Origin of the sequence: Vibrio chemaguriensis, from assembly GCF_012275705.1 — a bacterium.
Lineage (GTDB): Bacteria > Pseudomonadota > Gammaproteobacteria > Enterobacterales > Vibrionaceae > Vibrio > Vibrio diabolicus.
Window position 1 is genome coordinate 1 of sequence record NZ_SHOE01000027.1, and the last position, 53,469, is coordinate 53,469.

Consider the following 53,469-nt stretch of genomic DNA (forward strand, 5'->3'; position numbering starts at 1 on the left):
GAGATGTGTATAAGAGACAGTACCAAGAGAGGATCAACAAAATTAAAATAGCCTACAGACCCTTAAATCTCTGCTGACAATATTTTGTCTTGTGCACTTAGAATAATCCACGTACATTGTTTCTGTCATAGTAAAGAGGACATTTCTATGTCGTTGCCAAGCCTGTTTCTACGAATACAAGACCCGACACTTAAAGATGCTATTGCCTCTTGCCAGGAACTGAACAAATTTCGTCTGCATAATACCGATGCCGCAGATAGTTGGATTGAAGATTTCCTACAACTCAAACCGGAAGTTGCGATTGTTGAAGTCGCCCACTTTACTAGCGCAGATTACCAGCGCCTTTCTAATATCGAAGACATCTACGATATGGACTTGATCATCATTAGCTCTGGTGCTCCAAACGAAAATTTGGATAAGCTAATGAACTTAGGTGCAATTTTTCACTACAGAAAACCCGTCGATATTGCCATTTTGACGGACACCCTAAGCGAAGTCAGCCAGTACTATCAGCAAAAACAAGATCAAGGACGTAAAGTGTCCACTAGCGATCTCGACCAATTTGGCCTTTTGGTGGGGTCCTCATCGCCAATGCATCAGCTCTATCGCATGATCCGACGCGTCGCAAAAACAGAAGCCAACGTCCTCATTGTCGGTGAAAGCGGCTCGGGTAAAGAGTTAGTCGCACAGACCATTCATTTAGCTAGTGATCGCAAGCAACAACCCTTTATCGCGATTAACTGTGGTGCGATTAGCCCAGAGTTGGTCGATAGTGAACTGTTTGGCCATGAAAAAGGCGCCTTTACCGGAGCGAATAAAACTCACCAAGGTGTATTTAAACAGGCAGAAGGCGGCACGCTGTTTTTAGATGAAATCACCGAGATGCCTATCGAGCATCAAGTGAAGCTATTGCGTGTGTTGGAAACCGGAGAGTATCGCCCAGTAGGTAGTAATACGGTGCATATCGCCAACACTCGCATCATTGCTGCTACAAACCGTGATCCTAAAATCGCCATTGAGGAGCAGTTCCTGCGTGAAGATCTGTTTTTCCGGTTATCGCATTTCCCATTAACGATACCGCCACTGCGAGAGCGAGGCGGTGATATCGTCGGTCTGGCCAAGCACTTTATTGCGCACCGCAACGCCAATGAGGCAAAAACCAAAACGATTCTTGACTCTGCGATCCAAAAAATCGCTGCACACGACTGGCCAGGTAATGTCCGTGAGCTCAAACACACGATCGAGCGTGCATTTATTTTGGCTGATGACACCATCCGAGATGAACACCTGATCTTCGACACACCACCATTGGAAACAGGCACCAGCATCGAAGACCTTGTTCCGGCGGGCGTTTCGCTAGAAGAGCTAGAAAAAGCCGCTATTCTCAATACCCTTGAAGAGAATCAAGGCAATAAAACGGAATCAGCGCAGGAGTTAGGCATTAGCGTTAAAACGCTCTACAACAAACTCGAAAAGTATCAAGACGAGTAACTCGCTGTGGGAATACAATAAGAATATAAAAAGAGCACGGAATACGATTCAGTGCTCTTTTTATCTTATCTTTTATGCGGATGTATAGCGCTTGATTACACCCACTGACCCGCGACAAAGCCGCTCGACCAGCACCACTGAAAATTATAGCCCCCTAACCAGCCAGTCACATCCATCACTTCGCCAATGAAGTACAGCCCTTTGATGTCTTTGCATTCCATGGTTTTCGAAGATAAGTGATCGGTATCCACACCGCCGAGTGTCACTTCCGCGGTTCGGTAGCCTTCAGTGCCATTCGGGGCGATATCCCAATGTTCTAAACGCGCCACAATCGCCGCAAGCTCCTTTTGATTGAACTGCTTTAACGGTTTATCGACCAGCTCTTTACGTTCAATCAAGACTTCAACCAAGCGCTTTGGTAGCACTTTAGCGAGCGTATTTTTGAGCGACTGATTCGGATGCTTTTCACGGCTGCGTTCTAATAACTCGGCAACATCATCGTTTGGCACCAGATTAATCGACACCTTTTGCCCCGCTCGCCAGAATGATGAAATCTGTAAAACGGCTGGGCCAGATAAACCACGATGTGTGAACAACAGGGCTTCTTTGAACATGGTGCCATCTTCAGCTGTAATTTCCGCAGGTACCGCGATACCAGATAACTCAGCAAAATCTTCTTTGTCTTCTTTATGCAACGTAAATGGCACCAGCCCTGCCGTAGTTGGGATAACTCGAAGACCAAATTGTTCCGCGACTTTATAGCCAAATGGTGTCGCCCCCAGTTTTGGCATCGACAAGCCACCTGTTGCGATAACTAAAGACTCACACTCAACAATCTCAGTGCCAGCATGCAAACGAAAGCCTTCATCGATTTTCTCAATTGAGTGAACATCGCATTGGTAACGCTGCTCGATATTCGGCATATCACATTCAGCCAGCAGCATCTTCACGATGTCTTTCGCCGTAAACGCATCGACACAAAACAGCTGACCGTGATCGCGCTCTTCAAATTCAATACCATGCTTACACACCATCGAGATAAAATCCCAGTTGGTGTATTGAGAAAGCGCCGACTTAACGAAATGCGGGTTTTGGCATAGGTAGTTGCTGGCTGAGACGTCGTAATTAGTGAAGTTACAACGGCCACCGCCTGAGATAAGGATTTTACGTCCTGGCTTTTTAGCATGATCGAGCACCAAAACACGGCGGCCTCGCTTGCCGGCTTCTGCAGCACACATCAAACCCGCTGCACCTGCGCCAATTACAACAACATCAAATTTCTTACTCATCGGTAGCTCTTAGACTGATTGGGATCGAATCGAAATAAAAAAGGATGTGCACATTGCACATCCTTGCTTTCTAGGCGCGACATTCTACCGACAAATCTCGAAGGGGAAAAGCGCTTAAACGGTAAGCGCTATGCATACCCGTACAATCCTAGGAGATTAACTCGCTAGATTATTGATTCTTTAAAGAATGAAGGCCGCGAGTAGGGTAACACCGAGCAAAGCGGTCGATAAAACAAATAGCTCACGCACCCTTTCGCACTTACCAGTAAAAATCTCATCGTGGTGATGGTGATATTCTTTACTTTTGATGTAGTGGAACAAACGCACCTGTTTGGTGACATTTCCATGGGTGGTAAAAAAGCCATTGCCATCAACTTGCTGATATAACAACGGATGCGCTTCACGCATGATGTAAATTAGAGAACGAAGAGCGGTGAGATACCGGATCATGTTGACTCCAGTTACCACCATTAGCGCAAATAAGATTGTGTCTCCACTGATCATCTTTTCCTCCCTACATCTTCAACAATGCTCAAGAGAAAAAGACGATCAATGCTTCGTCTTTACCCGCTACTTATAGCGTCAAAAAACGCGTTTACGCAGCTGGAGCATCCATGATTGAAGATGAACCTTCTTTCGCCATTTGTGCTAGATCTTTGTCGATGAAGAACAATGCTTTACCATCTTCACCTACTAATTCGATCTTATCTAAAATCCCTTTAAACAACTTCTCTTCTTCGTGCTGTTCAGACACGTACCACTGTAGGAAGTTAAACGTTGAGTAGTCTTGGCTAGTAAATGCAACATGTGCCAACTTATTGATTTTTTCCGTGATCATTTGCTCATGTTCGAAGGTCTCGCGGAAAACATCACCTAAGCTAGCAAAATCATGCTTTGGTGCATCAATAGCGCCCAAAATTGGCATTGAGCCAGTTTCACTTACGTAGGTGAATAGGCGTTGCATGTGCTCCATTTCTTCTACGGCGTGAGCGCGTAAAAATTCAGCCGCACCTTCAAAACCTTTGTCTTCACACCAAGCACTCATTTGTAAGTATAGATTGGATGAGAAAAATTCTAGGTTAATTTGCTCATTCAATTGTTCGACCATAGTTTGAGACAGCATGTTAACTCCTATTAATGTGCATGCAATATACCCAAGTAACCTCGAGATAAACGACGCCGCGAGATTGACTTGCTCTACATCAGAGGCAAGGTTTTACTTGAACTATAGTCAGTAACGGAGCGCTGAACTCCGCATCTCAAAGTCACTTGGGTATAACGCCACTATAACATGATTACTGAGACAAGACTTTGTACCTACGACACTGATATGAGATCACTTCAGCAAATTTTTTTGGGGGTTAGTGCTAATCTAAAACTATGACCTTACAAGGAGATAGCAATATGAGTTACAAACACATACTTGTGGCAGTCGACCTGTCAGACGACAGTAAAGTGTTGATTAAAAAAGCCGTATCACTGGCTAAACCTCTGGATGCGAAAGTCTCTTTTATTCACATCGACGTGAACTACGCAGAGCTCTACACCGGGCTTATCGACATCAATATGGCAGAAGCGCAACATCAAGCAATGGAAGCGTCGCGCACACAATTGGCGAATTTCGCAGAATATGCGCAATACCCAATAGCCCATACGTTGGTCGGTAGTGGCGATTTGAGTAATGAGCTGTGCGATACCATTCAAGACTACAGTATCGATTTGGTGGTTTGTGGTCATCACCAAGATTTCTGGAGCAAGATTCTGTCTTCGACTCGACAACTGATTAACTGCTCTCCAGTCGATATGCTGGTCGTACCGCTAAAAGACTGATTGGCGCGACGTTAAAACTTGGTTAGACTGCGGGCACATTTGTTGTTGATAAAGATTCTCATCCATGGCTTATCTATCCGCAGTTACCCTACTTTGGGCATTCTCATTTAGCCTGATCGGCGTTTACCTCGCTGGTCAGGTTGATTCTTGGTTCTCGGTGTTCATGCGCGTGGCACTGGCGAGTCTGGTTTTCATTCCCTTTTTAAAATTCCGTGGCGTTAGCAAATCCTTAATCGCGAAACTGATGACGGTCGGTGGCTTTCAGCTTGGTCTGATGTACTGCTTCTACTACCAATCTTTTTTGCTCCTTTCCGTGCCAGAAGTATTGCTGTTCACCGTATTCACACCCATTTACGTCACGCTGATCTATGACTTCTTGAAAGGTCGCTTTTCACCTTGGTATTTGGTTACCGCGGCGATTGCTGTATTTGGCGCAGCCTGGATTAAGTTTGCAGGCATTAATGAAGACTTCCTGCTGGGCTTTTTGGTCGTACAAGGAGCAAACCTCTGTTTTGCCATTGGTCAGGTAGGCTACAAATACATCATGGAAAGTGAGCCGGTTGATTTGCCACAACACACCGTGTTTGGTTACTTCTACTTAAGTGCGCTTTGTGTAGCAACCGTGGCTTTCGCTCTGATGGGCAACCTCGACAAACTACCCACCACCGCAACGCAATGGGGCATTCTGACGTACCTTGGTTTAATTGCTTCCGGTTTTGGTTACTTCGCGTGGAACAAAGGCGCAACCATGGTAAACGCAGGAGCACTTGCAGTAATGAACAACGCGTTAGTGCCAGCAGGTTTGATTGTGAACATTGTGATTTGGAACCGCGATGTTGATGTCATGCGACTCGCCATTGGCGGTGCGATCATCATGCTATCGCTATGGATTAACGAAACCTGGGTGAAAAAGCGCGTCGAAATGAGCTACGCCAAGAAGTAAAGCGACCGCTCCCAACACACATACCGACAATAAAAAACGCTCTCCAACTGGAGAGCGTTTTTTGGATTAGATTAATGCACTTTGACTTGCGAGCTTGTGCTCATCAACGCATTAGGTGGCGTTGATAGCAACACCTCTAGCTTCGCATTGCGCGCTTCAAGCTTGCGCTGACGCTTAAGTAACTTTTGTTGTTTTTTCGCTACTTTTAACAACTTCTTCTGCTGCTTATAATGCTTTTTCAGTGCTTTTTTCGCTTTCTTAAGCGATTTTTTATCCGCTAAATCAAACCATACTGGTGCGTCGGTTCTTACTGGCTCCAGGGATTTTTCGGCTTGCTTTTTCTCTTTCACGCGCTCAACAACACGCTTCACAATCGCTGCTTTTTCGTTGCTTTGTTTTGTTGTCATAGGAATCGGTTGTACTGGCAGCGCTTCAGCCAATAAGCCACATGATTGTTGCTCGTTCAATGGCTTGCCTTGGCATTTTTGCGGCGGAATAGCGGCTGGCTTACACAGGGTATCTTTGGCCGCCGAAGAGCGTGCGCAAGAGCGACAAACAAACTTTGGTGCGACAACTAAACGATGGATGTCGCCAAGCTCCGCCGCGATCTGTTTACGACTCATTTTACATAAGCGTTTAGCCATTCTACTACTCCAGCTTCCCAATTATCGACCGCATCACAACAAGTGAAATAATAATAATTCTTAGTTAGATATACAGTCAGGGAGGAGAATTAGCAAGAGAAAACTATCAGTAACGATTCAGAAAGAGAGGCTTGATCACAGCACGATACACCGTACTGTGACAAGAAAAGTTGAGCGGTCAGGAAGTTATGCCATTGAGGCTTTAACATAGACATCAAAGCGATTTTTTTTGGTTTCAATCGCCATGGTCGGCTTTTGCTCGTTCAGCCAGTTTGCATAGTCTGGGCGCTTCACCACCACGCGTTTTGTGGCTAACACCATGGCAGGATCTAGCAAACCATCGGCGTCCAAATCGGCGCCAACCAACGATTGGAAAACGCGCATCTCTTTTTTTACGAGCGCCGATTTCTTCTTGTTTTCTGGGTGCGGATACATAGGGTCGAGATACACCACATCTGGCTGAACAAAGTCTTCATCTTGTGCCAGCTGTTCCAATGCATCATGACTGGAGGCATGGATCAGCGACATACGCTCTGATACCCAAGTTCCAATTTCAGGGTCTTGTTTCGCTCGCGCTAAGCCGTCATCCAGCAACGCTGCGACTACCGGGTGTCGCTCCACCATCTGTACCTTACAGCCGAGCGAAGCCAAAACGAATGCGTCACGTCCCAGCCCCGCCGTGCCGTCTAGAACGGTTGGCGTTGCCCCTTTGTTCAAACCTGCAGCTTTTGCGATGGCTTGGCCCTTACCACCACCAAATTTTCGGCGATGTCCCACTGCGCCACCAATTAAATCGACAAAAATAGCGCCCAACTTTGGCTCATCCACTTTACGCAGCTCTAAACGCTCGGTGGTCAGCACCAAAGCAAAATCGCTCTCGTCAGTGTGAGAAAGCTGCCAGCGCGCAGCCAGTTCATCCAGATGAGGTTGTTGAGACGGGTCTTCACAGATCAATTGCAGTTGCAAAAGGAGGCTCCAATAAAAAATCGCGGTAACTGGCGCTGAGTGTATACCTAAGTTACCTCTCAATGCTAGGTTGAGCTTGATATGACAAGACTACTCAGCCGTCAGTCGCTCAACTAACTCAGAAAGCGGTTGAGGATGCCCAATACCGTAGCCTTGGCCATAATCCACACCAAGATCGATCAAATGCTGCATGACTTGTTCGTTTTCGACAAACTCCGCCACCGTCACTTTGCCTAGCTGTTTTGCCAGATCATTGATCGAGCGAACCATCACACGGTCCATTTCATTTACGTTGATATCTCGCACGAAAAGACCATCAATTTTCACGATATCAACGGGAAGTTTCTTTAAGTAACCAAATGAAGACAAGCCCGAACCAAAGTCATCCAATGCAATCATGCAACCCAGCGCTTTGAGCTTGGTGAAGAGCTCAATGGCTTGCTCAAGATTACTCATCGCTGCTGTCTCGGTGATTTCTAGACAGATTTTTTCACACGGCATGGACGAACGTTCCAATCGCTCCAATAAGAAATCGATAAACTCTTGATTCCCCATAGATTGACCTGAAAGGTTTATCGAACAACGACCGAGTTTTTCAACCACCTCCGAGCGTTGCTCAAACCATTCTAGTGTTTGAGTAATGACCTGTTTATCAATCCAATGCGCAATGTTGTAGCGCTCGGAGGCAGGAATAAACAATGCAGGAGAAACATAATCACCATATCCATTGCGAATGCGCACTAAAATCTCAAAATACATCTGAGCATCGTGCTGTTGTAAGCTTTTGATCGGTTGAGCAAACAACTCTAAACGCTGATTCGACAATGCCTCATGCACCAAATTGACGCTCTGCATTTCCATCTGGCGACGTTGTAGCTCTTCGTTATCTAAGCTGAACAGATTGTAGCGGTTACGGCCTTGCTCCTTGGCGGCATGACACGCAGAGTCTGCTTGAGCGTGCACCATTTGCGGCGTCTCTGCCGTATGGTCGATGATACGAATACCAATAGAACAACTGATGAACAAGCGTGTATCTTCCCAAATAAAGAGATGTTCACTCAACGTCGAGATGATCAGTTTGGCGATATTAATGGCGCCGTATTCGTCGCAATCTTTGAGTAGTACCGCAAACTCATCGCCTCCCATTCGAGCCAAGATGGAATTGTATGGCAGCACTTCCTCTAACATGCTGGCGCAAAATTGAATCGCCGCGTCACCCGCATCATGCCCAACCGTATCATTGAGGACTTTTAGCTGATCTAAGTCGAGGTACAGCATGGCGTGGACGCGACGATGGCTGTCCACCTCACGCAGTGCGGTCTTGAGCTCTAGTTCAAAGTGGTTTCTGTTATAAGTCCCTGTCAGTAAGTCATAGCGCGCTTGATATTCCAGTTTCTCGGAAAGCTGTTTGGTTTCTGTAATATCTTCGCCCACAATCAACAGCTGATCAGATTCACTCAGTGGACGAATGTTCTCGCGTACCCAAACACGATGACCGTTTGCATGGCGATACTCGACTTCACGTCGCCAGACCCCATGCACCTGTTGATTGGGTTGCAATAGCACTTGGCGAGGAAACAGTACCTTGTCATCAAAATAAAACTCCCTTAGGCGGTGTCCGAGCATGTCCATCGGTCTGTAGCCAAGGAGTAGCTGAGCAAATCGATTCACTTCTTGAATGCGGTTATTGCTGTCGAGTGTCACCATCATGACGGGCTGTTGCTCATAATAGTTACGCAGGGTTGATTCGCGTTGATAGAGCTTATCTTCCATCAACTTACGACTAGTGATATCGCGCGCTTCAAACAAGTATTGCTTTTGATTTCCTACTTGCTGAGAAAAGGCTTGAGTGAAATTTCCAACACCAATGTACCGTGCTCTTTACTCCAAATTTCAGCCTCAAACGTCGACACTTGATGGTGAGGCGCGTGGAAATACGCCTCAAGCAACGCTTGTGCTTTCTCACTCCAATTGGGATGAAACCAAAGTGGTCGGTCTAAACGCAGCCCTTGGTAATACAGCAAAGATTGCAGGTGATCGTTGCCCGATTTAAGTACACCGTTGGCATCCAAAATGCCCATATACTGCATGCTCTGATCAAAAATCGACTCTAAGATGGCTTGGCTTTCTCGCGCGGCACTCTCGCTGCGACGCATCCGCTGTAAATAGTAACCCATCAACAAAATGACCACCGACATCACCACAAACAGGCTACCAAACAAGCGAATTTCTTTGGCAAAACGCTCAGAAAACTTCATCGGTTTATTAAAAAATACCGCAGAGACCTCTTGCTCAGCACCCAGCCCCCAGCGCACTACAGCTTGATAATCGAGCTTGATTTCAGAATCACTTTTCTTCACGGCTGGCAGAGCTTGGTCAGGGTTATCCAACACAAACTCAAGTATCTCAGCGCTCTCTATGCCATGCCGATAACCACTTTGGATCACGCCACCAACCGCACCGTGCCCTAAGCCAATGTCGTGCACCATAAACAGCGGCGCATTTGAGGCTCTGTTAACGCCAATCCAGTCACGTTCACTGCCAACCACACCTTGTTTATCTCGGTAATAGGTCCAAAACAGGACGACTTTATCTTTATTCAGCTTCGCCACTTGTTGCTTTAAGTCAATGATACTGTCGGGAATAACTTGCACAATTTTGTCGCGATATTGCGGATGTTCATGTACAAAATCGTCGATTTGATAGCGTAATACCTCTCCCGTTACGGAATGGTCACTGACAATAAGAATTTGGGTGTAATCAGGGTGTAGGCGCTCTATGAGGGCTAAATTTGCCTCCAAATCGACATCTTCTGTTACTCCTGTTGCATTCAGAGATTGGTGCAAAGAAGGATGATAATTGTTGATGCCGTTAAATATAACCGGGGTGTCTTTGATGATTGGTGCCAAACGCTGCATCAGTTCAAGCGCGTTGTTATCACTCACTAAAATGGCATCGAATCGTTCTTTGCTTAATTTCGTACGATATAAGGATTCAAGCTGAGCGAAAAACTGCTCACTCTGGTTACGTTTCGAGTCTAAATAGAGCACGCGCATATCCAGCGATCGATCACCCAATTGCTGCTCGATACCTCGCTGTATGGAATCCGTCCAGAAAAAACCTTGATGATAGGAGTGCACGACCAAAACTTTCGGATCTGAGGCCGCGGCAAACGCGCTCCAACATAGCGCGACAATAACCAGAAAACGCTGCACATTATCTCCATAGCTCGGAGTTAACCCGCAGTTACTCCTGCCAAACCTTGTGAATCCTATCCGCTATGAGTATAAAAGGGAGGTAAAACTCTATCCCTAACGGAAATAATAGTATGAATGCGAGCCTGCCGAAACTCGACGACCTTGACCGCGCAATATTAAAAACACTGATGGCTGACGCCAGAACGCCCTACGCAGAAATGGCAAAGCAGTTCGATGTCAGCCCTGCCACTATCCATGTGCGTATTGAGAAGATGAAATCGGCTGACATCATCGAAGGAACGGAGGTGATCGTAAATACCAAAAAGCTCGGCTACGATGTGTGCTGCTTCATTGGTATTAACCTAAACGCAGCTCGCGATTACCATTCCGCGCTAGAAAAACTCAACGCGCTCGACGAAGTCGTTGAAGCTTACTACACCACGGGCGCGTATAACATATTCGTCAAATTGATGTGCAAATCGATTGAAGAACTGCAATTTGTGCTGATTGATAAGCTGCAAGCCATTGATGAGGTTCAGTCTACGGAGACATTGATATCGCTGCAGAACCCAATTAACCGCAGTGTGAATCCGTGAATTTTTTATAAAAAATGGACAAAAAAAGGCCAACCGAATGGTTGGCCCTAGTATTTTTGAAAAGACAGCGTGCGCTTACGCTGCAATACCAGAATGGCGCAATAGCGCATCAATTTGTGGTTCACGACCACGGAAGCGCTTAAACAGCTCCATAGGCTCTTCACTGCCACCCATTTCTAAGATGTTGTTCAGGAAGCTTTGACCCGTTTCTTTGTTGAAGATACCTTCTTCTTCAAAGCGAGAATACGCGTCTGACGACAGCACTTCCGCCCACAGATAGCTGTAGTAACCCGCGCTGTAACCTCCAGCGAAGATGTGCCCAAAGCTGTGCGAGAAGCGCGCCCACTCAACGGCTGGAACCACCGCGACTTTCTCTTTCACTTTCGCCAGCGTTTCTAAAACGCGTGCACCCACTTCTGGGTCGTATTCGGTGTGCAGAGTAAAGTCGAACAAACCGAATTCTAACTGACGCAAAATGCCCATCGCCGACTGGAAGTTCTTCGCCGCGAGCATCTTATCTAGCATCGCTTTTGGCAACGGCTCGCCTGTCTCATAATGACCAGAAATGAACGCCAGTGCGTCTTCTTCCCAACACCAGTTTTCCAGGAACTGACTTGGTAATTCAACCGCATCCCAAGGTACGCCATTAATGCCTGATACCGCGCCAGTTTCGACTTGCGTCAGCATGTGGTGGATGCCGTGACCAAATTCATGGAAAAGTGTCACAACTTCATCGTGCGTAAACAGTGCTGGCTTGTCGCCCACTGGACGGTTGAAGTTACACGTTAGGTAAGCCACCGGCGTTTGCAGTTCGCCAGAGAGCGTAATACGACGACCACGACAGTCATCCATCCACGCGCCGCCACGTTTGTGCTCACGTGCGTAGAGATCTAAGTAGAAACTGCCACGCAGTGCGCCTTCAGCGTCAAAGATATCGAAGAAACGCACAGATTCGTGCCAAGTGTCCACGCCTTCGCGCTCAGTAACTGTCATGCCAAACACGCGGTTTAGCACTTCAAACAGACCACTGACAACCTTAGACTCTGGGAAGTACGGGCGCAGTTCTTCATCCGAGATTTGGAACAAGTGCTGCTTTTGTTTCTCGCTGTAGTAAGCGATATCCCACACATTCAATTCTTCAACGCCAAACTCACTTTTCGCAAACTGACGCAACTCTTCCACTTCACGTTCACCTTGCGGTTTCGCACGTGTCGCTAGGTCATTCAAGAAGCCCAACACTTGATCTGGCGTTTCGGCCATTTTCGTTGCTAACGATTTCTCGCTGTAAGTATTGAAACCCAACATGCGTGAAATTTCGTGACGCAGTCTCAGTTGCTCAGTAATGATTTCTGAGTTGTCCCACTTACCAGCATTTGGACCGCGATCAGAGGCGCGCGTCACGTATGCTTCGTACACTTCTTTGCGCAACTCTTGGTTGTCGCAGTACGTCATGACAGGTAGGTAAGATGGGATATCCAGCGTAATGAGGTAACCATCTAGCTCTTTTGCTTCTGCCGCAGCTTTCGCTGCTGCCAGCGCCGATTCTGGCATGCCAGCAAGGTCTTTCTCATCCGTGATGTGCTTGGTCCAACCCATGGTGGCATCCAGTACATTGTTAGAGAATTTAGAGCTGAGCTCAGACATGCGCTTGCTGATTTCGCCGTAACGGTGCTGCTCATCGGATGGTAAACCAATACCCGATAGCTCAAAGTCTCGTAACGCATCGGTGATGGTTTTTTGTTGAGCGCGAGTCAGCGTTTCGAATGCATCACTGGCTTTAATCGCTTTGTACGCTTCGTACAGGCCTTTGTGCTGACCAACCCAAGTGCCGTACTCTGACAAAATTGGCAAACAACTTTCGTACGCCTCACGCAGATCTTCGCTGTTCACCACGGAGTTCATGTGACCCACTGGCGACCAAATGCGGCTTAAGCGGTCATCCGCTTCTTCAATTGGCGCAATCACACTGTCCCAAGTTGGGTGAGCATTATCTTTTAGAACTTCATCGATTTTCGCTCGGCAGTCAGCAATCGCTTGTTCAACAGCAGGCTTGATGTGTTCTGGTTTAATTTGAGAAAACGGAGGTAAGTCCGTAAACGTCAGAAGAGGATTAGACATGAATAATTCCTTTTGTGTTTTGACTCTGTGATTGCCTGTCTATTTTGTGTAGATAGGCCAACTCAATGTACAGACGAGCCAGCAACATGGATTGGGGGAGCTCCGTTCCCTTTCTCTATGCTGCGATGACCATATAGTCAACGAGCGCTACTCTGTCCTTGAGTCTTGTTATACCTAAATGAGATTTCACACTCTTTGAGCACGAGAAACTCACCTAGTTCAATTCGATTACCAATAGTAAGTGTGGGTGACTTAAAGAAATTTCAATAGTGAGCCCCTATTAGAGGAACGGATTTGATTGGAAGTTCTACATCTTTAAGTTACTTGAGTATAATACCGCCATAGAGTGAAAATCACAGACCACACTCAACCAAAGAGTGTTTCGAGAGTTTAATTTGTTAAGTTACCGCCACAGCTTCCACGCCGGCAACCATGCCGACGTGGTCAAACACATCGTTCAAAGCCTCATTCTTGATGCGCTGAAACAAAAAGATAAGCCATTCGTTTATCACGATACCCACTCGGGTGTGGGCCGTTACGATCTGACTCACGAATGGTCTGAAAAAACGGGCGAATACAAGCAAGGCATCGCTCGTATTTGGGATAACCCAAACATTCCTGAAGATATCAAAAGCTACATCGATGCCATCAAAGTACTCAACAACGGCGAGAAGCTGCGTTACTACCCAGGCTCACCACGTGTAGCGCGCGCGCAAGTCCGCCCACAAGATCGCATGGTGCTGACGGAGCTGCACCCAGCCGATCATCCATTGTTGGAGCAAGAATTCCATCGCGATCGCCAAGTGAGCATCTTCAAAGAGGACGGGTTCCAGCGTCTAAAAGCCAGCTTACCGCCACAAGAGCGTCGTGGTTTGGTGCTGATTGACCCACCATACGAACTCGCGAAAGAGTACCGCGATGTAGTGCGCGCGATTCATCAGAGCCATAAGCGTTGGGCAACCGGTATCTACGCGATTTGGTACCCAGTGGTAAACCGTCACGACATCGAAGATATGATCGAAGGCCTGGAAGCACTGGGCATTCGTAAAATTCTGCAAATCGAGTTAGGTGTCGCACCCGATACCAACGAGCGCGGCATGACGGCATCCGGCATGATTGTGATTAACCCGCCGTGGAAACTGGAAAGCCAGATGAAAGAGATTCTGCCATTCCTGCAAGACGCGATCGCACCAGCCACCGGCCACTGGAAAGTGGACTGGATTGTGCCAGAGTAAGCTCATCTGCACCGAAACCACTCAGCGCAACGACATTTTCGTTGCGCTTTTTTATACTCTCAACTTTGCCCTCTCATCGCGCTTATTCTTCTTTTTGTGCCTCTCATCGCTATTTGTCATAAGTAATGTCGCTTTTTCCCATTTAGGAATTCGTTACATTCGATTTATGATAGTGGGATAACGGTGGCATTGAGTTCGGGCAAGGTCATCCCAATCTATCTATGTACCAGATAAAATTTATAAGCTCTTGGAGAAAGTAATGGCGACTCATTTTGACTATATCTGTATCGGTGGCGGCAGTGGCGGCATCGCATCTGCAAACCGTGCGGCGATGTACGGCGCGAAAGTTGCGCTAATCGAAGCTCAAGATCTCGGAGGTACCTGTGTCAACGTAGGTTGTGTACCGAAGAAAGTGATGTGGCACGGCGCACAAATCGCAGAAGCAATGAACCTGTACGCAGAAGATTACGGTTTTGATGTCGACGTGAAAGGTTTCGACTGGAGCAAACTGGTTGAGAGCCGTCAGGCGTACATTGGTCGTATTCACCAATCTTACGATCGCGTTCTTGGCAACAACAAAGTAAACGTAATTAAAGGCTTTGCTAAGTTTGTTGACGAGAAAACCGTAGAAGTAAACGGTGAACATTATACTGCGGATCACATTCTGATCGCGGTTGGTGGTCGTCCTACTATTCCAAACATTCCAGGCGCTGAATACGGCATCGATTCAAACGGCTTCTTCGACCTAGCAGAGCAACCAAAACGCGTTGCGGTTGTGGGCGCTGGCTACATCGCAGTTGAAATTGCTGGCGTACTGCACGCGCTAGGTACAGAAACGCACCTGTTCGTACGTAAAGAGTCACCACTGCGTAGCTTCGATCCAATGATCATCGATACGTTGGTTGAAGTGATGGACGCAGAAGGTCCAAAGCTGCACACCCACTCTGTACCAAAAGAAGTGGTAAAAGAAGCCGATGGCAGCCTAACTCTGCACCTAGAAAACGGTGAGAGCCAAAACGTTGACCAACTGATTTGGGCAATCGGCCGTCACCCAGCGACAGACGCAATCAACCTAGCGTCAACCGGCGTGGCAACGAACGAAAAAGGCTACATCAAGGTAGACGAATACCAAGAAACCAACGTGAAAGGCATCTACTGTGTGGGTGACATCATGGAAGGCGGTATCGAGCTAACACCAGTAGCAGTGAAAGCGGGTCGTCAACTTTCTGAGCGTTTGTTCAACAATAAACCAAACGCGAAGATGGACTACGATTTAGTTCCAACTGTGGTATTTAGCCACCCACCAATCGGCACTATCGGTCTTACAACGCAAGAAGCGGAAGAGAAGTACGGCAAAGACAACATCAAAGTCTACACATCTGGCTTTACTGCGATGTACACCGCCGTTACTAAGCACCGTCAACCATGTAAGATGAAGCTTGTATGTGCGGGCGAAGAAGAAACGGTTGTTGGTCTGCACGGCATCGGTTTCACGGTAGATGAAATGATCCAAGGCTTCGGCGTAGCAATGAAGATGGGCGCAACCAAAGCAGACTTCGACTCTGTTGTGGCTATCCACCCAACGGGCTCAGAAGAATTCGTAACGATGCGTTAATTGCGCGCTAATCGCATTGCTGATTTCAGCGAATCATTCGAAAAGGTCACCTTAGGGTGACCTTTTTTGTTTGCCCATGCTTAACTCGCATTCTCCAATAACGTGCGAATAAACTCGGCTTTGATAGCACTCTCCTGCTTACCGTCATGAATCAGACACAAGTCTGCACGCAGTGACTCTTTCAGCTTGATAAAACGAATCCCATGCCAATGATGCTGAGAAAACGTCGACGGCACCAACGTCACGGTGTTGCTGTTTGCTACATACGCCATCAAGGTGCTTGGCTCCACCACTTGTTTGCCAATATGGGGTGAAAAGCCTTCTTGCAGACAGGCATTGATGATGAAGTTTGCCGAGGCAGAATTCGCCAAACTCATAAACGCAAACTCACACGTCTTTAAATCTTGGAGCCGCAGCAAAGATTTGCTGGCTAACTCATGTTGCTCCGACACCGCCACCACAAACACATCTTTGCCCAAAGACACCGACTGATACGGATAAATGTTGAGTGCATCGGCAAAACGCACAATACCCACATCGATTTTCTTCTCGCTCAGATGCTTCTTTTGCGTCTCTGGGTTGAGGTCAAAAATGTCGGCGTGATAAGTGTCATGCTCAGCATGGAAGCGCTGTAACAGACGATCAAATCCGCCCCAAAATGCGCTACTTACCACACCGACTCGCAGGATGTTTCTCTGGTTCAACCCCACTTGCTGCACTTGATTGAGCGAGACATCCAAGGTCTGAAAAATCAGTTGGCATTTGGACTCCAACAATCGTCCGGCCTCCGTTAGCATGACGTTTCTTGAATCACGCTCAAACAGTTTGACGTTAAGCACTTCTTCCAACTCTTTGATGCGATTGCTCAACGGCGAATTGGTGATATTGAGGTTCTCGGCCGCCTTAGTGAAATGCTTGGTTTGTGCGACCTCGTAAAAGTAACGCAGCATCTTCAGCGTCACGCGCTCAAATGGTTCTAACTTCATACATTGAGTCCTAGCGAATTTCATCATCCTCTTTTTAAGGATGATAGTAGCGAATAAAGCAAAGATAACTAGCGCAGAAAGTCACACAATGGAATCAACACACAACCAGAAGGTGACTAACATGAATCACGATCCAGTAATCGGCGCACTACAAACCATTCGCGAACGCAAACCAAACTTCCAACCTAAAGCGGCGTTTATTTTAGGCTCTGGCTTAGGCGTATTGGCAGACGAACTACAAGACAAAGTGGTCATTCCATACGAAGAGCTCGAAGGGTTTCCGGTTAGCACCGTGCAAGGCCACTCTGGTGAGTTGGTGCTTGGTACCATGGGCGGCGTAGACGTAGTGTGCATGAAAGGTCGCGGTCACTACTACGAACACGGCTCAATGAAGGTCATGACAACGCCCGTGCGCACCTTTAAAAAGCTGGGCTGTGAGTTTCTGCTCGTCACCAACGCGGCAGGCTCACTTCGCCCTGAACGCATCGACGTCGGTTCTCTGGTGGTATTTCATGACCACATCAATACCATGCCTGAATCTCCAATGATCGGTCCGAATGATGAAGAGTACGGCCCGAGGTTCTTCAGCCTCGCCAATGCGTACGACAAAGACCTGCGCGCAGAAGCGTTTGAAGTCGGCAAAGCCAATGGCATTCACCTGAATGAAGGTGTGTTTGTCTCTTACACAGGCCCCAACTTTGAGACCGCAGCCGAAATCCGCATGATGCAAATCATCGGTGGTGATGTGGTGGGCATGTCGGTCGTGCCAGAAGTGATTTCTGCGGCGCATTGCGGCTTACCCGTATTGGCAGTGTGTGCGATCACCAACATGGCAGAAGGCTTGGGAGATGTAGCATTGTCTCACGCCCAAACATTGAAGTGCGCGAAGCTAGCCGAAGCAGATTTCATTCGCTTTATTAAGCGCTTTATGAAGCATCACTTCTAAAGCCGTTTCATTCCAAAAAGCAAAAGGGTCATCAAGTAACTTGATGACCCTTTTTCGTATCACGTTTTCTAACGTTCTGGGGTATTTCGGAGCCGTTTGTGCGTTTTACTTAACTGCGCGAACCAATTCAGCAATACCTTCCCAATCGCCGTTGTCCATCATTGCAGTTGGCACCATCCACGTACCGCCACAAGCAACAACCGATTTCAGCGCTAGGTAATCTTCCACGTTGGATGGGCTTACGCCACCTGTTGGCATGAATTCCACTGGGTAAACCGCCGTGAGTGCTTTCAGCATGCTTACGCCGCCTGATGGCTCAGCAGGGAAGAACTTCAACGTACGCAGACCCATTTCCATCGCTTGCTCAACCAAGCTTGGGTTGTTTACACCTGGTACGATAGTCACGCCACGTTGCTGACAGTATTTCACTGTGGTTGGGTTGAAACCTGGGCTAACGATAAAGTCCACGCCCGCTTCGATTGCGATATCCACTTGTTCTGTGGTCAGAACGGTGCCCGCGCCAATCAACAGTTCTGGGTACGCTTCACGCATGATGCGAATCGACTCCGCCGCCGCTTCGGTGCGGAATGTCACTTCCGCACATGGTAAACCGTTTTCTACCAACACTTTTGCCAGTGGCAGAGCGTGTGCTACGTCGTTGATTGCGATAACTGGGACGATTTTGATTTCTCTTAATCGTTGTTCAAGTGTTGTCATGGGGAACCTCTAAAGAATAAAGCTTAATGTTGCGACGATAATAAACGCGATACCGCCAAGTAACGTTTCCATTACCGTCCAAGTTTTTAATGTGGTTTTCTCATCCATCTCAAGCAGACGAGAAACCAACCAGAAACCAGAGTCATTGAAGTGAGACAGTACCGTTGCACCACCCGCAATCGCGATTACGATAAAGCAAAGGTCTAGTTCACTCAAACCTGTTGATGCTGCCACAACTGGCGCGATAAGAGCCGCCGTAGTAGTTAGCGCTACGGTTGCCGAGCCTTGAGCAACACGCAGACAGGTTGAAATCACAAACGCCGCCACAATCACAGGCATACCTGTGTCTGTAAGAACGTCAGCCAGTGCATCACCGATACCACTTGAGCGCAGTACGCCGCCAAACATGCCACCTGCGCCCGTTACTAGGATAACACCACAGATTGGAGCCAATGACTCACCACATAATTTTTCTAGTTTTGCCATGCCGTAGTCTTTGGCAAACACAGCCAGACAGACAATCAAAGTAATCAGCAACGCGACTGGGGTTTTACCTAGCATACGTAGGAACTCAACTAGTGCCGTTTTGCCATCAATCAAACCTGCAACCGCCAGTGTGTTCAATACCGTATCCAAACAGATTAGCAGGACTGGCAGCACAAGGATGGTCATAACCGTGCCAAATTTTGGTGCGTTGCGCTCATCCACCATCGCTTCGCCATTAAAGAAGGCTTTAGATAGTGGAATATCGAATTTTTTGCCCGCGTACAAGCCAAATAAGTAAGCGCCAAGGTACCAAGTGGGAATAGCCACCAGAATACCCACCACCAATAACAGACCGATGTTTGCGCCAAGGAATTCTGCCGCTGCAACCGGACCTGGGTGTGGTGGAACAAACGCGTGCATAACCGCGAAAGCACCGGCAGCAGGCAACGCGTATTTAATTGGTGAGCCACCAAAACGAGCCGCCACACTTAGGATGATTGGCATCATCACTACAAGGCCAGCATCGAAGAAGATTGGGAAGCCAAACAGTAATGAAGCGACGCCCAAAGCAAATGGTGCGCGCTCTTTACCAAAGCGACCAATCAAAGTGTCTGCCAGCACTTTCGCACCGCCAGTCACTTCAAGAATTTTACCGATCATCGCACCAAGACCAACCAGTAATGCCACGGAAGCCAGTGTGCCGCCGAAGCCGCCCATCATGGTCGATACGACTTTCTCAGAAGGAACGCCAGTGGCGATTGCTGTGCCTAAACTCACCATAGTAAGGGAAGCAAAAGCATGGACTTTCAGTTTAATGATCAGAACGAGTAACGCTGCAATGGCAAGGCCTGCAATCGTCAGTAGGAACGTAGGATCTGGGGCTTGGGTTAATTGCTCCATAGGTTCACCTTTAAGAATTATTGTTTGTGTTATGGTTCACATTTATTTCAGTTACCGGTAACATGTTACCGATAACATGAATAAGATAAACCCATATTTTAAAGTGAATTCAAAAATTGAGATCACGCGCAAATTTGGTTATGAGGATAAGTTATGGCTGGTAGTAGTGTCATCGTTATGGGCGTTTGTGCTAGTGGTAAAAGCACAATTGGTGAGCATCTAGCGAAAAAGCTAGGGCGTAAATTCATTGATGGTGATGATCTTCATCCACGAGCGAACATTCAGAAAATGGCATCGGGCCAACCTCTGAACGATGATGATCGCAAGCCATGGCTAGAACGCATTCGTGATGCGGCGTACAGCCTAGAAAGCAAAAACGAACACGGCATTATTGTTTGTTCAGCACTGAAAAAGATTTACCGCGATCAGATCCGCGAAGGCAACGACAACGTGACCTTCCTGTTCCTTGATGGCGATATGGAGTTGATCCTTAATCGCATGCGTATGCGTAAAGGCCACTTCATGAAAGAAAACATGGTGAAGAGCCAATTCGAGACGCTAGAGCGCCCAGACAACGAGCCTCAAACTCTGATCGTCAGTATCGACGGAGACATCAGCGACGTGGTGGAACGCTCTGCCGCTGAGCTAATCAAAGTGCAAGCGATCGAGGTGGCGTAATGACTCACTCTGTTGTTCTTGAGGTCACACAACGTTTGACCAAGCGCAGCCGTGAAGCGCGCGCTGCGTTTCTTGCTCGCACCGAAGTGCAAGCCGAAGCTGGCAAAGGCCGTGTTGGTTTATCTTGTGGTAACTTAGCCCATGCAGTCGCCGCTTCTTGCTCTTCTGAAAAGAAAAATATTCTCGATTTTACTCATGCCAATGTCGCGCTGATCAGCGCTTACAACGACATGTTGAGCGCCCACCAGCCGTACCAAGACTACCCAACGCAAATCAAACAAGTGCTGGCGGACTACGGCCATACAGCGCAAGTCGCAGGTTGTGTGCCAGCGATGTGCGATGGGGTGACTCAAGGTCAAGCCGGCATGGATATGTCGCTGTTTTCGCGTGACTTAATTGCGCAATCAACGGCGTTGTCTTTGAGCCACAATGTCTTTGATGCCACATTACTGCTTGGCATCTGTGACAAAATTGCCCCGGGGCAACTGATGGGCGCACTGTCTTACGCGCACCTACCGACTGCGTTTGTACCAGCGGGTCTGATGGCAACAGGCATCAGCAATGAAGAGAAAGTCGACGTGCGCCAAAAATACGCAGCAGGTGAAGTCGGCAAAGACGCTCTGCTGGATATGGAGTGTCGCGCTTACCACTCTGCGGGGACGTGTACGTTTTACGGCACAGCCAACACCAACCAGTTGGTGTTCGAAGCCATGGGCTTGATGCTGCCAGGTTCGGCATTCATCCATCCCCATACCCAACTGCGTAAAGCGTTAACCGATCACGCGGCTCTGAAAATCGCCTCAATGACGGCGGGTTCTGCAAACTTCCGTCCATTGTCTGAAGTCGTCACCGAAAAGAGCCTGATCAACGGTATTATTGCGCTGTTGGCATCGGGTGGCAGCACCAATCACACCATTCATATGATCGCCGTGGCGCGTGCTGCGGGCATCTTGCTCACGTGGCAAGACATCAGCGATCTGTCGGATGTGGTTCCTTTGTTAGCTCGCGTTTACCCGAACGGCCCAGCCGATATGAACGCGTTCCAAGACGCGGGTGGCGTGCCTGCGTTATTGCACCGCTTGAACGAATCCGAGCTTTTGCATCGCGATGTGAAACCCGTGTTTGGTGAATTTGAAGACCAAATGACGCTGCCGAGCCTTGTCGATGGCCAACTGACTTGGACACCGTGCCAAGGCAGCCAAGACGGTGACGTGATCGCCAAACCAGACGCCACTTTCCAAAACACCGGCGGCACTCGCGTACTGACTGGCAACTTGGGTAAAGCCGTGGTGAAAGTGTCTGCGGTGAAAGAAGAGCAACGCGTGATTGTTGCACCAGCGATCGTATTCCAATGCCAACACGAAGTGGAAGCCGCGTACAAACGTGGTGAGCTGAACAAAGATTGCATCGTTGTGGTCACACACAACGGCCCAGCGGCAAACGGCATGCCTGAACTGCACAAGCTGATGCCAATTTTAGGTAACGTGCAAAAAGCGGGCTTTAAAGTGGCGCTGGTTACTGACGGTCGTTTATCTGGCGCGTCAGGTAAAATTCCGTCTGCGATTCATGTTTCTCCAGAAGCCATTCGTGGCGGCGCGATTGGTTTAGTGCGCAACGGTGATTTGATTCGCCTGGATTGCCAAACGGGTGAACTTAACAACTTAAGCGACACCACTGGTCGCGAGTTGATTCATTTCGATACCGAATCGACCCAACAAACTTGGGGACGAGGCTTGTTTAGCGTGATCCGCCAAAACGTCTCTAGCGCAGAAGAAGGCGCAAGCTTCATTGTGTAAGCCAGAAAAACAAAAAGAGCGGAGTTTAATACTCCGCTCTTTGTATTTGTCTTCGTTGTTTTTGTTTCGCTTGATTAAGCGGTTTTCATCACCACGACAGCAGCAATCACCACAAAGATACCAAACCAACCGATTGGCTTGAGCTTCTGCTTAAACAGCAAGGCACCACCCACTGCGGTACCCAAGATACCGATCGCGCCCCAAGAGGCGTAAGCAATAGCTAAGTCGATCTCTTTCACCGCTTGCGCCAACAGCGTGAACGCAGCCAGCACCAACACAATAGCGGTAATGCCCCAGCCTTTGTATTTAAAGCCGTGAGAACGTGTGAGCGCCATGTTCGCCACGATATCGACCAAGGCAGCCATCACGACAAATCCAAATGACATCGTAAAAAATTGACTCATGATTCACACCTTACACTTGTAGAAAATGAACGTTCTTTTGCCAGTTTATCGGCGTTTTTCTTGGTGTTAGATTGACCGTGTGACTCCCCTAAAGTCACACAAACGATGCCGATGACAGCTAACATCAAACCAAGCAGCTCTTGGGTATTTAAGTCAGAATCAAACAACACGATCGAAACGACCGTGATCAATGAGATACCCAACCCTTCCCAGACAGCGTATGCCACACCGATCGATATTTTCTTCGCGGCAAACGCGAGAAAGTAGTAAGAGATTGCGATCAGCACATACATTACGATGTAGCCCAACCATCCATGACCTTGTCCGATAAAAGACATGGTGCTGGTGCCTGCTACTTCGGCAACGATGGCGAGCAATAAAAATAGACGTGCAACTAGCATGATGAATCCTCCATCAGAAATTAAAAAACTGCATAACGGAGAATGGTGAATGTCACGCATCTGTATCGACATTCAAAAAGTTAAAAAGATAAAAATGAGCCACTTCTCCTGACTATTTGAGCTAAGGTTAGCGCTGAGCAGGAAAAAGAGACAGGTAATTGAGATATTCATTTTTGAATATCTATAGGATCGAGTTGTCTATGCAATCACACATTTTCTTCATGGTTATCTTATGCAGAGAATCTCGGTGACGCGATACAATAACCAGTCATCACTGTGCGAAAATTAATGGCGTCTTCAGGGTTTGGCGTACCACTTTATGTAAGTGTCGGTGCAAAGGATGGTTGCGATTGGTTTGTAAGAAACCGCCAGAGACGACAAACTGGCTAAACTCACGGTTGACCAAAGGCATCGCGTAAGAGTCCAGCTCCGGCATCAATACTGCTGAGCTTTGACTGGCATACATAATCGCGTCGGTTTCTTGCAGCATTTGGCAAGCCACGCGCAAATTATAGGATTTCAATAACACCACAGGCTCATAGCCCATGCGGCGATACTCAGACTCCACGGTACAAAGTGGTTTATACGAAGCGGGCGCAGGCAGAGACACCAGAGGCAGTTTGGACACCGTGTCCCAATCATTACTGACTTTCGATAAAGTCGGGTGGTTTTTACGTGCCAAAATCACCCGTTTTTCAACAAACAACGGACGCATATAAATGTCTTTCGACAGCTCGGTCTCTTGGTCTAGAATGCAGTAATCGTGCTCACCCTCTAACATTTCATCGTGCGAGTAACTGTTCCAACTGGAAAAAGCAAAGTGCGCTTTGGGAAAGGCTCGATGGCAGCCAGTTAGCAATCGCTGCCCTTGCTCATCCATCAAATAAGGGTCGGTCACAATCGCGATCTGCCCTTGGTATTGCAGTGGGTCGAACACTTCAAACTCTTGCACCACTTTTTCCAGTGGTGCAATCATGTTGTCGAACTCGGCGGCGAGACGTATCGCCATCGGTGACGGCTCAACTCCATGCGCTTTACGCACAAACAGCGGGTCATCAAACACTTGTTTGAGCTTCATCACACCGCGACTGGCGCTCGGTTGAGAAATGCCCAGCTGCATCGCGGCCAGCTTGATGCTGCGGTTTTCCACCACGGCCTTTAATAAACGCATTAAGTTGAGATCCAATGCATCCAGCTGATGTGCCATACCCTAACCTGCTAATACCATTGATGAGCGAATACAGAGAGCGGATAACTGCGAGTTAAACACTCTCTCCGGAGGTAATTTGATACCCCATATCAACCACTTTTTCTTCTTGCGCTTCGCCTTTCAGACGCGCGATCAAAAGCTCTGCGCTCTTTTCACCGATTTTGAAACGCGGTGTATCGACGCTAGTCAGTTTCGGGCTGATGGTTTGACCAATATCCAGCGCGTTATAGCCCACAACCGCCAGCTGCTGCGGAACTTGAATGCCACGTTGTTGCGCGCTCAGCATGGTCCCTATCGCGATGTCATCGTTGGTACAGAATACGCCATCAAGCGTTGGGTGAGTTTCTAGCGCGCGTTCAAGCAAATCATGCGCTAAAGAGAAGCTAGAGTGGTCACCCGTTAATACGTGCTTAGGTTCTAGCCCTGCTTCCGTCATCGCGCGATCATAACCTTGCATACGCAGCTTGGTTCGCGTATCCAAACGCGCCCCAAAATAAACGATTGTACGCTTACCTGAATCTAACATCTGCTTAACCGCTGTGTACGAGGCATCTTCATGATCTAGCCCAACCGCCATATCAATCGGCTTTGGTGGTAGTTCCATCGTTTCCACTACAGGGATCCCTGCATTTTTTATCATTTGCAATGTACGCGGCGTATGATGGCTTTCAGTGAGAATAAGTCCATCGACCTGATAAGAGAGTAATGATGCGATCTTGCGTTCTTCTTCAAGCTCATCGTAGCTAAAATGCGCTAAAAGCGTCTCATAGCCATTGGCTTTGGTCACCATCTCTATGCCCTGAACAAAGGAAGCAAAAATTTGGTTGGACAATGAGGGCAGTAAAATACCAATGGCTTTACTGGACGACTTAGACAACATAGCGGGGGCGCGGTTTTCGATGTATCCCATCTCTTCAATCGCAGTCGCAATCTTGGCACGAGTCTTTTCTGCCACCGATTCAGGGTTACGCATATAACGTGAAACCGTCATCTTCGTGACGCCAACTTGGTCTGCGACATCCTGCAATGTCGTGCGAGTTTTCTTATTCTGTTGAGCCATAAATATGCGATTTATCAGTAATGTTACAAGTAACATTATGACGAATAGACTCCCTGCCGACAAGCTCAGTGAAAATAATTCGCAAAATCATGATGTTATTATTCTATTAGCCACCAAATTGCGTTTCATACATTGTGAGTCAAAGCCGAATAAATAAATGACATTTATATCAAAGTTCTTATAAAATGCCGTACCTAAAAGAATAAGACATTAGGCACAGTGCAGTTAGGCTCTAGCGAAACCCAGATTTACTATCACTTGCTTGATCTGGACGACTCCCAAAAGCAGCAATACCTCCAAGCATTGCAACAAAGTCAACCTGAGCTGTATCAACAACTCGTTCCTCTTTTAGCCAATGAGACACCAGAAGAACAACTAACGCAGTTACTTTACTTTGGTGCTCACCAGGCTACGAACCGAGACGTCGATCTAAGCGGAGAAGTCATCAGTAAGTATCGCCTAACTCATGAGTTGGGTCGCGGTGGCATGGGTGTCGTTTACGCCGCCCTACGGGCAGATGAAACGTTCGAACAAGATCTGGCCATCAAGTTTATTCAAAGCAATTTGAGTAATGTGCTGGGACAACGTGCACTCTTCGATGAGGCACAACTGCTCGCGCGCCTAAACCATCCGTACATAGCGAAAGTGTTTGATGGCGGCCTTCATCAAGATTCAGTTTACATCGTGATGGAGCGGGTATTTGGTCAAACCTTAGATGAATACCTGTCAGAAAATAAGCTGGAAAAGACGGAAAAACTGCTGCTGTTTAAGCAGATTTGTCAGGCGATGGAGCACGCCCACCAGCATCATGTTTTGCATGCCGATCTAAAACCAGAAAATATACTGATCGATCGTAGCAAACGACCCAAACTGCTCGACTTCAACTTGACTCAAAAAGCGCACTCCACCCGAGAGGGCTCACCCTCGGCACTGCTTGCTTTTAGCCAAAATTTTGCCAGCCCTGAGCAGCAGGCAGGACAAGTACTGACAGAACAAAGCGATGTTTATTCATTGGGCAAAATCCTCGCGTTGATGTTTCCATCACCAGCGGTTTGGTCTGATGTGTATTGGGTGATAAGACGGGCGACGCGTCCAGCCACCCAAGTGCGATACCCAGATGTGCGAGCGCTACGCATTGATATCGAGCGAATTATCGAACGTCGCCCTATCGAGCAGAAAAAACACTGGCCTTTGTATAGCGCCTTTCGCTTGGTGCAACGGCGCCCTCTTGCTTCTGCATTGTCAGGCATCATCGTGCTATCAGGTGTGCTATTTGGCAGCGCCATGATGCAAAAGAATATCCAACTGCAACAAGAGAAGAAGATTGCAGAAGATATGATGTACGAAATGACTCGCCTTATCTTCCACGCGAAGGGGCAGAATGTCGAACACCTCTCAGTGAGCTCCATGATGGAGTTAACACGAAGGCGGATACTCTCTAATCCAGATATCCCCAAACATATAAAACAAAAAATGTTGTTGGCGATGATGACACCGGTGCCAAAGAAGCACCTAACTACTCCAATGAGTTGTCAGCCAAATTGTGCGTCTGAGGACAGCACCAACCAATAAGGCTTAAAACAAGATGTATACACGTTCAGTGGTATTTTGGCTGTCTGCATTGACGGCTACCTCCACGTTAGCAGCAGACACTTCTGCTGCCACTTCACACCCGCCCACTTCATCCTTGAAGCAAGGCTACTTTATCGATGCGCCGGTGACTGGCTTGTATTACAAAACCAGTTCCAATATCACTGGCGTTACCCAACAAGGGGCATTTCACTACCAACCTGGTGATGTGATTAGCTTCTTCCTTGGCAACGATGATAAGGGTTATCTGCTGACAACCTTATCGAGCCAAGAAGTGCTTACACCGACGATGGCAACAACCAAACCCAGTCGTAGCATCAATATGACGCGCCTGCTGCTCTCTCTCGACAGCACGCCTGAAAATCGTAAGGAAATTGTCTTAGCCAACCGCGTGTTGTCTGATGCTCGCTTTCAAAACCAGCTCAAGGGCCTTGACCTCAATTATCTGGATGACGCCAAACGTCACCTCAATCTCGACTGGGTGTCTGTCGATGAGGCAATCGAGCACTTAAACGAAAGCCAGCTGTACATTGAGAAAAACTTTGCCTCAGATGAGATCATCTTCGAACCTCGCGGCATGACGTTCAAAAACATCGTGATCAAAAAGAAAGATTGGCAAGGCCGCGCTTGTGCTTACGATTTACGTTATCAACATCATCCTAAATATCGCCCTCCGTTTGGTGAAACTCGATTCACCATCACCAAAGATTCATTGATTGAACATCCAAGTATTGGCGATCATTTTCAAGGTTGCTTCCTCTCGATGAAGCGCCCTATCACGGAAGATGTTGTCGAACCGATAAGCAAGTTTGCGGATTGGTTTAATATCGTCGGTTGCTCAATCACTGGATGCACCCGCAACGATTTGAATGGCTTCTCTCTCGAAGACTTTGATGATGAAGGCGACTGGAAATACCGCTCCGTTGCACTCAACTTTGATCCAAGTACTGAGCTACTGATGGAAAAAGTACAAGGCCTTGGGCGTAAAAAAAACATCCACCACCACAATCGTACAGAAATGCTGTGGTTTACCTACCCCAACACGAACGAACACGACATCGACTACCTCGGGGTATGGCAGCAGACCCAATACCACCAGCAGTCCATGACACAATCGTGCCTATTGATGCGCCACCAACAAGTCATGCGACTGCCGCACAATGCAGACACCTGTCCAACCGACGCAAGCCTATACACCCAAGATGTCACCCAAGAGTATGCGGACATGTGGTGGGTCAACAATGACGAACCCAAAGCCGAGCTTGCGCAAATGAATGTCATGGTACGTTGGTCAACGACCCCAGCCGAAATCAATTACACCACTTGGGAATATCTGCCCGCTGGCGCAACTTGGGAACAAGGCATTTTATATCGCTATCAACAAGATGTTCTCCGCAACCGAGACGGCTCTGATCGCATTGAAACCCATACCATTTCTGAATTTGTCAAAGTGAGCGAGGATGTATAACCATGGCAACAGCAGTAGCACTGACACAAATCATTCAACAATGGCAATCTGGTGATAAACAAGCTGAGAGTGAGCTCTACCAATTTGCGTATTTGCAGTTACGTAAGATCGCCCAACACGAGCGTGAACGAAACGCGGAAAAGTACGGCACCGACAACAAAGTATTGGCCGATAGCGTCAACAGCACCACAGCATTAATTCATGATGCTTACCTGAAGATGTCCAACTGCGACATGAGTGAAATTGAAACAAAACGTGATTTCTTTTTGATGGCTGCCAAAGTGATGCGTCAAATCTTGATCGATAACGCACGCTCGCACCAAGCACAAAAGCGTCAACACATAACATTGATGAGAGATGAAGAAGATCGCTTCGAACAATTGATCATTATGGATAAAGCTCTGGATAACTTCAGTAGCCGTTACCCACGCCAATCAAGTGCACTCAAACTCAAGTATTTAATGGGAATGAAAAACCAAGAAATCAGTGAACTACTCGAGTGCAGCGCGAGCTTAATAGAGAAAGACCTAAAATTCTCTCGCAGTTGGTTGCAATCACGAATGGCGCTCGCGTAATGATAAGCAAAAAGTTTTGGATAATCGGCGCAATCTGCGTCGGTTTGCTCGGCGTATACTGCATGTCAGACGAATCCAGCTTGGCATCCGCGGCGGACTCATCAGACAGCACGAGCCAATCAACCACGCGAACACATCGTCAATATGAGCGCACATCTTTAGTTGAAGTAAAGCAAGCGTTGACAGGTTCTGCGTTGGAGAACGCCCACACAAAAGACGGTGATGACGCCTTCAATTCTGCCATTTTAGGACAACCAGGGCCAGTTACGAACCCATTTCATACTACAGAAGACGGCTCTTTTTACGACTCGTCTGTGGGTTATGAAGACAGCCGCTCAAAAGAGGACCCATCAGAGAACAATAAACCCATCATCAACCTCACGGTGGAACAACAGCTACAAACCATTATTTATGCTTGGGAGCTCAACCAAAACTCTCCGATTAGCTATTCGCTCAATCTTAACCAACTGTTTGAAGACCCGGATGGTGATCTCCTCACCACTCGGATTTGGCTCGAAAACGCCAATGGATTAAGGGTGCTAAACCAAGGACAAATGATGGTACTAGGTGCACCAGAGAACATTAAAACCACCACATACCTGGCGGTAGCGGCGCGTGATGATTACCACGGCGACAGCGACCATGCGTGGGTCACAACACGTTTTGAGTTGCCTGTTGTCACTCCAGGTCACAATGACACGGAACACCCGTTAATTGGCGACATTGTCTATCGCTTGGAGACGACGCAAAATCTTGGCGGTACCGCGTACGCGTATGAAGTGGTGTATTGCGAAGCGTTTCAGTTTGAAGATGACGAGGTACGTTATGCCGCCTCAAACAACAAACACCAGTGTCCTGAAAAGGGAGACTTAAAAAAGGTGGGTGAGTACAAAATCAGTGATGACTCGTTGATTGTTTATGTCCACGGCGTACGCCAAATTTGGACCACCAAAAAGGTATACGCATCTCAGGTTCATAAAGAGACTCAGAACTATTTCACCACCGTATTTGATGGCAAACAATTCGAAAGCTACACCATGCAAAAAAACAAGCAATCGATGGAAAAACGCATCAATGCACCGACTGGACGATATCTGCATCAAATCTCCTTTTTTGATTATTTGCTACCTCTCCCAAGTGGGGGGTATCTGGTTGCTGAAGTTGGCAATTATATTTATCACTATGGTACTCAAGTCATTGGTCCTCATGGTGAAAGCATCGAATCCGATTTCAATTTACACACTTATGGTCCTAACCTGTATTGTAGCGATGTCGCCATTTGGTATCACAGCCACGTCATTGCTGGTCAAGGAGACTATCAAATCGACATCATATCAGACCCTAACCCAGACGATCCGACTTACCAAATTGATTGCCACGAGTTCATCAGCACCCCCGCTACTGGACAACAATCGTTATCGTTTGATCTTAACTATTCCCCTTACGACGAGCTACTTGATGGCGAGGTGTATAGCTACATTTTACGTCCAAAACCTGAGCTCGCTGATCGCGTTGAGGAATTTAAGATCAACATGATTTATCACGCCCCAGTCCTTACCAACACCCAATAAACCTTTCTTTACAGGTGGTTATTTTGACAAAACAATCATCCCCAAAATAAAACTGGAACCGTGATCAAATTATCAATTTTCCATCATAGACAAAAAATAGAAATAAATTTTACGGGTTTTGTGCGGTTTTTCGTGTCTTGAACCTAGGCTCAATAGTCATTAAAAAGACACCACTCTCTTCAATCTCACTAGTGAGATTGAAAGATAAAAACAATAAAAAAGCGACTTTCTCATTCGGAAACGAAACAAGGACAAATGAATAATGAATAAGGTGAGTTTATTAGCAGCGTCAGTGGCTATCGCTCTTACTGGCTGTGGCGGTTCAGATGGTGGTTCAAACAGTGCTAACAACGGTGTTGTGATCACAGGCTTTGACGGCTACTTCAAACATGCAGTTGTTTTTGAAGATACGAACAACAACGGCCAATGGGACACTCAAGAAACATTCCTTGGTCTGACCGATGAGAAAGGTCAGCTTAAATTGGATGCAAAACCAGAAAACACTCTAGCACTGCAGACCATTACACCAAACGGTGCAAAGCAGAAACAGCTTATCGCTTTGGATGCTAAAGAGTACGCTGGCAAATACACGGTTGATATGGATCATCCAGGCCAAGCCATGGCCCACGAAGTCGTGTTCCGTGCACCAACATCGTCAAACGTGATTTCACCTATCACAGACCTTGTTGCGATTGAAATGGCAAAAGATCCATCCATTAGTGAAGAAGACGCAAAAGCCAAGGTAAACCAAGCGCTAGGAGGCTCAGAAGAAGCACCAATTGATCTGTACAGTGATTTTGTTGAAGGTGCGACAAAAAACGCCGAACTACATAAAACCGCTCAGATTCTGACCGACTCAAAAGCGCAAAACCCAGCTAACTACGAGAAAAAGGCCACTGAATTTGCTCAAGCGGCAAACCAAGAAGTGGAACGTCTTGTTGCATCTGGCGAAAACATCAATGACCCAAGTCTACGTCCAATCATCACTGACGCGACCCCAAATAGCGACAACTTAGCACCTGAAACGGCAATCAATAACAAGCTAACCGTAAACGAAACCGTCGAAGAGGCTGCTAAAGATAAGCTTGGCAAATTACCAAAAATCGTACAAGGCGCAGGCTTTGATGGCGTTGAACTAAACATCGAAGGTCTTTTCACAGACAAAGACCAAAACCTTGTGACAACCAAACTGACGCACAACTTAGCAGGCACAGGCATTGAAGTTGCGCAAACTGGCAACCTGATTGTTCTATATCCGACTGCTATCGTAGAAAAAGCTGGTGATTTTGAGATAGTTCTAACGGCGCAAGACATTGATTCTTTAGGTAAGGTTTTGGGTACGGTAAGCACCGTATTTAAGTTCGAAATCGAATCGGCAAACTTACCACCAATGGTTGTAGAAACAGAACAAGCGCATCTACAGTCCATCGTTGATGGTTGGTACCTACAACAAGGTGAAGTATTTGAGCAAACGCTCGATATTTCTAACTTGTTCCAAGATAAAGACGGTCATATCACCGACTACTCAGCGGACTATGTGGACATTGAAGGTCTAACAGTATCTGAGGATGGTAATGCGATTGTCACCATTAAAGGCACACCGACAAAAGCGAGCGAAGCTGGTGCAGCACTTGCGATTAGCGCAACAGATGGCCATACCGCGGTACAGATTGCGCTCAGCATGCCAACGGTTATCGAAGGCGTCACGCCACCACCAGTAGTGCCGACTTTGGGCTTCACTCAAGAGCACTTCAACGGCCAAGAGTGGAAAATGGGTAGCTTTGCACAAAAAGACGGTGAAATTGGCTATGCCATGTTGATGCAAGACTCTGAAGGCCTACTATTCTGCTGGGGCTCAAACCATGATGAGATGAATCAAGAGTACAAAGCGAGCATCAGCGACTTCCTAGAAAACACATGGGAACACGATGCCTACGCTATTCTTGCCGATCTGGACCAACAAACTGGTTACGCGGAATACCACAATAAAGACTGTGAAGACGTCGAGCTGAAAGACGGCAAGCTATACAACAGCTATGGCGAAGAGTATGAAATGCTGTACCAGCACACAACCGAGCATAACGGCACTCAGATGATCGTTAAAATCTCAGATGATGAGCTGTTCTGGATGGATTCAAGCAACACACCATTCGCAGAATCACTTTCGGTTGCAGAACACATCAAACACGGCACGGTAGAGCATGACTTGATGGTAGAAAGTAAAGGCTCGGGCGACGACAAAGTCCTGAAATACTCGTCAGGTACGTACGAGTACAACGCTGATACTTACAACTACACGTCGTTCATGCCAACAGGATTCCAAACTCCAGGTAATTGGGAAATCCAGAATGATGAAGGCCGTGAGCTGCTGATTCTAAAAGAAACAGGCTCAGAGTCAGATTACAAAACTCGTCATCGTTACATCAACCGTGATTTTGGTGACTTCTACATCGGTATTCGTTGGAGTAAAGAGCAAAACGGTCATGAATCCGCGCCGGAATATGGTCTGTACTCTCACAACAAAGAAGCCATGACAAGCATCGCGAGTTCACTCCCGATTTTGGAGCCTGGCGATGATGACTAAAGCAACCATCGTTAACCCTTGCTGTGATAGCGTGCATTTGCGTAGAAGACGCAGAACGCTTTGGGAACGCTTGGTCGGCATCAAAGAAGTGTATATCTGCTCTAACTGTCACAAAGAAACGCCACTCAAATAGCGATAATATTTGAGACCGCAAAAAAGCCCCGAACTCGGGGCTTTCTTCTATCTTTTGACCGCAATATTTGAGTCGTTATTTCACGCACACCACGTTCAATAATGAGGTTCCGGTGAGCTGGTTTGGCTCACGATCTGCGAACAAACCTTTCTTACCTTTGCCCCAATACGGCAGTTGCAGTGGCCATTGATTTTTTTCCATCACACCAGACGCCCTCAACACTTTGAATTCTGCAGGGCTGGCTAAGCTCATACCCAGTTGCTGACATACTTTTTGCGAGTTTTCGTAGTTGAGACGATTCCACGGCTTGCCGTATTCCATGTAAAACTGATTGTGGTGGTCGAGTAAGTACGGCACCACGTACGTTTTGCCTTGTAAGGAGGTTCTCAACCGAACTTCAATGTCATCATTCCCGCTCACAACTGGCTTCGCTTTGGTCTTAGCAGCAGGCTTGGACGAAGAATTATCACGTGTATTTTTTACCTTGGTCTTTGACTTCTCTGCCGGCGCTGTAAAGGCGTCGGTATCAGCTCGCACGGCAGGAACTGGCGCGGATTTCGGGGTCACCGTCGGTGTTGGCTTAACCGAAGATGCGGCTGATTTCGACGGCACAGCGGGTTTAGATGGTGTCGTAGACTGTTTATTCTCTTTTCCAACCACGCGGATGAACGCCTCTTTGTAATTCGACAAGGTTTTGACTCCTCGCAAATCCCCTCTCGCATCAGACAGATCTTTGTAAGGCCCAATCAAACAGCGATAACCTTTGGACTCCGGCTTCATCCACACGTCAGTCGTAATCTTGCTGTAAAGCGGCTTTGCTTTCGCGAGTGACATTGGCTTTGGTAGTAATCCGCATTGAATCCAGTAGAGGTAGTTGCCTCCTTGCGGCACTTTCTTTCCCCATACTCCGTTACCAATTGGGCACGTTTTCTCAAGCATCGGCAGTTCTTTCTCGCTCGCTTGAGTAGCTTGGCAAAGGAACTCCTCCGCCGATACTGGGCTAGAAAACTGGGCGCATACCAGCAACAAGCCGAAAGCTAGGCTTGCTTGGAAGATACGAGATGGGTGTTGTGCCTTCTTCATTTCCATACACTTCACTCTAAATTAGTGGGTAAGGTCATTATGGCGGCAAAGCGCCAAAAAAATGTGAACAAAGAATAACTAGCAAAAAAAGAGCCGGAATTTGCATCCGGCTCTCAGTTTAGGAAGGAATTAAGCGAATTTACAACGCTTGGCGGGAAAATTCTTAACCTTTGTACAGTTTCGGGTTGAATACATCTCGTAACCAGTCACCCAATAAGTTGATAACCAGAACCAGTGTAACCAACACGATGCCTGGGAATGCAGTAATCCACCACGCACCTGAGAAGATGTAGTTAAAGCCGATGCTGATCAGCGCACCTAGTGACGGCTGATCAACAGGAAGACCCAAACCTAGGAATGACAGTGCCGCTTCCGACATGATCGCATTCGCTACCTGTACCGTCGAGATAACCAAGATTGGTGATAGACAGTTTGGCAGGATGTGACGGAACATGATGCGTGGCGCTTTAAAGCCCATCACTCGTGCCGCTTCTACGTATTCCTTCTTCTTCTCAGCCAGTACTGAAGCACGAATGGTACGTGCGTATTGCGGCCATTCAGCCACACCGATGATCACCACCAGCATCACCACCGCATATTGGCTGTAAAAATCGCTGCCAAAGCTGGCTTTGAAAATGGCCGATACGATGATCGCCACCATCATGGTTGAGAACGATAGTTGAACATCCGCAAAGCGCATCAAGAAGCTATCGATACGACCACCGAAGTAACCCGCCGACAAACCAATGATGATACCCAGAATCAACTGAAGACCGACGGCTAAAAAGCCGATCGTCAAAGACAGACGAGAACCATAAAGAATGGTCGATAAAATATCACGGCCTTGCTCATCAGTACCAAGAACAAAACGCTCATCGCCCTCTTCCATCCAAGACGGTGGTAGCTCTGAATCCATGATGTCGATAGACGTCAGATCATACGGGTCAGTCGGAGCTAGAATTGGCGCAGCTAATGCCAACACTAAGAACATCATAAAGACCGTAAAACTTGCCATCGCCACTTTGTCGCGCTTGAAGTAATACAAGAAGTCCGACTCTTTAAAACGCTGCCATGCTGATGGAGCGGCTTCAGGAGCTGGTGTTACATTTGATTGGCTCATGATTAAGCTCCTTTTCCAGTTAAGTTCACAGTTGGGTTGATGATGCCGTACAGCAAATCAACGATGGTATTGGTTACCACGAAAATCAGACCAACAAAGATAACGTAAGCTGTAATCAACGGTGTATCGACACGGTTGATTGCCTCTAGGAAAAGAAAGCCTGTACCCGGCCACTGGAATACGGTTTCGGTTAGGATGGTGTAAGCCACCATGGTACCAATCTGCACGCCACCTACCGTCAGTACTGGCAGCATGGTGTTCTTAAGTGCATGTTGGTAATAAATCTTTTGTAAGTTCAAACCTTTGGCTTTGGCGAACTTAATATACTCCGAACTCAGCACCTCCAACATTTCTGAACGTACTAAACGGATAAACAACGGCAGCATGATAGACGCTAGCGCAATACACGGCAGGATAAGGTGCTTAATACCATCGATGGTAAAGAAGCCTGATTCCCAACCAAGCACGTTAGCAGTTTCACCTCGCCCGTAGGAAGGCAGCCAGCCGAGTTCGATGGAGAAGACGTACATCAGCATGATCGCGGTTAGGAACACCGGAATCGAGATGCCGACACTACTCATCGCCATAACAAATTTGGTAAAGACACTCTTCGGGTGAATCGCGGAATACACCCCGAGTGGTATAGAGAAAACGATAATAATGAGCGTCGCGCCAAACACGAGCTCTAATGTTGCCACCAGCTTATCGAGGATCACCTCAACCGCAGGTCGCTTGAAAAAGTATGATGTACCCAAATCACCTTGCAGTGCATTACCCACAAAGCGCGTGTACTTTGTGATAAAGGGATCGTTCAGGCCCAATTCGTCGCGTAGCGCTTGGCGCTCCGACTCCGAAACCGACTGACCTACAAGCTCACGCAGCGGATCACCCAGGTTGTCCTGAATGGCAAACGCCACCAAACTGATCACAAACATCACTATCAGTGCCTGAAACAGGCGCTTGACCAGAAACGAAAACATTCCTTGCCCCTTAACTATCCATAGATCTCTAAACTTAGAGAGAAAATTCAGTCTGTAAAACTGGCTCAATCCGACTGAAACAAAACCGAGCCAAGTGTCGAAAACAGAGAAGGACTGGCGCCCCTCTCTGTCATGACTAAGTATGATTACTCGACAACTAGGTCGCCAAAGTAAGGCATTACCATTGGGTTCACGATGTCTGCAGCTTTCACGTTAGACTTCGCGCCCCACGCTTCACTTTGCCAGTGTAGCGGTACGAATGCGGCATCGTTGTATAGCGTCGCTTCGACACCTTTCAGCATTGCTGCACGTTTCGCAGGGTCCGTCTCAACGTTAGCTGCTTCTACTACTTTGTCCATTTCTGGGTTTGAGTAGTGACCACAGTTGTACTGACCACGACCGGTTTCTTCGTTACGAGTCATAGTTAGGAACTCGTTGAAGTTTGCCGAGTCCTCTGTATCCGAGTGCCAACCGATCATCAGCATGTCTGCCGCACACTTATCAAACTCAGGCCAGTATTGCGCTTTAGGCATGGTTTTCAGATCAACCTTGATGCCAATCTTAGACAACATTGCCGCCGCCGCTTGCGCTACTTTCGCATCGTTTACGTAGCGGTTGTTTGGCGCAATCATAGTTAGAGTAAGGCCGTCTTCGTAACCCGCTTCTTTCATCAGTTGTTTTGCTTTCTTCAGATCGTAGCGAGGTACTAGCTTGTCATCGTGACCAACGTAGCCAGTTGGACTCTGCTGACCAGCTGCTGTCGCGAAGCCTTTCATGATTTTCTTCACGATGCCTTCGTTGTTGATTGCGTGAACAATCGCTTGGCGAACGCGAACGTCTTTCAGTGCTTCGTTGCTGTTTTGGTTTAGTTGGAACGTGATGATACGAGTACCTGGTAGCGTGACTAGGTCGATGCCGTCTGCGTCTTTCACACGTTTGTGATCGTTTGGTGCTACCGGGTGAATCATGTCAACGCCGCCAGAAAGTAGCGCAGCTACACGAGTCGCGTCTTCTTTGATTGGTACAAGCGTTAGCTTATCAACGTTACCTTTCGACTCTTTGTCCCAGTAATCTTTAAAGCGTTCAAATTCCACTTTTACGCCCTGCTCACGTGATGTCACGATGAATGGACCCGTGCCAGAAACGTTAGTCGATGCGAATGAGTTACCGTGCTTCACTAGTTCAGACTTGTCTTTGCCGTCCGCTGTTTTACCCGTGTAGAACTTGCTGTCCATAGGGAAAATGTACGTTGCAGTTTGCAGCACTAGTGGGTAAGGACCTTTGGTTACAAGATCGAACGTGTTGTCGTCCACTTTGACGATTTTCTCGTACGGGTCGAAAATGTTTTTAAAATCAGGAGAACTTTGTAGACGCTCAAACGTCCATACAACGTCGTCAGCCGTTAGGGTATTACCAGAGTGGAATTTCACACCTTCACGCAATTTAAAACGAACGGTAGTGTCGTTAATGCGCTCCCAGCTCTCTGCTAGACGAGGTTCGAAATCCATTTTTTGAGTAAAGCGAACTAACGGATCAAATACCATGTGTGACATTTGCAGTGTGCCACCTGATAGCTGCTCATGTGGGTCAAGCGATACTGGGTCAGCTGCGTAGCCAACTTTGATATCTGCTGCCAGTGCATTAAAGCTTAGGCCCGCCGCCATTAGCGCCACTGCTAATTTGCTTTTCATGGTTTTCATTTGCATAACTCCTTCATGCGGGGATACGGATCCCTTGTTGTTGTGTTTGCGTCTTTGTTATGACTAAAGGTTAGCCAAGCGAGGTGCTTGGTTTATGCCGTCTCGATCTCTTCTCGCAAGCCTGTAAATTCAGGCATCAGAGAAATCAATTTTTTGCTGTATTCGTGTTGGGGTGCCGTAAATAACTGTTCTGTTGGTGCCACTTCTAAAAGTGTACCCATTTGCATCACACCTACTCGGTCACACATCTGGCGAATAACAGGTAAATCGTGGCTGATAAACAACATAGTCAAGTTCAGCTCACTTTGCAGATCTTTCAGCAAGTTTAGAATTTGTGCCTGTACCGATACGTCCAGTGCCGATGTCGGTTCATCACAAATCAAAAGTCGAGGACGAGTCGCCAACGCACGCGCAATAGAAATACGCTGACGCTGACCACCGGAGAATTCATGAGGGTACTTAAGCCCAGCCATGCGACCCAAACCAACATGATCGAGAAGGTCATTCACGATTTGGCGAGTTTCCGACTCGTTTTTCGTCAGTTTATGAAAACGGATTGGCTCAGCAATAATATCGAATACCTTCATACGAGGGTTCATTGAGGTATACGGGTTTTGGAACACCATCTGCATTTGACGACGCATTGGGCGGCGTTCTTTCTCAGAGGTTAAAGCTGTCAGGTCAATACCCTCAAACTTCACCTGACCAGAGTTAGGTTGGTATAAACCAGCAATAACTCGCGCAATGGTTGATTTACCAGAGCCAGACTCACCCACCAAACCAAAGGTTTCGCCTTCATGCACTTCAAAGCTCACATTATTGGATGCCTGCACGTATTCGCGACGGCTTTCAAATAAAGAGTCTTTGGTGACAAAGCGCAGATTAACGTTCTTCACGTCCAAAAGCGGGCCTGTGTACTCGCGCTCATCCTGGCTTTGTCCTAGCCAGTGATTCTTGATGTCGAGTGGCTCCATTTCTGCCGCTTCTTCGATGTAGCTGACCAAAGGGAAGCGATCGAGCTTTCTGTCTGAACGTGGAACGGCTGAAATTAGGCTGCGAGTATAGGAGTGATCAGGATCGCCCAACACTTTGGCTGTTGGTCCAAACTCCACCAAGTCACCACGATACATTACCGCGACGCGGTCAGTGACGTTGGAGACCACACCCATATCGTGAGTGACCAGCATACAGCCGACATTATTCTTGATACACAATTCTCGGATCAAGTTGAGGATTTGGTCTTGGATTGATACGTCCAGTGCCGTAGTTGGCTCATCGGCGATGATCAGATCTGGCTCACCAGCCAAAGCAATCGCAATGACGACACGCTGACGCATACCACCAGAGAATTGGTGTGGGTATTGTTTTAAGCGGTTTTCTGGCTGCGGGATGCCAACTTGCTGCATTAGAGAAAGCGCACGCTGATACGCCTCTTCATCAGAGACTTTCATGTTGGCGTGGATCGTCTCTTTCAGCTGCTGCTCAACCGTAAAAAGTGGGTTAAGTGAGGTCATTGGATCTTGGAAAATAAAACCAATCTTCGATCCGCGAACCTTACGCATCGCTTCTGGTGATAAACCAGAAATTTTTTTTCCATCCAAGAAAACATCGCCGCTAGCAACGCGACCTGGAGGGCTAAGCAAATCAATAACGGCGTTACCAACGGTGGATTTACCCGCACCTGATTCGCCAACAACACCCACGATTTCACCACGTTCAATATGAAAAGAAAGTGACTTCACGGCAGCGTGAACGCCGTGTCGGGATGGGTATTCAATACGAAGGTTTTTCACTTCTAATAGTGACATTTCAGACCTCTACTGCCTTGTCTGTGGTATCGAATCGCGCCAAAGGCACCATTCATCACCTGAATGAATCCGTTCAAATTCAGAATAATACTCTGAAATCTTAATGCGGAAACAATTTGGCAAAAATCACACAAAAAAGCAACAATTAAAGTATATTCCGCCGAGAAAACATTAAATAAACGCACAATGAGCGAATAAAAATGCATTAACAAGTATTTAACCATTTTCATATCACACTATTTTTGTGCGCCATGCACCAATAAAACTAGAAAAATGCTCTAAAAATAAGCATGGGCCAACCAGAACCATTACCCACATTATTCATATGTGATTGTTAACATTTAACAAACAATATCGTATGCGAAAAGCAATTTTTCAACATAAAAAACTATTAATAAAATAGTCGGCAAATATAAAAAGCCAAACTTAGAAAGAGAAAGGATAGGCTAAAACGTGAACACAACAGCAAAACCACACAAATCCTCTGTCGACGACGATTATGCGCCGCTTAAGCGGTTTGTTGACTAAACAAAAGAAAGTGCGGTTACCATCAATCTCCCATTGTAGGTGAAACACGTCGGTTTTAACCCTTTACGGCACAATTCAGAGTGGGATAATAGATAATCAATGTTAGAGCCAAGCTGTAAATGAAAGGAGCCCCTGTGCTTAAAGCGATTTTTTTTGATATGGACGAGACTTTATGTGCGACGTCACAAGCCGATAAAGTTGCAGGACAAAAGTTTACGACTTGGATTCATAAGACCTACCCGCAAGTTACCGAACCACAAGCTTTTTTACAGCGCTACTTACAGGGTGTGTACAAGAAGCTGAATGCGGAATTCCCTCACCTTGTGGCTCTGCTACCTGATGAAAACGCGTTCCGTTGTGGCCTGATCCAAAATATATTGGCGGAGCACGGAGTCAGCATTAATGCCGAAGAGGCTCAACAAGCTCAAGACTACTTTGACTCTGCACGTATGGGCGCGTTCACTTTCTTCCCTGGTGTAAAAGAAATGCTCAGCGACCTTCGTCAGCATTATAAACTCGTCGTGATCACTAACGGCCCGATTTTTTCTCAACACCCTAAACTCAGCGCGACACAGATGAGCGACTGGGTGGACCATATTATTGTGGGGGGAGAAGAGCCTGAAGAGAAGCCCGCTGCGAGCATTTTCCAAAAAGCGCTCGACTTGGTCGAAGTAAAACCAGAAGAAGCCCTACACATTGGCGACTCTTTACCAGCAGATATAGCAGGCGCTAACAATATGGGCATTTTGAGTGTGTGGGTAAATGCGACAGGCGCAAGTAACTCAACAGATATAACGCCAAATTTTGAAATCCAAGAAACGGTAGAGCTGAGAGAAATCCTTAAAACACTCGCCCAATAAAAGTAGCGGATTAGAAAAACACAAAGCCCCAGACGTCGTTCTGGGGTTTATTTTGTCAGCTCGAAAAGCATTTGGATCATTGGTGGTCAAAAGCCCCTAGAGCTGTACACTTTTGGTGAAATTGAAATCGAATGCAGGTGCTTTTAAGAGGATAGATGCAAAAAAGCCCCAGTCTTTCGACTGGGGCTCTAAATAGCGGTCGGTGAAGAGCCGAATTCTAACTTCAGGCGAACCCCATCTGGGTTCAAATCCTTTGAAATACTGTCGACTAATAGTCGTCCAAGCGAGAGCATAAACTCTAAAACGACGAAAGCCTGCTAAAAAGCAGGCTTTCTAATAGTGGTCGGTGAAGAGGGATTCGAACCCCCGACCCTCTGGTCCCAAACCAGATGCGCTACCAAACTGCGCTATTCACCGAGCATATATTCTTTAAATAAAGAATGGGGTGGCTAACGAGACTTGAACTCGCGACAACCGGAATCACAATCCGGGGCTCTACCAACTGAGCTATAGCCACCATCAAATTGTCATGTTTACCGCTATCACAGCCATAAACTAAATAGTGGTCGGTGAAGAGGGATTCGAACCCCCGACCCTCTGGTCCCAAACCAGATGCGCTACCAAACTGCGCTATTCACCGACGATGTTTTATCTTGATTTAATCAAGATTGGGAGCAATGCTACCGCATTCAATCTAAAAAAGAAAGAATGGGGTGGCTAACGAGACTTGAACTCGCGACAACCGGAATCACAATCCGGGGCTCTACCAACTGAGCTATAGCCACCACTGATTTTTTACCGATGTATCCTCCGAGGCAATGGTACGCCCGAAAGGATTCGAACCTTCGACCTTTGGCTCCGGAGGCCAACGCTCTATCCAACTGAGCTACGGGCGCATGCCCTATCGGCGGAGTGGAATAATACGGATATCACACTATGCCGTCTAGTACTTTTTTTACTTTTTTTATCGTTTGGTCTCTTTTTCGACAGTTATCTTCCTTTAAACTGAATTTTTGATGTGATTCACGCCCTGTCATGGATAACTTGTTGTTTATTGCAACAAGTTATCGGGATATAATCACCCATTATTTACATTGATTTAACAGCTGCAACCAAGTTGTCTAATCATTCTATGCCATTCAGTGGAATTTAGTGATTTCTCTGCTCGGCATTAATACTCTAACTATATAAATAGGTAAGTCACTTACCTCGGGAATGTGAAGTGGGTTTAATGGATATGTCTCGACAAATGATTAGCGTTTTGTTCGCTGCCTTAACGTTTTCTACGGCAGCTTTAGCTTCTGACATCAGCCAAACTGAATACGATGCGATCGCAGAACGCATCCAACCTGTCGGTGATGTTTATCTAGCGGGTTCTGAGCCAGTGAAAGAAGAACCAACCGGTCCACGTGATGGCGCCACAGTTTATGGTACTTTTTGTATTGCTTGTCACGCATCTGGTGTAAACGGCGCACCTAAAACAGGTAATGCCGATGACTGGGCACCGCGTATTGCACAAGGCAAAGAGACGTTAGTGAAGCACGCGTTAGAAGGCTTCAATGCGATGCCTGCCAAAGGTACCTGTATGGACTGTTCTGACGATGAAATCATCGCAGCAATCGACCACATGATTGAAGGTCTATAAGTAAAGACATCAACGAAAAAGGCTTGCCAACTGGCAAGCCTTTTTGTGTTTAGTCAGTGAGAACAAGGTTACTCTACTTCTTAAACATTGCTCGAATATTGGCAATGTGTGCCTGACCTTTCGCCATACGCTCTTCTGCTGATACTGGCTTTTTATTCACTTCCCATTCAACGTCATCAAATGGCAGCTCATCCAAAAAGCGGCTTTGAGTCGGTTTGATCAACTCGCCGAACTGTCGACGCTCTTTGCACATAGTGAAAGTCAGTTCACGCTGCGCACGGGTAATGCCAACATACATCAGACGACGCTCTTCTTCGACGTTGTCTTCATCAATACTGGTTTGGTGCGGTAAAATACCTTCTTCAGACCCAATTAAGTATACATATGGGAACTCAAGGCCTTTTGATGCGTGCAGCGTCATCAGTTGTACTGCATCGCTGTCTTCATCTTCTTCGCCACGTTCCATCATGTCACGCAAGGTCAAACGTTGAACGACTTCTTTTAACGTTTTCTCTTCTTGATCGTAGTTGTCACCTTCTAGGTCCGCCACTATCCACGAGTAAAGATCAGAAACGTTCTTCATTCGCATTTCAGCGGCTTTCGGGCTTGCTGAAGTTTCGTATAGCCAATCTTCATAATGGATATCGCGAACTAGCGAGCGAACCGCTTCGACGGTATCACCACGCTCAGCTTGGTCAGCAATCGCCACTAACCATTGGGTGAAACGACGTAAGTTTTCCAGGCCGCGTCCCGTTAAGTGCTGTTCGAGCCCCATTTCAAAACTCGACTCAAACAGGCTCTTCCCACGCATATTGGCATAACTGCCTAGCTTTTCTAACGTTACTGGGCCAATTTCACGTCGTGGTGTATTCACAATACGTAAGAATGCATTGTCGTCATCTGGATTAACCAAAACACGCAAATACGCCATGATGTCTTTAATTTCTGCGCGTGCAAAAAACGAGGTGCCGCCAGAAATTTTATACGGCACACGGTTTTGCATCAGAGACTTTTCAATTAAGCGCGATTGGTGGTTACCACGGTACAAAATTGCGTAATCACGATAGTCGGTTCGATTCAAGAATTTGTGTGCAATCAACTCCCCCGTGACACGCTCAGCCTCGTGCTCTTCATTTTTAGCCAACAACACTTTGAGTTTTTCACCGTCAGGAATTTCTGAAAATAAGGACTTCTCATAGACGTGAGGGTTGTTGGCTATCAAAATGTTGGCCGCACGCAGGATTCGACTCGTAGAGCGGTAGTTTTGCTCCAACTTAATCAATCGCAAATTCGGGTAATCTTCACCCAGCAAGACTAGGTTCTGAGGCTTCGCACCACGCCATGAATAAATGGACTGGTCATCATCTCCTACGACCGTCAATCGCCCACGTTCACCGACGATTAATTTCACCAACTCATATTGGCTCGTGTTGGTATCTTGGTACTCATCGACCAACAGATAGCGGATACGGTTCTGCCAACGTTGACGAACGTCTTCATGATTGCGCAAGAGTAAGACGGGCATCAAAATTAGGTCATCAAAATCGAGCGCGTTATAGGCTTTCATTTGCTTTTGGTACATATCAAAGCAGAACGCAAACAATTGTTGCTGCTCACCTTGCGCACGCGCTTTGGCTTGCTCTGGCGTCAACATGTCGTTTTTCCAATTGGAAATACAACTCAGAAGCTGACGTAGCAGATCTTTATCACCATCAAGCTGCTTTTCGGTAAGTTCCTTGAGTAGCGCCAGTTGGTCTTGGTCATCAAACAGTGAAAAGCCCGCTTTCAACCCTAAATGCTTGTATTCGCGTTTGATGATGTTTAATCCCAAGGTGTGGAACGTTGATACCATCAAACCTTTAGACTCGGCTTTCCCCAACGTTTGGCCGGCACGTTCTTTCATCTCACGCGCCGCTTTGTTGGTAAACGTCACCGCTGCAATATTACGCGCTTTGTAGCCACATTGCTGAACCAGATAAGCGATTTTATTGGTAATAACACGAGTTTTGCCCGAGCCAGCACCAGCTAGCACTAGGCATGGACCAGACACGTATTTCACGGCTTCATCTTGACTAGGGTTCAGCTTCATAGAAATTCTCTGCGGGTGATAAATGTGGCGCCTATGATAAAGGGGTGGCCTCGTGAAAGCTACGCTGATTTCTTGTAATTTTCATACCAACAAGCGCAACATTCTGTTGCATAAAAGGCGGGTATTTGAGCTATAATGAATGAACGTTCATTCACTGGTGGTAGGATTATGAAGGATAACCCTGCTGTAGATAAGCGAGAACAAATCTTAGTCGCTGCAGAGCAACTCATTGCTGAATCGGGCTTTCAAGGGCTTTCCATGCAAAAGCTCGCCAATGAAGCAGGTGTCGCAGCAGGAACGATTTATCGTTATTTCTCAGATAAAGAACATCTTTTGGAGGAGTTACGCCTTAACGTAGCAAAGCGCGTCGCTACGGCTGTGCAACTGGGCGTGAGTGAAGAGATGCCTTTAAAACAGCGATATCGAACCATGTGGCTCAATATTTGGAATCTAGCGAGCTCGAATTTAAATGCGCTCAGCAATCGAGTTCAATATGAATCTCTACCCTGTTCAAATAGTAGCAAAGCTCGGGAACTTGAAAGACAAATGTTTGCCCAAGTAGATCTTCTTTTTAATCAGGGGAAAGAAGAGGGCGTATTCAAGCCTCTCGATAACGAAGTGCTTTCTGGATTGAGTTTTGAGGCAAGTGTTGCACTTGCTAGGAAACACGCTTTGGGATTTTATCAACTGGATAAGGCGGCATTAGAAGCTGCTATTGAAGCCAGTTGGGATGCAATTATTAAACACTAACTTGGAGTTCTTAATAGAATGAAAAAGTGGACTTTCTTTATGTTACTTATCGCCGTTCTATTGTTCGGCAGCGTGATAGGTTTCAACTTATTTAAGCAACAAAAGATTGCTGAATACATGGCAAACCGTCCTGAACCTGAGTTCCCAGTAACCGTGACGGAAGTACAAGCGGTTGATTGGGTACCAGTGATCGAGGCTATCGGTTTTATCGAACCAAACCAAGGTGTGACGGTCGCAAACGAAACCAGTGGTGTTATCGACAAAATCGCATTTGATTCCGGCACTCAAGTCAAAGCAGGTCAGCCATTAGTACTGCTTGACTCTGACGTTGAGAAAGCGAATTTAAAGAGCTCGCAAGCCAAGTTGCCAGCAGCAGAAGCGAAATACAAACGCTACCAAGGGCTATTTAAAAAAGGCTCTATTTCTAAAGAAGCGTATGACGAAGCAGAAGCGAACTACTTCTCCTTAAAAGCGGACATTGAAAGCTTGAAAGCGACCATCGACCGACGCGAAATCAAAGCGCCATTTGATGGTGTAGTAGGTATTCGTAACGTGTACCTAGGTCAGTACCTACAAGCGGGTACTGATATTGTTCGCCTGGAAGACACCAGCGTGATGCGCTTACGCTTTACCGTGCCGCAAACCGATATTTCACGTATCAACATCGACCAAGAAGTGGATATCTTCGTGGATGCCTACCCAGAACAGCCTTTCAAAGGTTCAATTTCTGCGATTGAGCCTGCGGTTAACGTACAAAGTGGCTTGATTCAGGTTCAAGCAGATATCCCTAACAGTGATGGCAAACTGCGTAGTGGTATGTTCGCACGTGCAAACATCATTCTGCCTAAATTAGAAAATCAGGTCACTCTGCCTCAAACTGCGATCACGTTTACGCTATACGGCGACAATGTTTACATCGTAACGGAAGAAGATGGCGAGAAACGCGTTAAGCAGCATGTGGTAAAAGTTGGCGAACGCTCTAAAGATATCGCACACATTCTAGAAGGCGTGAAGCCAGGTGATGTAGTGGTGACATCGGGCCAAGTCCGTTTAAGTAACCACGCAAAAGTAAGCATTGTCGAAAGCGATGCAACTACCCCACCTGCTGAAACACCAATGCTTTAAGTTGGAGGCATCATGCGCTTTACAGATGTTTTTATAAAACGTCCAGTTTTAGCGGTATCGATCAGTTTTTTGATTGCATTGCTTGGTTTGCAAGCCGTGTTCAAAATGCAAGTTCGTGAATACCCTGAAATGACGAATACAGTGGTCACCGTGACCACCAGTTACTACGGTGCAAGTGCCAACTTGATCCAGGGCTTTATTACTCAGCCATTGGAGCAAGCGGTGGCGCAAGCCGATAATATTGATTATATGACCTCGCAATCGGTGTTAGGTAAATCAACCATTACCGTCAACATGAAGTTGAATACCGACCCGAACGCGGCATTGGCTGACATCTTAGCGAAAACTAACTCGGTACGTTCCCAGCTTCCAAAAGAAGCTGAAGACCCGACTGTAACGATGTCGACTGGTTCAACTACCGCGGTATTGTATATTGGTTTTACCAGTGACGAGTTGTCTTCCAGCCAGATCACCGACTACCTTGAGCGTGTAATCAACCCACAGCTATTCACTGTAAATGGTGTATCAAAAGTCGACCTTTACGGTGGTATGAAATACGCGCTGCGCGTATGGCTAGATCCAGCAAAAATGGGCGCATTAAAGCTGACTGCAACGGATGTGATGAGCGTTCTTAACGCCAACAACTACCAATCTGCGACGGGTCAAGCGACTGGTGAGTTCGTGCTTTATAACGGTAGCGCGGATACTCAGGTATCAAACGTTGCTGAACTTGAAGCGTTGGTCGTAAAAACGGGTGAAGGGGACGTTATTCGCTTAGGTGATATCGCTAAGGTAACACTTGAGAAGAGTCACGACGTATACCGTGCAAGTGCAAACGGCCAAGAAGCCGTGGTTGCTGCAATCAACGCCGCGCCAAGTGCCAACCCAATCAACATCGCTGCTGATGTGCTTGAATTATTACCTCAACTTGAGCGCAACTTACCAAGTAACATCAAAATGAACGTGATGTACGACTCTACCATTGCGATCAACGAGTCAATTCACGAAGTAGTGAAAACGATTCTTGAAGCGGCACTTATCGTACTTGTAGTGATCACACTATTCCTAGGTTCGTTCCGTGCGGTCATCATTCCTATCGTCACTATTCCACTCTCTTTGATTGGTGTAGCGATGGTTATGCAGGCAATGGGCTTCTCTTGGAACTTGATGACACTACTGGCGATGGTACTTGCCATCGGTCTGGTGGTGGATGACGCGATCGTGGTACTAGAAAACGTGGACCGTCATATCAAAGAAGGCGAGTCACCATTCCGTGCAGCAATCATTGGTACGCGCGAAATTGCAGTACCAGTTATCGCGATGACATTAACGCTAGGTGCAGTATACGCACCAATCGCGTTGATGGGCGGTATTACAGGCTCGTTGTTCAAAGAGTTCGCTTTAACGCTAGCAGGTTCGGTATTTGTGTCCGGTATCATCGCTTTAACGCTATCACCTATGATGTGTTCAAAAATGCTGAAGGCGAACGAAAAACCGAGCAAGTTTGAGCAAAAAGTTCATCATATCCTTGATGGCATGACCAATCGCTATGAGAAAATGCTTACAGCAGTCATGGCTCACCGTCCTGTTGTAATTGCATTTGCGATAATTGTATTTGCGAGCTTACCGATTCTATTTAAGTTTATTCCTAGTGAGCTGGCGCCGTCCGAAGATAAAGGTGTGGTTGTTCTGATGGGTACCGCACCATCAAACGCGAACTTGGACTACATCCAAAACACCATGGATGACGTGAATAAGATTCTCTCTGATCAGCCAGAAGTAGAATACGCTCAGGTATTTAACGGTGTGCCGAACTCAAACCAAGCGTTTGGTCTAGCAACATTGAAGCCATGGAGTGAACGAGAAGCAAGTCAATCTGAAATCACAAAACGTGTGGGAGGCCTAGTTTCAAGTGTCCCAGGTATGTCTGTCACTGCGTTCCAAATGCCAGAACTGCCTGGTGCGGGCTCAGGCCTACCTGTCCAGTTTGTAATTACGACACCAAATAGCTTCGAAAGCTTGTTTACTATCGCTAGCGATATCCTGACCGATGTTGCAAGTAGTCCAATGTTTGTCTATTCCGATCTAGACCTGAACTACGATTCAGCAACTATGAAGATTAAGATCGATAAAGACAAAGCCGGTGCCTACGGTGTGACCATGCAAGATATTGGTATCACTCTCAGCACCATGATGGCTGATGGTTACGTTAACCGTATCGACCTTAACGGCCGCTCATATGAAGTGATTCCTCAAGTTGAACGTAAATGGCGTCTAAACCCAGAGTCGATGAAGAACTACTATGTGCGTTCTGTTGATGGTAAAGCCGTCCCACTAAGCAGCTTGATTACGATTGATGTGATTGCAGAGCCTCGCTCTTTGCCACACTTCAACCAGTTAAACTCCGCGACGGTAGGTGCGGTGCCATCGCCTAACGTTGCTATGGGTGATGCAATTAACTGGTTTGAAGACATCGCACAAACCAAACTGCCTGCAGGCTATAACCACGATTACATGGGCGAATCTCGTCAGTTTGTGACAGAAGGTAGTGCCTTGTATGCAACCTTTGGTCTTGCACTTGCGATCATCTTCCTCGTTCTGGCGATTCAATTTGAATCACTCCGCGACCCTATTGTCATCATGGTATCTGTACCGCTAGCAATATGTGGTGCCTTGATCGCGTTGGCGTGGGGTACGGCCTCAATGAACATCTACTCGCAGGTTGGTTTGATCACGCTGGTCGGCCTAATCACCAAGCACGGTATCTTGATCTGTGAAGTAGCCAAAGAAGAGCAGTTACATAATAAACTGTCTCGTATTGATGCGGTGATGGAGGCTGCGAAAGTGCGTCTTCGCCCTATCCTAATGACAACCGCAGCAATGATCGCAGGTCTGATCCCGCTGATGTACGCAACAGGTGCAGGTGCCGCGCAACGTTTCAGTATCGGTATCGTAATCGTTGCTGGTCTAGCAATTGGTACATTGTTCACACTATTCGTACTACCTGTGATTTACAGCTACCTAGCAGAAAAACACAAACCACTGCCAGTATTTGTTGAAGACAAAGACTTGGAGAAGTTGGCACGAGTTGATGAAGCGAAAGCAGCCCACCGTGAATTAGCGGATAACAGATAAGCTTTTAAGGCATTCAAAAAGGTCACTTCGGTGACCTTTTTTATTGCCGCTCTCTTTTTTGCCATCTAAATGGCGACTTTCACGTATCATTTACTTAAAATGAGGACAAATCAAAAGGAGTTTTAGCCACTATGTTTGACCCAAAGAAATTAGAGCAAATTGCTAAACAGATTCACGACTCAATGCCTCAACCTGTAAAAGAGTTAGGCTCTGATGTTGATCAGAAGGTTCGCCAAGTAATCCAAGGCCAACTGAATAAGTTAGATGTCGTAAGCCGCGAAGAGTTTGATGTTCAAACTCAAGTTTTGCTGCGCACGCGTCAAAAGCTGACAGAAATGGAACAGAAATTGGCGGAGCTTGAAGAGAAGCTTGCAGAAAAATAAGTGTTAAAACGCTCCTCACAAAGGAGCGTTTTTCTTATCGGCGCGCAGATAAATCGGCTAAAAATAAAAAGGCTTGGTCAACGGCGACCAAGCCTTTTGATTAGATGTTGTGTTTTTGTATTTATCGACTCCAGTCTGGCCAGAGTTCATTTAATATTTTCTCTACTTTGAAGCAAAGAAAATTAGCCACCAACCGCGATGCGCTTCATATCTGTCATATAACCACGTAGTTCTTCACCGATATATTCTACAGGGTGGTTGCGGATTGTTTCATTCACAGCGATAAGAGTCGCGTTATCCACTTGGTTAGAAGTTTCACCTAGACCTTTACCAATGACGTCTGTACTAACAGAAGGCATGAATTTTTCACGCAGTAGCGGCGTTGCTACATTAGCAAATAGGTAGTTACCATATTCAGCCGTATCAGAGATAACCACGTTCATCTCGTATAAACGCTTACGTGCGATAGTGTTTGCGATAAGTGGCAGCTCGTGTAGAGACTCGTAGTAAGCAGACTCATCGATGATGCCAGAAGCGGTCATCGCTTCAAATGCTAGCTCAACACCCGCACGAACCATAGCAACCATCAGGATACCGTTATCGAAGTACTCCTGCTCAGAAATTTCTACGTCAGTTTCTGGGTAGTTTTCGAAAGCAGTTTCACCCGTTTCTGCACGCCAGCCTAGTAGGTTTGCATCGTCGTTTGCCCAGTCAGCCATCATCGTGCTAGAGAAGTGACCTGTGATGATGTCATCCATGTGCTTGTTGTATAGCGGACGCATCAGCTCTTTTAGCTCTTCAGAAAGTTCAAATGCTTTTACTTTCGCAGGGTTAGTTAGGCGATCCATCATATGAGTGATACCACCAAACTTCAGAGCTTCCGTGATCGTTTCCCAGCCGTATTGAAGAAGCTTGCCTGCGTAGCCAGGTTCGATACCGTCAGCAATCATCTTCTCGTAACATACGATAGAACCAGCCTGCAACATGCCACAAAGGATAGTTTGCTCACCCATTAGGTCAGATTTCACCTCAGCAACAAAAGAAGACTCTAGACAGCCTGCACGGTGACCACCTGTTGCTGCAGCCCAAGCTTTCGCGATATCCCAACCTTCACCTTTTGGGTCGTTCTCTGGGTGAACAGCGATAAGAGTCGGTACACCGAAACCACGCTTGTATTCTTCACGAACTTCCGTACCCGGACATTTAGGTGCAACCATTACTACCGTTAGGTCTTTACGGATTTGCATGCCTTCTTCAACAACGTTGAAACCGTGTGAGTAACCTAGCGCTGCGCCTTCTTTCATTAGCGGCATTATCGTCTCAACAACGTTTGTGTGCTGCTTATCTGGAGTAAGGTTTACTACTAGGTCAGCTTGCGGAATTAGCGTTTCGTAGCTACCAACCTCAAAACCGTTGTCTTTTGCGTTTTTGAATGACTGGCGTTGCTCATCAATTGCTGCTTGGCGAAGCGCGTAAGCAACGTCTAGACCAGAGTCACGCATATTCAGACCTTGGTTAAGACCTTGAGCACCACAACCTACGATAACCACTTTCTTGCCTTTTAAGTAATCCGCTTCTGAAGCAAATTCACTACGGTCCATAAAGCGACAACGACCTAATTGGTCCAACTGCTCGCGCAAGTTTAAGGTATTGAAATAATTAGCCATCTTGGTGCTCCTTTGAGATTCTTCCATTGAGGTCGGTAATTGCCTTACCGAATAACTTCATACTAAAACAGACATTAAATTGCTTAAAGTGATATATTCACAATTAGTTATTGCAATTTGTGCAACATGGAAATGAAGATTTAATGAATATCAAAAGCCTGCAACTTTTTATTCATCTGTGTGAGAGTAAAAGTTTCGCTAAGACCGCAGCAGCGATGCATGTGAGTCCTTCAGCCTTGAGCAGACAAGTACAAAAGCTAGAGGAAGAAACTAGCCAACAATTATTTTTGCGGGACAATCGCAGCGTTGATTTAACGAGCCAAGGCAAAAAACTGGTTCCTGTCGCCTTAAAAATTCTTGGCGAATGGCAGCAGTACCAAAGTCACCTAAAAGGAGCAGAGGACGAGTTGAAAGGAGAAATCCGTCTCTTTTGTTCGGTTACTGCAAGCTACAGCCACCTGCCAGAGTTAATCTCTGATTTTCGTCTGCAGCATCCTTTTATCGAATTTAAGCTATCAACCGGCGACCCGGCTCAAGCAATCGACAAAATTCTAGCAGATGAAGCCGATATTGCCATCTCAGCCAAATCTGAGCAGATGCCAAGCAAAATCGCATTTGAAACGATCAGTGAAATACCACTTTCGGTCATCGCTCCTGTCGGCGTGAGTTCATTTGCGGAGGAGCTACAAAAAGAAAGACCAAACTGGTCAGTCATTCCATTCATTCTCCCAGAAGCAGGGACAGCAAGAGATAGAGCCAATGCTTGGCTCAAACAAATGAAAATAAAGCCGAAAATCTACGCGCAAACGTCAGGGCATGAAGCCATCGTAAGTATGGTTGCACTGGGATGCGGTGTGGGTATCGCACCTGATGTCGTGATCAACAATAGCCCGGTGAGGGAGAAGATAAATCGCTTAAAAGTGTTACCAATTAAGCCGTTTGAACTTGGTGTCTGCTGTACCAAAAATCAGTTAGAGAATCCATTAGTGAAGGCTTTTTGGAAAGTAGCGGAGAGTAAATACATTACACTTTAACAATAGATGTTTGAGTTCTGAGTGCTTAGGTAATTTTCAGAGCCCAGAAACGTAAAAAAGCCCACTCTTTCGAGTGGGCTTTTTCAAATTTAAAGCCTGGCGATGTCCTACTCTCACATGGGGAAGCCCCACA

At 46.8% G+C, this 53,469-nt stretch carries 42 protein-coding genes, 5 tRNA genes and 1 pseudogene; 22 read left to right on the plus strand and 26 right to left on the minus strand.

Annotated features, from left to right (window positions below):
- The first annotated feature begins 147 nt into the window (after positions 1-147).
- On the plus strand, positions 148-1,491 hold the full coding sequence (locus EX191_RS19535) for a sigma-54 interaction domain-containing protein (RefSeq protein WP_193448308.1): 1,344 nt from the start codon (positions 148-150) through the stop codon (positions 1,489-1,491).
- Between the two features lie 95 nt (positions 1,492-1,586).
- On the opposite strand, the gene EX191_RS19540 is transcribed toward EX191_RS19535, so the two are convergent.
- The 3 genes from EX191_RS19540 to ftnA form a co-directional block, all read right to left on the minus strand.
- On the minus strand, positions 1,587-2,780 hold the full coding sequence (locus tag EX191_RS19540; protein ID WP_006741765.1) for a BaiN/RdsA family NAD(P)/FAD-dependent oxidoreductase: 1,194 nt from the start codon (positions 2,778-2,780) through the stop codon (positions 1,587-1,589).
- A gap of 180 nt (positions 2,781-2,960) precedes the next feature.
- Entirely contained in the window at positions 2,961-3,284 is a 324-nt protein-coding gene (gene uspB, locus EX191_RS19545; protein WP_005394407.1) for a universal stress protein UspB, read from the minus strand.
- A gap of 91 nt (positions 3,285-3,375) precedes the next feature.
- Positions 3,376-3,903: a non-heme ferritin gene (ftnA, locus tag EX191_RS19550; protein WP_005379167.1), complete on the minus strand. Its 528-nt coding sequence runs from the start codon at positions 3,901-3,903 to the stop codon at positions 3,376-3,378.
- A gap of 281 nt (positions 3,904-4,184) precedes the next feature.
- On the opposite strand from ftnA, the gene uspA reads away from it, so the two are divergent.
- Together uspA and EX191_RS19560 are read left to right on the plus strand one after the other, a co-directional pair.
- Positions 4,185-4,610 carry a universal stress protein UspA gene (uspA, locus tag EX191_RS19555; protein WP_005379165.1) on the plus strand — a complete coding sequence of 142 codons (426 nt, stop codon included), beginning with the start codon at positions 4,185-4,187 and terminating at the stop codon, positions 4,608-4,610.
- A 64-nt stretch (positions 4,611-4,674) separates the two neighbouring features.
- A complete protein-coding gene (locus EX191_RS19560; RefSeq protein ID WP_193448309.1) occupies positions 4,675-5,553 on the plus strand; it encodes a DMT family transporter in 879 nt (292 codons plus the stop codon).
- A gap of 71 nt (positions 5,554-5,624) precedes the next feature.
- On the opposite strand, the gene EX191_RS19565 is transcribed toward EX191_RS19560, so the two are convergent.
- The 3 genes and pseudogenes from EX191_RS19565 to EX191_RS19575 form a co-directional block, all read right to left on the minus strand.
- Positions 5,625-6,197: a hypothetical protein gene (locus EX191_RS19565; protein ID WP_193448310.1), complete on the minus strand. Its 573-nt coding sequence runs from the start codon at positions 6,195-6,197 to the stop codon at positions 5,625-5,627.
- Between the two features lie 186 nt (positions 6,198-6,383).
- On the minus strand, positions 6,384-7,163 hold the full coding sequence (locus EX191_RS19570) for a class I SAM-dependent methyltransferase (RefSeq protein WP_047009367.1): 780 nt from the start codon (positions 7,161-7,163) through the stop codon (positions 6,384-6,386).
- A 90-nt stretch (positions 7,164-7,253) separates the two neighbouring features.
- A pseudogene (locus tag EX191_RS19575) lies at positions 7,254-10,378 on the minus strand (EAL domain-containing protein).
- Positions 10,379-10,491: 113 nt separating this feature from the next.
- Between EX191_RS19575 and asnC the strand changes: the two are divergent.
- Entirely contained in the window at positions 10,492-10,956 is a 465-nt protein-coding gene (asnC, locus tag EX191_RS19580) for a transcriptional regulator AsnC (RefSeq protein WP_005394393.1), read from the plus strand.
- A gap of 75 nt (positions 10,957-11,031) precedes the next feature.
- Here asnC and prlC read toward each other — a convergent pair whose 3' ends face one another.
- Positions 11,032-13,074 carry an oligopeptidase A gene (gene prlC, locus EX191_RS19585; RefSeq protein WP_193448311.1) on the minus strand — a complete coding sequence of 681 codons (2,043 nt, stop codon included), beginning with the start codon at positions 13,072-13,074 and terminating at the stop codon, positions 11,032-11,034.
- A gap of 395 nt (positions 13,075-13,469) precedes the next feature.
- On the opposite strand from prlC, the gene EX191_RS19590 reads away from it, so the two are divergent.
- The gene (locus EX191_RS19590; protein WP_012841238.1) at positions 13,470-14,309 is read left to right on the plus strand and encodes a 23S rRNA (adenine(2030)-N(6))-methyltransferase RlmJ; all 840 of its coding nucleotides are present in this window, start codon (positions 13,470-13,472) and stop codon (positions 14,307-14,309) included.
- Positions 14,310-14,568: 259 nt separating this feature from the next.
- Positions 14,569-15,924 (plus strand): glutathione-disulfide reductase, encoded by a 1,356-nt coding sequence (gorA, locus tag EX191_RS19595; protein ID WP_005379157.1) that lies wholly within the window; start codon positions 14,569-14,571, stop codon positions 15,922-15,924.
- A gap of 80 nt (positions 15,925-16,004) precedes the next feature.
- On the opposite strand, the gene EX191_RS19600 is transcribed toward gorA, so the two are convergent.
- A complete protein-coding gene (locus EX191_RS19600) occupies positions 16,005-16,910 on the minus strand; it encodes a LysR family transcriptional regulator (RefSeq protein ID WP_031849948.1) in 906 nt (301 codons plus the stop codon).
- A gap of 121 nt (positions 16,911-17,031) precedes the next feature.
- Between EX191_RS19600 and xapA the strand changes: the two genes are divergently transcribed.
- Positions 17,032-17,856, plus strand: a complete 825-nt coding sequence (xapA, locus tag EX191_RS19605; RefSeq protein WP_193448312.1) for a xanthosine phosphorylase — start codon at positions 17,032-17,034, stop codon at positions 17,854-17,856.
- A gap of 105 nt (positions 17,857-17,961) precedes the next feature.
- Here xapA and EX191_RS19610 read toward each other — a convergent pair whose 3' ends face one another.
- Together EX191_RS19610 and EX191_RS19615 are read right to left on the minus strand one after the other, a co-directional pair.
- Entirely contained in the window at positions 17,962-18,573 is a 612-nt protein-coding gene (locus EX191_RS19610; RefSeq protein WP_005379148.1) for a bifunctional 4-hydroxy-2-oxoglutarate aldolase/2-dehydro-3-deoxy-phosphogluconate aldolase, read from the minus strand.
- Positions 18,574-18,582: 9 nt separating this feature from the next.
- Positions 18,583-19,959, minus strand: coding sequence for a GntP family permease (locus EX191_RS19615; protein ID WP_005478622.1), 1,377 nt, complete (start codon positions 19,957-19,959; stop codon positions 18,583-18,585).
- A 153-nt stretch (positions 19,960-20,112) separates the two neighbouring features.
- On the opposite strand from EX191_RS19615, the gene EX191_RS19620 reads away from it, so the two are divergent.
- Both EX191_RS19620 and edd read left to right on the plus strand, forming a co-directional pair.
- Positions 20,113-20,637: a gluconokinase gene (locus tag EX191_RS19620; RefSeq protein WP_193448313.1), complete on the plus strand. Its 525-nt coding sequence runs from the start codon at positions 20,113-20,115 to the stop codon at positions 20,635-20,637.
- The gene (edd, locus tag EX191_RS19625) at positions 20,637-22,433 is read left to right on the plus strand and encodes a phosphogluconate dehydratase (protein ID WP_193448314.1); all 1,797 of its coding nucleotides are present in this window, start codon (positions 20,637-20,639) and stop codon (positions 22,431-22,433) included. Before EX191_RS19620 ends, edd begins: the two co-directional genes overlap by 1 nt.
- Positions 22,434-22,507: 74 nt before the next feature.
- Here edd and EX191_RS19630 read toward each other — a convergent pair whose 3' ends face one another.
- The 4 genes from EX191_RS19630 to EX191_RS19645 all read right to left on the minus strand — a co-directional run bounded on the left by EX191_RS19630 (position 22,508) and on the right by EX191_RS19645 (position 25,508).
- The gene (locus tag EX191_RS19630; protein ID WP_053807555.1) at positions 22,508-22,837 is read right to left on the minus strand and encodes an SMR family transporter; all 330 of its coding nucleotides are present in this window, start codon (positions 22,835-22,837) and stop codon (positions 22,508-22,510) included.
- Entirely contained in the window at positions 22,834-23,238 is a 405-nt protein-coding gene (locus tag EX191_RS19635; protein ID WP_193448315.1) for an SMR family transporter, read from the minus strand. The genes EX191_RS19630 and EX191_RS19635 overlap by 4 nt, the downstream gene beginning before the upstream one ends.
- 271 nt (positions 23,239-23,509) lie before the next feature.
- On the minus strand, positions 23,510-24,445 hold the full coding sequence (locus tag EX191_RS19640) for a LysR family transcriptional regulator (protein ID WP_048624586.1): 936 nt from the start codon (positions 24,443-24,445) through the stop codon (positions 23,510-23,512).
- A gap of 55 nt (positions 24,446-24,500) precedes the next feature.
- Positions 24,501-25,508: a LacI family DNA-binding transcriptional regulator gene (locus EX191_RS19645; RefSeq protein WP_005394370.1), complete on the minus strand. Its 1,008-nt coding sequence runs from the start codon at positions 25,506-25,508 to the stop codon at positions 24,501-24,503.
- 219 nt (positions 25,509-25,727) lie between these two features.
- Between EX191_RS19645 and EX191_RS19650 the strand changes: the two genes are divergently transcribed.
- From EX191_RS19650 to EX191_RS19675, 6 genes are all read left to right on the plus strand, one after another.
- On the plus strand, positions 25,728-27,080 hold the full coding sequence (locus tag EX191_RS19650) for a protein kinase domain-containing protein (RefSeq protein ID WP_193448316.1): 1,353 nt from the start codon (positions 25,728-25,730) through the stop codon (positions 27,078-27,080).
- 13 nt (positions 27,081-27,093) lie between these two features.
- Positions 27,094-28,566, plus strand: coding sequence for a chromosome partitioning protein ParA (locus tag EX191_RS19655; RefSeq protein ID WP_193448317.1), 1,473 nt, complete (start codon positions 27,094-27,096; stop codon positions 28,564-28,566).
- Between the two features lie 2 nt (positions 28,567-28,568).
- Entirely contained in the window at positions 28,569-29,141 is a 573-nt protein-coding gene (locus EX191_RS19660; protein ID WP_065645797.1) for a sigma-70 family RNA polymerase sigma factor, read from the plus strand.
- Positions 29,142-29,143: 2 nt separating this feature from the next.
- On the plus strand, positions 29,144-30,712 hold the full coding sequence (locus EX191_RS19665; RefSeq protein ID WP_193448322.1) for a hypothetical protein: 1,569 nt from the start codon (positions 29,144-29,146) through the stop codon (positions 30,710-30,712).
- Positions 30,713-30,974: 262 nt separating this feature from the next.
- A complete protein-coding gene (locus tag EX191_RS19670) occupies positions 30,975-33,296 on the plus strand; it encodes an acid phosphatase (RefSeq protein WP_193448318.1) in 2,322 nt (773 codons plus the stop codon).
- The gene (locus EX191_RS19675) at positions 33,286-33,429 is read left to right on the plus strand and encodes a hypothetical protein (RefSeq protein WP_012841245.1); all 144 of its coding nucleotides are present in this window, start codon (positions 33,286-33,288) and stop codon (positions 33,427-33,429) included. The genes EX191_RS19670 and EX191_RS19675 overlap by 11 nt, the downstream gene beginning before the upstream one ends.
- A gap of 75 nt (positions 33,430-33,504) precedes the next feature.
- On the opposite strand, the gene EX191_RS19680 is transcribed toward EX191_RS19675, so the two are convergent.
- The 5 genes from EX191_RS19680 to EX191_RS19700 form a co-directional block, all read right to left on the minus strand.
- Positions 33,505-34,518 carry an SPOR domain-containing protein gene (locus EX191_RS19680; protein WP_193448319.1) on the minus strand — a complete coding sequence of 338 codons (1,014 nt, stop codon included), beginning with the start codon at positions 34,516-34,518 and terminating at the stop codon, positions 33,505-33,507.
- Positions 34,519-34,675: 157 nt separating this feature from the next.
- Positions 34,676-35,632, minus strand: a complete 957-nt coding sequence (locus EX191_RS19685) for an ABC transporter permease (protein ID WP_005394358.1) — start codon at positions 35,630-35,632, stop codon at positions 34,676-34,678.
- Between the two features lie 2 nt (positions 35,633-35,634).
- The gene (locus tag EX191_RS19690; RefSeq protein WP_031780394.1) at positions 35,635-36,612 is read right to left on the minus strand and encodes an ABC transporter permease; all 978 of its coding nucleotides are present in this window, start codon (positions 36,610-36,612) and stop codon (positions 35,635-35,637) included.
- A gap of 146 nt (positions 36,613-36,758) precedes the next feature.
- Complete coding sequence (locus tag EX191_RS19695; RefSeq protein ID WP_046874194.1) at positions 36,759-38,312, minus strand: ABC transporter substrate-binding protein; 1,554 nt, start codon at positions 38,310-38,312, stop codon at positions 36,759-36,761.
- A 92-nt stretch (positions 38,313-38,404) separates the two neighbouring features.
- Positions 38,405-40,120 (minus strand): dipeptide ABC transporter ATP-binding protein, encoded by a 1,716-nt coding sequence (locus EX191_RS19700; protein ID WP_193448320.1) that lies wholly within the window; start codon positions 40,118-40,120, stop codon positions 38,405-38,407.
- A 662-nt stretch (positions 40,121-40,782) separates the two neighbouring features.
- On the opposite strand from EX191_RS19700, the gene EX191_RS19705 reads away from it, so the two are divergent.
- Positions 40,783-41,508 carry an HAD family hydrolase gene (locus EX191_RS19705; RefSeq protein ID WP_005394354.1) on the plus strand — a complete coding sequence of 242 codons (726 nt, stop codon included), beginning with the start codon at positions 40,783-40,785 and terminating at the stop codon, positions 41,506-41,508.
- A 340-nt stretch (positions 41,509-41,848) separates the two neighbouring features.
- Here the strand turns inward: EX191_RS19705 and EX191_RS19710 are convergent.
- From EX191_RS19710 to EX191_RS19730, 5 genes are all read right to left on the minus strand, one after another.
- Positions 41,849-41,925, minus strand: a tRNA-Pro gene (locus EX191_RS19710).
- A 24-nt stretch (positions 41,926-41,949) separates the two neighbouring features.
- Positions 41,950-42,025 (minus strand) — tRNA-His (locus tag EX191_RS19715).
- Positions 42,026-42,071: 46 nt separating this feature from the next.
- Positions 42,072-42,148, minus strand: a tRNA-Pro gene (locus EX191_RS19720).
- A gap of 69 nt (positions 42,149-42,217) precedes the next feature.
- Positions 42,218-42,293, minus strand: a tRNA-His gene (locus tag EX191_RS19725).
- 34 nt (positions 42,294-42,327) lie between these two features.
- Positions 42,328-42,404 (minus strand) — tRNA-Arg (locus EX191_RS19730).
- A 335-nt stretch (positions 42,405-42,739) separates the two neighbouring features.
- On the opposite strand from EX191_RS19730, the gene EX191_RS19735 reads away from it, so the two are divergent.
- Entirely contained in the window at positions 42,740-43,153 is a 414-nt protein-coding gene (locus EX191_RS19735) for a c-type cytochrome (protein ID WP_012841248.1), read from the plus strand.
- Positions 43,154-43,226: 73 nt separating this feature from the next.
- On the opposite strand, the gene rep is transcribed toward EX191_RS19735, so the two are convergent.
- Complete coding sequence (rep, locus tag EX191_RS19740) at positions 43,227-45,242, minus strand: DNA helicase Rep (protein WP_193448321.1); 2,016 nt, start codon at positions 45,240-45,242, stop codon at positions 43,227-43,229.
- A gap of 168 nt (positions 45,243-45,410) precedes the next feature.
- Here rep and EX191_RS19745 point away from each other — a divergent pair, with 168 nt between their 5' ends.
- The 4 genes from EX191_RS19745 (at position 45,411) to ubiK (ending at position 50,635) form a co-directional block, all read left to right on the plus strand.
- The gene (locus EX191_RS19745) at positions 45,411-45,992 is read left to right on the plus strand and encodes a TetR/AcrR family transcriptional regulator (RefSeq protein ID WP_005398171.1); all 582 of its coding nucleotides are present in this window, start codon (positions 45,411-45,413) and stop codon (positions 45,990-45,992) included.
- A gap of 18 nt (positions 45,993-46,010) precedes the next feature.
- Complete coding sequence (gene vmeC, locus EX191_RS19750; RefSeq protein ID WP_104971108.1) at positions 46,011-47,117, plus strand: multidrug efflux RND transporter periplasmic adaptor subunit VmeC; 1,107 nt, start codon at positions 46,011-46,013, stop codon at positions 47,115-47,117.
- Between the two features lie 12 nt (positions 47,118-47,129).
- Entirely contained in the window at positions 47,130-50,252 is a 3,123-nt protein-coding gene (gene vmeD / locus EX191_RS19755) for a multidrug efflux RND transporter permease subunit VmeD (protein ID WP_104971107.1), read from the plus strand.
- A gap of 131 nt (positions 50,253-50,383) precedes the next feature.
- Positions 50,384-50,635, plus strand: a complete 252-nt coding sequence (gene ubiK, locus EX191_RS19760; RefSeq protein WP_005398178.1) for a ubiquinone biosynthesis accessory factor UbiK — start codon at positions 50,384-50,386, stop codon at positions 50,633-50,635.
- Between the two features lie 182 nt (positions 50,636-50,817).
- On the opposite strand, the gene ilvC is transcribed toward ubiK, so the two are convergent.
- Positions 50,818-52,302, minus strand: a complete 1,485-nt coding sequence (ilvC, locus tag EX191_RS19765) for a ketol-acid reductoisomerase (protein ID WP_005398179.1) — start codon at positions 52,300-52,302, stop codon at positions 50,818-50,820.
- A 143-nt stretch (positions 52,303-52,445) separates the two neighbouring features.
- Between ilvC and ilvY the strand changes: the two genes are divergently transcribed.
- Positions 52,446-53,336, plus strand: coding sequence for an HTH-type transcriptional activator IlvY (gene ilvY / locus EX191_RS19770; protein WP_114323008.1), 891 nt, complete (start codon positions 52,446-52,448; stop codon positions 53,334-53,336).
- The last annotated feature ends 133 nt before the right edge of the window (positions 53,337-53,469 follow it).

What these genes read in the sequence shown, in the direction of transcription:
- EX191_RS19535 (WP_193448308.1), top strand. Translation starts at nt 148, where the DNA reads ATGTCGTTGCCAAGCCTGTTTCTACGAATACAAGACCCGACACTTAAA.
- EX191_RS19540 (WP_006741765.1), bottom strand. Translation starts at nt 2,780, where the DNA reads ATGAGTAAGAAATTTGATGTTGTTGTAATTGGCGCAGGTGCAGCGGGT.
- uspB (WP_005394407.1), bottom strand. Translation starts at nt 3,284, where the DNA reads ATGATCAGTGGAGACACAATCTTATTTGCGCTAATGGTGGTAACTGGA.
- ftnA (WP_005379167.1), bottom strand. Translation starts at nt 3,903, where the DNA reads ATGCTGTCTCAAACTATGGTCGAACAATTGAATGAGCAAATTAACCTA.
- uspA (WP_005379165.1), top strand. Translation starts at nt 4,185, where the DNA reads ATGAGTTACAAACACATACTTGTGGCAGTCGACCTGTCAGACGACAGT.
- EX191_RS19560 (WP_193448309.1), top strand. Translation starts at nt 4,675, where the DNA reads ATGGCTTATCTATCCGCAGTTACCCTACTTTGGGCATTCTCATTTAGC.
- EX191_RS19565 (WP_193448310.1), bottom strand. Translation starts at nt 6,197, where the DNA reads ATGGCTAAACGCTTATGTAAAATGAGTCGTAAACAGATCGCGGCGGAG.
- asnC (WP_005394393.1), top strand. Translation starts at nt 10,492, where the DNA reads ATGAATGCGAGCCTGCCGAAACTCGACGACCTTGACCGCGCAATATTA.
- prlC (WP_193448311.1), bottom strand. Translation starts at nt 13,074, where the DNA reads ATGTCTAATCCTCTTCTGACGTTTACGGACTTACCTCCGTTTTCTCAA.
- gorA (WP_005379157.1), top strand. Translation starts at nt 14,569, where the DNA reads ATGGCGACTCATTTTGACTATATCTGTATCGGTGGCGGCAGTGGCGGC.
- EX191_RS19600 (WP_031849948.1), bottom strand. Translation starts at nt 16,910, where the DNA reads ATGAAGTTAGAACCATTTGAGCGCGTGACGCTGAAGATGCTGCGTTAC.
- xapA (WP_193448312.1), top strand. Translation starts at nt 17,032, where the DNA reads ATGAATCACGATCCAGTAATCGGCGCACTACAAACCATTCGCGAACGC.
- EX191_RS19610 (WP_005379148.1), bottom strand. Translation starts at nt 18,573, where the DNA reads ATGACAACACTTGAACAACGATTAAGAGAAATCAAAATCGTCCCAGTT.
- EX191_RS19615 (WP_005478622.1), bottom strand. Translation starts at nt 19,959, where the DNA reads ATGGAGCAATTAACCCAAGCCCCAGATCCTACGTTCCTACTGACGATT.
- EX191_RS19620 (WP_193448313.1), top strand. Translation starts at nt 20,113, where the DNA reads ATGGCTGGTAGTAGTGTCATCGTTATGGGCGTTTGTGCTAGTGGTAAA.
- edd (WP_193448314.1), top strand. Translation starts at nt 20,637, where the DNA reads ATGACTCACTCTGTTGTTCTTGAGGTCACACAACGTTTGACCAAGCGC.
- EX191_RS19630 (WP_053807555.1), bottom strand. Translation starts at nt 22,837, where the DNA reads ATGAGTCAATTTTTTACGATGTCATTTGGATTTGTCGTGATGGCTGCC.
- EX191_RS19635 (WP_193448315.1), bottom strand. Translation starts at nt 23,238, where the DNA reads ATGCTAGTTGCACGTCTATTTTTATTGCTCGCCATCGTTGCCGAAGTA.
- EX191_RS19640 (WP_048624586.1), bottom strand. Translation starts at nt 24,445, where the DNA reads ATGGCACATCAGCTGGATGCATTGGATCTCAACTTAATGCGTTTATTA.
- EX191_RS19645 (WP_005394370.1), bottom strand. Translation starts at nt 25,508, where the DNA reads ATGGCTCAACAGAATAAGAAAACTCGCACGACATTGCAGGATGTCGCA.
- EX191_RS19655 (WP_193448317.1), top strand. Translation starts at nt 27,094, where the DNA reads ATGTATACACGTTCAGTGGTATTTTGGCTGTCTGCATTGACGGCTACC.
- EX191_RS19660 (WP_065645797.1), top strand. Translation starts at nt 28,569, where the DNA reads ATGGCAACAGCAGTAGCACTGACACAAATCATTCAACAATGGCAATCT.
- EX191_RS19670 (WP_193448318.1), top strand. Translation starts at nt 30,975, where the DNA reads ATGAATAAGGTGAGTTTATTAGCAGCGTCAGTGGCTATCGCTCTTACT.
- EX191_RS19675 (WP_012841245.1), top strand. Translation starts at nt 33,286, where the DNA reads ATGATGACTAAAGCAACCATCGTTAACCCTTGCTGTGATAGCGTGCAT.
- EX191_RS19680 (WP_193448319.1), bottom strand. Translation starts at nt 34,518, where the DNA reads ATGGAAATGAAGAAGGCACAACACCCATCTCGTATCTTCCAAGCAAGC.
- EX191_RS19685 (WP_005394358.1), bottom strand. Translation starts at nt 35,632, where the DNA reads ATGAGCCAATCAAATGTAACACCAGCTCCTGAAGCCGCTCCATCAGCA.
- EX191_RS19690 (WP_031780394.1), bottom strand. Translation starts at nt 36,612, where the DNA reads ATGTTTTCGTTTCTGGTCAAGCGCCTGTTTCAGGCACTGATAGTGATG.
- EX191_RS19695 (WP_046874194.1), bottom strand. Translation starts at nt 38,312, where the DNA reads ATGAAAACCATGAAAAGCAAATTAGCAGTGGCGCTAATGGCGGCGGGC.
- EX191_RS19700 (WP_193448320.1), bottom strand. Translation starts at nt 40,120, where the DNA reads ATGTCACTATTAGAAGTGAAAAACCTTCGTATTGAATACCCATCCCGA.
- EX191_RS19735 (WP_012841248.1), top strand. Translation starts at nt 42,740, where the DNA reads ATGGATATGTCTCGACAAATGATTAGCGTTTTGTTCGCTGCCTTAACG.
- rep (WP_193448321.1), bottom strand. Translation starts at nt 45,242, where the DNA reads ATGAAGCTGAACCCTAGTCAAGATGAAGCCGTGAAATACGTGTCTGGT.
- EX191_RS19745 (WP_005398171.1), top strand. Translation starts at nt 45,411, where the DNA reads ATGAAGGATAACCCTGCTGTAGATAAGCGAGAACAAATCTTAGTCGCT.
- vmeC (WP_104971108.1), top strand. Translation starts at nt 46,011, where the DNA reads ATGAAAAAGTGGACTTTCTTTATGTTACTTATCGCCGTTCTATTGTTC.
- vmeD (WP_104971107.1), top strand. Translation starts at nt 47,130, where the DNA reads ATGCGCTTTACAGATGTTTTTATAAAACGTCCAGTTTTAGCGGTATCG.
- ubiK (WP_005398178.1), top strand. Translation starts at nt 50,384, where the DNA reads ATGTTTGACCCAAAGAAATTAGAGCAAATTGCTAAACAGATTCACGAC.
- ilvC (WP_005398179.1), bottom strand. Translation starts at nt 52,302, where the DNA reads ATGGCTAATTATTTCAATACCTTAAACTTGCGCGAGCAGTTGGACCAA.
- ilvY (WP_114323008.1), top strand. Translation starts at nt 52,446, where the DNA reads ATGAATATCAAAAGCCTGCAACTTTTTATTCATCTGTGTGAGAGTAAA.